Source organism: Nonomuraea sp. NPDC049637 (assembly GCF_040675235.1).
GTDB lineage: Bacteria > Actinomycetota > Actinomycetes > Streptosporangiales > Streptosporangiaceae > Nonomuraea.
Genome location: NZ_JBFAOM010000021.1, coordinates 1 through 56440 on the forward strand (window position 1 = coordinate 1; position 56440 = coordinate 56440).

Sequence of the window (56440 nt, forward strand, 5' to 3'; positions counted from 1 at the left end):
ACTCGGGAGGGTGTGGGAGAGTAGGTCACCGCCGGACAATCTTTCGAAGAAGCCCCACACGAACCGTGTGGGGCTTCTTCGCGTTCGGGGAGGGTTCCGGCTTCGGCCGGAACCCTTTTCCGCATTTCCGGCGGGGTGTTCCTCTTCCAGGGTGTTTGTCGCGGGGCGCCGCGGGTGCCCGCACTCAACTGTCCGGAGTGGTGGCGTAGCTGTGTATTCCAGGAGTCCGGCTCTGGGCTGGGGGCATCGAGAGTCCAGCGAGGTTTGAAGATCCGCTGTTCTGATGCCATGGTGGCTGGCTGGGGGTCAGGGGTGGGTGAAGAGGGTCAGTGTGCAGCTGGAGGCGAGGGCCAGGGTTCGGCCTGTGGGGGAGAAGCCGGCTGTGCGGAGCTCGCAGCCCTCTTCGCGGTGGATGTGCCACCAGGTTGATCCGGCTTCGTCGCGGTAGGGGTCCCCGCCGTTGGAGAGCAGGACGCTTTCGATGGGCCAGTCGGGTGTTACGACATCGATGGACCATCCATGCGTGGTGGTCGTGTGCAGTCCGCCGCCCAGGAGGCCGGAGATTTTGACGGTGGTGCCTGCAAGAGGTCCTATGCCTTGGCAGGTGAGGGTGTAGTCGTCCGGCCAGGCTGGTTCTGGGTTGGGGTCGCGTGCTATGCGTTGGCCGGTGACGCAGTTGAGGACGCCGCGGCCCTGGTGAGAGGTCACGAGGATGAGGTCTTCGCCCGATTCGGGGTGCATGGCGAAGCCGACGCCGGTCAAGCCTCCGACCGCTACTGGCGGCAGGGGGCGCCAGGGTGCGGGCGGGGGTTGGAGCGGCGCGGTTCGGAAACGGGCGCGAAGGTGTTCGTGGTGGGGATTCATGACGGGCGAGTCCTGTCGGGGGGTGGGCGGTGGTACGGCAAGGGCGCATCCTACGCCCGACAGGTCGGGATGGCGTTTATGCCTGAGTCGGCGCCGGTGGCGAGGATTCAGGGCGAGCCGGTCACTGAGCCCTGGAGCTCCGGGTGGCCAACCGCCGGAGGACGGGCTCGGGAGCGCCGGGCTCCGGACACCGGGCGCCGGGAGCGCCAAGCGCCAGTCGCCTGAGGGGCCCAGCGCCGGTCGCCTGAGGGCGGGGATCGTTTGTATGTGACGGCCTTGCGGGGTGGGGCAGGCCCGTCGGGATGCTGGGGGCGGGAATTTCGTGGCCGGCGGGCTGGGCGGGACTCTGGAAGGGGGCTTGTCGGGGGAGAGGGCAGGAAGGCCAGCTTGTCCTGGGGGCGGCGGGGGTCAGGTGGCCTCGTCGAGGCGGGTGCGGGCTTCTTTGAGTTGCCGGCGGACGTCGGCGAGTTCGCGTTCGAGTTCCAGGATGCGGCGGATGGCGATCAGGGTCATGCCCTGGTCGGCGAGGTCGGTCACGTGCTGGACGATCAGGATGTCGTTGCGGGAGTAGCGGCGTTGGCCGCCGGATGAGCGGGTCGGGCTGATGACGTCGTGTTCGTCCAGGCGGCGGAGGTAGGCCTGGCGGACCTGGAGCATCTCGGCGACCTGGCCGAGGGAGTAGAGCGGGGCGTGCTCGTCGTCGAAGGGCAGCTCGGGCATCGGGCCTCCTCGGGATTCGGGGGCGGGGCCGGGTTGCCCCGCCCCCGGTGCCGGTTCAGGCCTGGATGGCCTTCGTGTCGTTGCGCCGGATCTCCACCTTGCGCGGCTTGGCGCGTTCGAGGACGGGGATGCGGACGGTGAGCACCCCGTTGGCGTAGCCGGCGTCGATGCGGTCGCTGTCGAGGTGCTCCGACAGGTAGACGCGCCTGGTGAACGTGCCCATCGGACGCTCGCGGACGAACAGGCGTTCGTTCTCGGCGATCTCTTCCTCGCGGCGGGCGCTGACGGTGAGGACGCCCCGGTCGACGGTGACCTCGATGGAGTCCGGGTCGATGCCAGGCAGGTCGAAGCGCAGGACCACGTCGTCGTCGCGGCGGAGGCCGTCCATCGGCATCGTGGCGGCGCTGCCGTTGTCGAAGGTCTGGCGGGCCAGCCGGTTGAACTGGCGCTCGAACTCCTGGAAGAACGGGTCGATCGAAGTCAGCAGCATGGTTCCGAACCTCCTGCTTCTGTCGTAGTAGCTAACCTCCAACTCGATTTGTAGGTTAGAGAGCTGAGCAGAGGGAAGCAAGGAAGGTAAGGAAGTTTTTACCCGGGCGTGAGGAGTGTGCCGGTGAGGATGGTCACGGCATGGCCGGCGAGGTGGACGCGGTCGCCGTCGAGGCGGGTGTGGACCAGGCCGCCTCTGGCGGACAGCTGTGCACCGGTCAGGGTCGTGCGGCCGAGCCGCGCGGACCAGTACGGCGACAGGGCGCAGTGGGCCGAGCCGGTCACCGGATCCTCGGCGACGCCCACTTTGGGAGCGAAGAATCGTGAGACGAAATCCGTGCCGGTGCCGCGGGCGGTGACGATGACGCCGCGCGCCTCCACCGCCGACAGGGCCGGGATGTCGGGGCGCAGAGCGCGTACCGTCTGCTCTGAATCGAGCTCGACCAGCAGGTCCAGGTCGCTTTTCCCGACCTGTACCGGGGTGGCTCCGAGCGCTTTCTCCAGGCCGTCGGGAACCGTGACGGGCGTCACCTGCTTGGCCGGGAAATCCATCGTGATGAGGTCTCCGGCGGCGCGATTCACGGTTAGCGTTCCGCTGGCCGTGCGGAATTCGACGGGGCCGGTGGCGGCGCCGGTCGAATACAGAACGTGAGCGGTCGCCAGCGTGGCATGACCGCAGAGAGTGACCTCGACCACAGGGGTGAACCACCGTAGGGAATCGCCGAGCAGGAAGGCGGTCTCGGAGAGGTTGATCTCGGCGGCTACGCTCTGCATCCACCCATCAGTAACCGGAGAGTCCAGCAGGCAGACACCTGCGGGATTACCCTTGAAAGCTGTGTCGGTGAAGGCGTCTACAGTGAACAGGCGCATGTGGCCGATGCTATACGGGGGGGACGGATATCCAGATGCAAGCGGGTTGCAAGCCGTACAAAATGGAATTAGGGCTGGGCGTGTCGCGTGGCGAATGCGGAATCGTCGGTTACCGTCCAATGTGTAGGGACGTGCCGATTACGGTGAGTTCCTGAGGAAAGGACAAGCCGATGGGGGCAGTGCGCAAGGTGGTGAACTACCTTGGCCTGAGCGGGGTCGATCACTACGACGACGGCTATGACGACGACGAGCACTACGAGGACGAGTACGTTCCGGCGACGGAGCGGGCCGCCCGGCGGTGGCGCGCGAACGTCGACGCGTCGCGCATCGTGATGGTCCAGCCGCTCAAGTACAACGACGCACCGTTGATCGGTCAGCACTTCCGTGACGGGCAGACGGTGATCATGGACGTCACGGGCATGGCGATGCCCGAGGCGACGAGGATGGTCGACTTCGCCGCCGGGCTCGCGTTCGGTTGCGAGGGTCGGATCGAGCGCATCGCCGATCGCGTGTTCCTGCTCGCGCCGGCGCACGTGGAGATCGAGACGACCTGATCGGGTCTAAGCAGCGCGCGGGCCGCGACGAATCAGCCGGGTGAGCTCGGCTGCATCGTCAGCGGCCTGTTTCGCACGTGCGTCCGCTTCTCTGGCGTAGGCGTGCAGGGCCCAGACGGCGCCCTCGGCCAGCTCCTTCAGCTCGTTGACCTGGGCGGCCACGTAACGGGCGTCGGCGACGATCGTCTTGTGGCGCTGCCAGAGCTGCCAGCCGCCCAGCCCGAGCATGGCCACCCCGGCGGCGGCCAGCAGGAGCGAGGCGCTGAACGCCGCTCCGGCCAGGCACGCGACCCCCGCCACGATCAGCACGAACGCGGCCCACGGCCGGCCGCGCGGCACGACGCCCTCGGTGAGGATGGCGTGCTCCGCCGTGGCGATCGAGGTCTCGTCGGGGCCTTCGGGGCGCAGGTGGATGCGGTGGCCGAGCAGCGGGACGGTCAGCGTGGCGGGCGGCGTCAGCCGGCTGTCGGCTTCGAGCTCCTCGGCCAGGCCGCGCAGGATGGGCGCGGCGACGTGCAGGGCGATGGCGGCCAGGTGCGGGTCGGCGCCGGGACGCAGGTCGTCGAGCAGGTGGGAGATCAGCGAGGCCATCGGGCCGGCGGGGCCGCCCTGCCCGATCTGGGCGCGCAGGACCGCCAGCGGCTCGTCCTCGGCCCAGGACGCGGCCGGGCTGGCCGAGCTGTTGCTGAGCGGGGCGGCGGAGTCGTGGTCGGCCTGCCGGGCCGAGGTGATCTCGGCGCAGCGGCCGCGCAGCCTGGCCAGGCGGGCGGCCGCGACCGCCGGACGGGCCAGGTCGGGGATTTCGGCCATCTCCGGGAAGTCGGCCAGCGACGGCGGCACGACGACCGCGGGCTCGCCTGGCACCAGCGCCTGCACCCACTCCTCGACGTCGGCGTGCTCCTGGACGGCCAGCGCGTCGAGCTTGCGCAGCACGAAGATCTTGCCGGCCGGGCCGTAGGCGCCGCGGGCGGCGGCCAGCCAGAGCGAGCGCTGGCCGTGGGTGACGGGACGGTCGAGCGACAGCTCGCCGAAGGCCGTGCCGAGCCAGGAGGCGTGGATGCGGCTGCCCTGCCCGGACACCGCCAGGGCCAGGCACAGGAAGAGCGCGGTCTGCTGCTGGTCGCGGCCGGCGGCCCTGCTCAGTGGTTCGAGCGGGTCGTCGCCGGCGAGGATGGCGACCAGTGCTTCGACGGCAGGAGGCAGCCAGTGGCCGGGTATGTCGCGAAAGCCCGGAGCGGCGGGAGGAGCGGTGCCATTGGCGGCGAGGTGCGCCAGCAGCGCCTCGGCGTAGCGTTGCAACTCCGTCGCTGCCTGGGGGCTCGCAGTCAGGTCCGTGCTCAAGGCAGAGAACTCCCCCATTTCGGCCTCAGTTCATGACCGCGTAAAGCCTAGCCGTTAGGGCGCGCCAACCCGGTGGAGGCGCGCCCATGACGGAACGGGAGACTTTGAGCCAACTGCCTGTTACATGCGGTCGGGGACGGGGACGCCCAGAAGGTCGAGGCCGGTTTCGAGCACGCGCAGGGTCAGCGCGCACAGGGCCAGCCGCGAGGCGCGGGTCTCGGGCTCGACGTCGGACCGCAGCACCGGGCACTGCTCGTAGAACGTGCTGAACAGGCTCGACGTCTCGAAGAGGAAGTTGCACAGCCGGTGGGGCTCGGAGCGGGCGGTGACCTCTTCGATGAGCGTGCCGAAGCCGAGCAGGTGCAGGGCCAGGGCACGCTCGGCGGGCTCGGCCAGCAGGATCGGGGACGTGGCGGCCGCCGGCTCCATGTCCGCCTTGCGGAAGATGGACCGGATGCGGGCGGTGGCGTACTGCATGTAGGGGCCGGTGTTGCCGGTGAAGCCCAGCATGCGGTCGTAGTCGAAGACGTATTCGCTGTCGTGGCTGACCGACAGGTCGGCGTACTTCACCGCGCCCATGCCGACGGCCAGGGCGATCTCGTTGCGGGTGGCCTCGTCGTAGCCGCGTTCGGCGATGGCCGCCGAGGCCCGGTCGACGCCTTCCTGGAGCAGGTCCATCAGCTTGATGGACTCGCCCGACCTGGTCTTGAAGCGGCGGCCGTCCTTGCCGAGCATCATGCCGATCTGCACGTGTTCGGCCGAGACGGTGTCGGGCAGCCAGCCGGCCATCTGCGCGGAGGCGAAGACCATGCGGAAGTGGAGTGCCTGGTCGGCGCCCACCACGTAGAGGATGCGGTCGGCCTTCAGGTCGTGGACGCGGTAGCGGATCGCCGCCATGTCTGTGGAGGCGTAGCCGTAGCCGCCGTCGCTCTTCCTGATGATGAGCGGCAGGGGCTTGTCGTCGGAGCCGGTGAAGCCGGGCGGGAACAGGCAGAGCGCGCCCTCGCTGTGGACGGCGACGCCCGACGCCTCGAGGTCGGCGCAGGTCTTCTCCAGCATGGGGTTGTACATGCTCTCGCCCGCGAGGTCGGCGTCGGTCAGCGTGACGCCGAGCAGGGAGTAGACCTTGTTGAAGTAGCGGACGGTGGCGTCCATGAAGACGTGCCACAGGCGCATGGTGGCCGGGTCGCCCGACTGGAGGGTGGTGACCCGGACCCGGGCGCGCTGCTTGAAGCCTTCGTCGGCGTCGAACTTGGCCCGCGCCGCCTGGTAGAACTCGGTGCCCATGCCCGCTTCGAGCTGGGCGACCGCGGCCGGCTCGCCGATGTCGAGCAGGTGCTCGATGAGCATGCCGAACGGGGTGCCCCAGTCGCCGAGGTGGTTCTGCCTGATCACCTTGTTGCCGAGGTGTTCGTGCAGGCGGGCCAGGGAGTCGCCGACGATGGTGGTGCGCAGGTGGCCGACGTGCATCTCCTTGGCCGCGTTGGGCGCGGAGTAGTCGATCACGATGGTCTGCGCGGGCGTGCTGGTGCCGACGCCCAGGCGCTGGTCGTCGCGCATGCCCGCGGCCTGGGACTCGATCCAGGAGTCGGCGAGCGTGATGTTGAGGAAGCCGGGGCCGCTGACCTCGACCGTGCCGGGGAAGTCGGACAGCTCGGCCTTGATCGCCTCGGCGACCTCCCGCGGGGACCGTCGCAGGCGCTTGGCCAGGCTCATCGCGACGTTCGCCTGGAAGTCGGCGAACTGGGAGGGCCGGATCAGCGGGTCTGCGTCGGCGTGCTCGGCGCCGAACGCGTTGGCCAGCGCCTGCTGGACGCGCTCGGTGAGCACTATCTGCGGGTCGGTCATGTTCTAAGGGTACCGGCGACCTTGACCGCGATGCTGATCGCCGCAGCGGCCACCAGGGAGATGCCGACGGCGGTCAGGTCGTTGCTGAGGTCGCCGGGCGCGAGGGCGAAGAAGCGCCTGACGGGCGGCAGCGACAGGGCGAGCGCGAAGAGCCCCGCCATGGACGCCAGCAGCGTGATCCGCCACCAGTTGAGCGGCCTGGTGATCAGCACGAGCACCCACCACGTGGTGAGGAAGAGGGTGATCACCGCGGACGTCTGGTCCTCGGTCAGGGTGGAGGTGCCGCTGTGCGCGGCCCAGAACGACAGCAGCACCGCGATCGCGCACAAGACCCCCGCCGGCACGGCGAAGCGCAGCACCCGCCGGACGAACCCCGGCCGCGCCCGTTCGACCGTGGGCGCGAGCGCCAGGAAGAACGCCGGGATGCCGATGGTCAGCGCGTTGGTGAGGGTGGAGTGGCGGGGCGCGAACGGGAACATCACCCCGGCCACGCCGACGGCCAGCGACAACACGATCGCGTAGAAGGTCTTGGTGAGGAAGAGGTTGGCGACGCGTTCGATGTTGGCCAGCACCCGGCGGCCCTCGCCGACGACGTGCGGCAGCGTGGCGAACTTGTCGTCCAGCAGCACCACCTGGGCCACCGCCTTGGTGGCCGGGCTGCCCGCGCCCATGGCGATGCCGAGGTCGGCGTCCTTGAGCGCGAGGACGTCGTTGACGCCGTCGCCGGTCATGGCCACGGTGTGCCCGCGGGCCTGCAGCGCGCCGACGAACTGCCGTTTCTGCTGCGGGCTGACCCGGCCGAACACGGTGTGGGAGTCGAGCAGTTCGCCGAGTTTGTCGGGGTCGTCCTGGGGGAGCGTCCTGGCGTCGACGGAACGGTCGCCGCCGGGGATCTTCAGGCTCATGGCGATGGCGGAGACCGCCTCCGGGTTGTCGCCGGAGATGACCTTGACCGTGACGCCCTGCTTGGCGAAGTAGCCGAGGGTCTTGAGCGCGTCGGGCCTGATCCGCTGCCTGAGGGTGACCAGCGCGACGGGCTCGACGGGCCCGCCGTCCTGGGCGGCCCGCAGGTCGGGCGTGCGGCACAGGACGAGCACGCGGGTGCCCGTGGCGGCCAGTTCGGCGGCCTTGTCGTAGCCGTCGCCGTCGTGCAGCAGCACGTCGGGGGCGCCCAGCAGCCAGGCGCCGTGCCCGCCGAAGTCGGCGCCGCTCCACTTGCGGGCCGAGGAGAAGGGCACGGACGAGGCCGCCGACCAGCCGTCGGCGGGGGCGGGGTAGCGGGCCCTGATGGCCTGGGCGGTGGCGTTGGGACGGGCGTCGAGGTGGGCCAGGGCGGCCAGCGCGGGCTCGACCGGCTGGTCGTCGCGCAGCGGGAGCACCTGGTCGAGGTCCATGCCGCCGGCGGTGAGGGTGCCGGTCTTGTCCAGGCAGAGCACGTCGACCCTGGCCAGCCCCTCGATCGCGGGCAGCTCCTGGACCAGGCACTTGCGCCGGCCGAGGCGGATGACGCCGACGGCGAACGCGATCGAGGTCATCAGCACCAGGCCCTCGGGGATCATGGTGACGATGCCGGCGACCGCGCCGGTGATGGCGGTGGAGAAGTCGGCGGAGTTGTGCAGCTGGCTGTAGATCAGCAGGGCGCCGATCGGCACGACCAGCCAGGTGATGTACTTGATGAAGTTCGCCACGCCCTCGCGCAGCTCGGAGTGGGCGAGGTGGAACTTGCTGGCCTCCTCCGCCAGCCGCACGGCGTAGGCGTCGGTGCCGACGCGGGTGGCGACGTACGCGCCGGAGCCGGCGACCGCGAAGCTGCCCGACAACACCTGGTCGCCGGGCTTCTTGTGCACCGGGTCGGCCTCGCCGGTCAGCAGCGACTCGTCGACCTCCAGGCCGTCGGAGCCGACGACCTCGCCGTCGACCAGCAGGCGGTCGCCGGAGCCGAGCAGCACCAGGTCGCCGAGGACCACCCGGTGCGGCTCGACCTGCTGCTCACGGCCGTCGCGGCGGACGCGGACCGGGGCCTCGTTGATCACGGCGAGCTTGTCGAGGGTGCGCTTGGCGCGCAGCTCCTGGACGATGCCGATCAGCGCGTTGGCCACGATCACCAGGCCGAACAGGCCGTCCTGCCACTCGCCGAAGATCAGGATCAGCGCCCAGAGCACGCCGATGACCAGGTTGAACAGGGTGAACACGTTCGCCCTGATGATCGCGCTGAGCGATCTGCTCGACCGCCGCGGCACCTCGTTGGTCTTCGCCTCCGCGACCTGTGCTGAGGTGAGGCCGTCCACATACCCCCCGTTTCTGTGGATCGGTCTCACACACTACGGCGTCACCAGAGTCGGTGTGAGCGATGTGCGGCGGCGATCCGGTCGCCGATCCTGGCGACGATGCCACCCGCGGAGAGGTCGGCGGCGACCTGGCAGGCGGCGCTGATCGCGGGCGCCCTGGAGGAGCCGTGGGCGATCACCACCGTCCCGTTCAGCCCGAGCAGGACGGCGCCGCCGTGGGCCTCGGCGTCGAGGCGTCTGCGCAGCTCGCGCAGGCGGCCGCGTTGCATGAGCGCGCCGAACTTGGCGATCCTGCTCTCGCCGATGGTCTCGGCCAGCTCGCCGAACGCGTACCGGACCGCGCCTTCCATGGTCTTGAGCGCGACGTTGCCGGTGAAGCCGTCCGTGGTGACGACGTCGACCTTGCCGGTGAGCAGGTCGTGGCCCTCGACGTTGCCGGTGAAGCGGATGCCGGGGGAGGACTGCAGCAGTTCGTGGGCGCGTTTGACGAGCTTGTTGCCCTTCTCCGCCTCGCTGCCGATGGTGAGCAGGCCGATCCTGGGCTCGGGGATGTCGTAGGCCAGCTCGGCGTAGGCCGCGCCGAGGTGGGCGAACTGCAGCAGCATCTCCGGTTTGACCTCGGCGTTGGCGCCGGCGTCCACCAGGAGGGTGGGGGTGGGGAGCGTCGGGAGCGCCACGGCGATGGCCGGTCGCAGGACGCCCTGCTGGGCCTTGAGCCGGAGCCTGCCGGTGGCGACGATGCCCGCGGTCGAGCCGGCCGACACCACGGCCGAGGCGTCGCCGCGGCGGACGAGGTGGCAGGCGATGGCGATGCTGGACCGCGGGCGGCGCAGGCTGGCCAGGGCGCCTTCGTCCATGGCCAGGGCCTCTTCCGCCCTGACGATCGGGACCTCTTTGGTGGCGTCGTGGTCGGCCAGGGCCTCGTACAGGATGCGGGGTGAACCGACGAGCACGATGGGCAGCTTGCGCTCGCGGACGGCGTGGACCGCGCCGGCCACGATCTCGTGGGGAGCGTGGTCGCCGCCCATGGCGTCGAGCGCGACGGGCCTGCTGTCGGACAATGGTCACCTCGTGGGACAGACGAGCCCGCCGTCGCCCGGCCGGGCCGGTACGCGGGCTCGTGTATGTCCGCATCGTAGGCAGGCCGGACGTCAGGTCGACCGGCGGGTGGACCTCCCTGCTTCCCCGGCGCGGCGGTCCCAGTCGCGAGGGGCCGTCAGTGGAGGTTCCAGTCGTCGAGGCCGCGGGTCACGATGACCTTGGAGAACTTCGACGAGCCGGTGACCCGGATCAGCGGGCCGTCGCCCGCCGAGCCGCCGCTGACGTTGCGCTTGCCGAAGATCGAGCTGCCCTCGTCGATCACGTGGGCGTTCTCCGGCACCCGGACGATCATCTTGCTGAACTTCGCGTCGGTCTCGATGGTGATCTCCCGGCCGGGGAGCACGGCGTCGGACAGGTCGATGACGAGGGCGCCGAAGCGGGCCGACAGCTTGGTGCGCCGGGACGCGACCCAGCGCCCCTTGCGCACCATCTTGCTGAACTTCGAGCTGATCACCTGGTGCTCGATGGCCTCGGGCAGGGCGGACGGGGCGGACACCTGGGGCAGGTCCCGGGTGAGGGGGACGAGTTCGCCGATCGTCTTCGCCGTGTAGGCGATCTCCAGACGGTCGGCGTGCTCGACGCTGGTGAGTCTTCCGGTGGCGAGCGCGTCGCCCAGCAGGGCTGCGACACGGTCGCGGTCGGCGTCGGAGGCGCGCAGATCGAGATCCTCGGTCACGATGAATCAGTGTATGTCGAATCGCGATATGTCGCGAGTGTCAAACCTGCAAGGAAACTTGGAGCCCAGTGGAACCGGGGACGCGGCGCGTCGCGTCCGGATATTAAGAACCGTAGACGCGCGACTGGGTCGTGAGGTTTACACGCGATCGAACAAAAAAGATGGGAAAGGCCTAGTGATCTTGAACCAGGCAGGTACCCGACGCTTCAAGGCGTACACGTCCAAGCACCTCGACGAGCTCCTGCGACGGGCGGGGCTGGACGACGAGGAGCGGCTGAGGGTCCGCGCCGTGGCCACGGTGCTGCCCTTCCGGACGAACGCCTATGTCGTGGATGAACTCATAGATTGGTCGGCGGCGCCCGACGATCCCATCTACCGCCTCGTCTTCCCGCAGGAGGACATGCTTCCCGCCGCGGACGTGGCCAGGCTGGCCGACCTGCTCAAGGCCGAGGCGCCCAACAGCGAGGTCCAGGCCGAGGCCAACCGCGTACGCGCGCAGCTCAACCCGCATCCCGCCGGGCAGAAGGAGCTCAACGTCCCGAGGATGGACGACGAGCCGGTGCCCGGCATGCAGCATAAATATCCAGAGACAGTGCTCATCTTCCCTAAACAGGGGCAGACCTGCCACGCCTACTGCACGTACTGCTTCCGGTGGGCGCAGTTCATCGGGGACGCGGACCTGAAGTTCGCCTCCGACGACGTCGACCGGATGGTGTCCTACATCCGCCACCACCCCGAGGTCACCAGCGTCCTGATCACCGGCGGCGACGCCATGATCATGGGTGAGCCGGTCATCCGGCGGTACATCGAGCCGCTGCTCGGCCTCGACCAGCTCGAATCGATCCGCATCGGCACCAAGGCGCTGGCCTACTGGCCGCAGCGCTTCACCACCGACCCCGACGCCGACGCCACGCTCGGCTTGTTCCAGGAGGTGGTGAAGGCCGGCAAGAACCTGGCGTTCATGGCCCACTTCTCGCATCCGCGGGAGCTGGACTCGCCGCTGGTGGAGTCGGCGGTCGAACGCATCCTCGGCAGCGGGGCGACGATCAGGACCCAGGCGCCGCTCATCAGGTCCATCAACGACGATCCGGCCGTGTGGTCGTCGATGTGGCGGCGGCAGCTGCGGATGGGGCTGATTCCCTATTACATGTTCGTCGAGCGCGACACCGGGCCGCAGGACTACTTCGCGGTCCCGCTGGCCCGTGCGTACGAGATCTTCAGGGACGCCTACTCGACCGTCTCCGGGCTCTGCCGTACGGTCCGGGGGCCGTCCATGTCGGCCACGCCGGGCAAGGTGTGCGTGGACGGCGTGACCGAGATCGCCGGTGAGCGCGTCTTCGTGCTCCACCTCATCCAGGCCCGCGACCCCGAGCTGGTCGGGCGGCCGTTCTTCGCCCGGTACGACCCGTCGGCGGTCTGGCTGACGGATCTGCGGCCGGCCTTCGCCGAGCGTTTTCCGTTCGAGCCGGCCGACGCGTTGCTGCCCATCTGAGTGGTCGCGTTCTCGCACCACCGCCACTGAATTGTGCGCCCCCGGCCCGGGACATTTGTTAATGCGACCACTTGTTCGCGGGCCGTGCGGGCGCACGTCGGCGGCGCGGGTCCTGATGGCGATCGGGTCCGCGCGGAATCGAAATCAAAACCGGGGTATTTCCGGTTTTGTCTCTCCGCTCAACGCTCCCCCTTTACTCGGTAACCGGCCTGCAAACCCTGCTACATGGGCTTTCCGGCCGCCTGCGGGCGATCACCGTCAGTGATACAACTGCTTCCGTAGCTCAGCCGTGACAGCACGCTTCGTGTGGTGCCCATAGCGTGTGCGCCACGGCATTCGGGGGTTATCGATTCGCATTTCCACCGCATTCGAGAGCGATCGATCACGAGCCGGGAAGGCAATCATGAATCGAGTAGTCAAGGCGGCCGTTGCCGTCACAGCATTCGGCTTGGCGGCGGCTTTGGCCGTGCCAGCTCAAGCAGAAGTTCAATTCACTCACACCGCCAAGATCGTCCCGCTGGACGGCCTGGGCGGGGGCACCAGCGGAGGCCCGCTCGACCTGCTCGGCGGGCTGCTCGGCGGCGGGCTGCTCAGCAGCCTGGGCGGCGGCCTCGGCGGCCTGACCGGGGCCAACAAGGCCAAGGCGGCGGACGCCGCCGGCGAGGCCAGGGCACGCGACATCGCCGACGAGAACCGGCGCGCCAGCCTGGCGATGACGCCCAACGCGGCCGAGGACGTCACCCAGGCGAGCGGCCCGCTGCCCGAGTTGTCGCCCATCCTCAGCGGCGGCGCGGTCGGCGGCGGCGGCCGGGGCCTGGCCAAGTCGCTGCCGCTGCTCGGCGGCGCCCGCATGGCGCAGCCGCTGGTCAAGGGCGCGCCCCAGAGCAACGGCGGGCTCACCGGCACCAGCGCCCCGCTGCGCGGCGCCATGGACACGATGACCGCCCTGGCCGGGGCCTCGGTCGGCGGCGCGATGGGCAAGGTGGGCGGCGGCGCGCTGCTGCCCGGCACGGGCTCCGGCACGGCCGGCACCGCCACCACGAGCATGACGGGCGCCACCAAGGGCCTGCGCGACCTGTCCATGGAGTCCGGGATGGGCGGGCTCACCCGCGCCGCCAGGATGGCCCTGCCGCACGCGTCCGGCGGCGAGCTGGCCCCGATGGTCGGGCAGGTCGCCCCCGTCGAGGCCGCGCCGATCGCCGAGGCGCTGCCGGGCACCACCAGGACCGCCTCCGTCGACGAGATCACCCCGCTCATGCAGGACACCGCGGGCCTCGTCTCGGCCAACGGCTCCAAGGCCGCCGGCTCCTACAGCGACATGGTCTCCGCCCTCGGCTGGAGCAGCGACGCGCTGACGAGCTCGGTGCGGGGCTCCTGGGTTCGCGACTGAGGCGAGCGCGGCGCGTCCCGGACGTGCCGCGGACGTGACCCGCGCGGGCGCGTCCCGGACATGACGTGACGACGCGCGCACGCGGCCCCGCCGAGGGCTGTGCGACGGTTCGCCGGCGTCCCAGGTGCCGACGCTCGCGAACCGGCCGTGACGGCCGTGCGGTGGCCCGCGTTCAGGTGCCAGGTTGTTCCCGCGACGGCGGGTTCCCGCTCTCCCCGGCGTCGGTGGACGCCCGCGGAACGACGGGGGCGTCGTCGCACCGACAGGACAGGCCGATGGTGTGCGCTCACAAGGTGCCGAGCGCCCCGGCGGCACTGCCGCGCGTCGGTCGCGGGTCCGCCGCTCGGGCGGACGGGCCCGCCACGGGTCTGGGCGGATGCGCTCCGGCCCGGGGGTTCGCACCCGCGTGCCGCCGCTGACTGCAGGGCAGCGGCGCCGCGCCGAGCCCGCCGCCGGCCCCGTCACGGGGTCGGCGGCCTTGTCTTGTCCCCCCTCGTACGGCGCCGGGCCGCTAGGGCAGCCGGACGCCGGTGCGCCGGGCTATCTGGGCCTGCAACCGGGCCATCTGCCAGTGAAGCTCCAGCAGCTGCTCGGCGAGCTGCATCCTGGGGATCTCGGCCACGTCTTCGATGGCCAGGTGGTCGATCGCGGCCGAAAGCTCTCCCATCGCGCGCCCCCACTCCATCAGCGTTCCTTGGATCGAATCCGCGTTCGAATACTATCGGAACGGCAGTCACGCTGTCAGTGTTTCGGCGCGCGAGTCACCCACGTTTCGCGCAGGTGATCGAAAAGCGGTGCGGCTCAGCCCTTGTTGTAGGCGGCGATGACTTCCTTGGGGTCGCCGTCCATCCGGATCTTGCCCTTGTGCAGCCAGATGACCCGGTTGCAGGTCTCCTCGATGACCTTGAGGTCGTGGGCGACCAGGAAGACCGTGCCGGCGGACTCGCGGATCTGCCGGATGCGGGCCTCGCTCTTCTTACGGAACTCGCGGTCGCCCGTGGCCAGGGCCTCGTCGATGAGCAGGACGTCGTGGGTCTTGGCCGAGGAGATGGCGAAGCGCAGCCGCGCGCCCATGCCCGACGAGTACGTGGACATGGGCAGCTGGACGAACTCGTCGATGCCGGAGAAGTCGACGATCTCCTGGTACTTCTCCTTGACCTCCGCCGGCGTCATGCCCATGGCGTAACAGCCGAGGACGATGTTGCGCTCGCCGGTCAGCTCGCGCATGAGCGCGGCGTTGACGCCGAGCAGGGAGGGCTGCCCGTCGGTGTAGACGGCGCCCTCGTGCGGCGGGAGCAGGCCGGCGATGGCGCGCAGCAACGTGGACTTGCCCGACCCGTTGCGCCCCACGATGCCGATGGCGTCGCCGTGGTAGGCCACGAAGGTCACGCCCTTGACGGCGTGGACCTCCTTCATCTGCGGTCGGCCCTGGCGCTTCAGCAGGCGCGTGAGGGCGTTGACCGCGTTGCCCTTCTCGTTGTCGGTGGCCGTGCCGTAGACGCGGTAGACGATGTGCAGGTCGTCGACGATGACGGTCGGGGTGCCCGTGGGAACGTCGAGCGGACTCTTGCCCCGGGGCTCCGGGTTGGGGTGCACCCTCACGTCCTTGCCAGGGACGCCGGGCTCCTCGCCCTTCACCTGTGACAGCTCCTCGGTCAGTTCAGCCACGCCCGTACCTCTCCTCGGACCGCCAGAAGTACCAGAAGCCGAAGCCGAGTGAGAACACTGCCCAGAATACGCAAGACACCCACACCATGGTCGGGGGGTAGTGTCCGTTCTGCGGGTGGTAGCTCTTGATCAGGATGTCGCGCATCCACTCGATGTAGGAAGCCGTCGGGTTCAGGTACATCACGTCGGCGACCCACTGCGGCAGCTTCGCGGACCCGACCACCTTGTCCTGGATCGAGAAGAAGACGCCCGAGGCGTAGAGCCAGGTGCGGGTGATGAACGGCAGCAACTGGTTGAGGTCGCGCATCTGGGCGCCCATCCGGGCGATCACCAGGCTGGCCCCGATGTTGAACATCGTCTGGAGCGCCAGCACCACCGGGATCATGAGCCAGAACCAGGTGGGCCACTCGCCGGTGGCCGTCACGATGACCAGGAGCACGCCCATGGAGATGGCGAGCTGTTGCAGCTCCTGGATCGTGTACGCCAGCGGGAGCGAGGCGCGCGGGAAGTGCAGGGCGCGGATCATCGACAGGTTGCCGGAGATCGACTTGGCGCCCGCCGTGACCACGCGCTGGGTGTAGGTGAAGACGAACATCCCGGTCAGCAGGAAGGCCGGGTAGTTCTCGATGCCGCCCCGGCCGCCCAGGATGACGCCGAACATCACGTAGTAGATGCCCGCGTTGAGGAGGGGGGTCAGCACCTGCCACAGCTGGCCCAGGGCCGAGCTGGAGTACTTCGAGACGTTGCGGGACGTCGCGTACGTCAGGATGAAGTGTCGCCGCTCCCAGAGCTGGCGCAGATAGACAGGGAACCTCGGCCGCGCGATGGCACGGCGAAGTCCGTATCTCTCGGCGAGCTTGGCCAGCGGCTCCTGCCCGCTTCGGCCGCCCGCCTGGGCGTCCGCGACAGCGGATTCCGGCTGGCTCATGGCTAGGACTCTATTGGATCCAGGTCGGTGGGGTGCCTGCCGCGAGGGACGCGGCAGATGCTTGGACGGAGTCTTGGGGCGCCAGGTTCCAAGGTGCCGTCAAGACTCGCTCAACCGTAGCCCAGCGAGGCGGGCCATGGCGGGAAGGGCGCGACCACGGTCCTGTAGGGGGTAATTTTCATCCGCCGTTCACGTCGAGGCTTGACCTGTTTGAGCATCCCTGGGGTGTTTGTAGAGTTATAGGAAGAATGTCTGTGACGCTGGATTGGCGCACGTGTGACCGAACTGCAACGCGCCAGAGACTCGCTGGTGGCAAGTAGTAAGGGATAGTCGCGATCGACTGGCAGGGCGTCGGCTGGTTTGACCATGTCAGCCAAATCCGGGGGATACCAGGAACCCCCCGTCAGGCTGCTTACCATCACCGCAGCTCAGCGCTGTCGCCCACCTGTAGAGGGAGGATTTTTTTCACCATGCGTGTTACTAAGGGCGCACAGATCGTCGCCGGTACCGCGCTGCTCGCCCTCGCGGTTGCCGCGTGTGGCGGCGGTGCCTCGGACGGCGGCACTGCCGCGGGCGGCGGCGAAACGCCGGTCCGCATGGAGATCGGTGAGCCTCAGGAGCTCCTCAACCCGCTGAACACCACCGAGACCGAGGGCTCCGAAGTCCTCGCCGCGGTGTTCTCGCCGCTCGTCAAGTACGACGAGAACAAGCAGCCGGTTGAAGAGGCCGCTGAGTCGATCACCACCCAGGACAGCAAGGTCTGGACGATCAAGCTCAAGTCCGGCTACACCTGGCACGACGGCAAGCCGGTCACCGCGGCTGACTACGCGCGGGCCTGGAACTATGGCGCCAACCAGGACAACGCCATGAGCTCCTCCGCCTTCTTCTCCCGCATCGACGGCTTCGCCGACGTCCACCCGGGCGAGGGCAAGACGCCGACGGCCAAGGAGATGAAGGGCCTCAAGGCTGTCGACGACAGCACCCTCGAGGTGACGCTGTCCGCACCGTTCTCGCAGTTCAAGACGATGCTCGGGTACACCGCCTTCTACCCGCTGCCGGCCTCCGCGCTCGGCGCCGACGGCAAGGTGACCCAGGCCTACGGCGAGCAGCCGATCGGCCAGGGCCTGTTCAAGGTCGACAAGCCCTACAAGAAGGGCGGCGCGCAGACCATCGACATGACGGTCTACGACAAGTTCCCCGGCCCCAAGCCGAAGAACTGGACCAAGCTGCAGTTCAAGATCTACAGCTCGGCCGAGACCGCCTTCCAGGACCTCCAGGCCGAGAACCTGGACGTGGACGACTCGCTGCCCGCCTCGGCGATCGCGACCGCCAAGTCCGTCCTCGGCGACCGCTACTTCGACGAGCCCGACGCCTCCGTCGGCTACATCGGCGTCCCGCTGAAGTACAACCCCGAGTTCAAGAACCCGGACGTGCGCAAGGCCATCTCCATGGCCATCGACCGCAAGACCATCACCGAGACGGTCTTCGCGGGCACCCGCGCCCCGGCCGACGACTTCATCAACCCGGCCATCCCCGGTTACCGTCAGGGCGCCTGCACGGCCTGCACGTACAACCCGGCCGAGGCGAAGAAGCTCTACGCCGACGCCAAGGGCCCGGCCAAGCTGGAGCTCGGCTACAACGGCGACGGCGGCCACAAGGAGTGGATCGAGGCCGTCGCCAACAACCTCCGCGCCAACCTGGGCATCGAGGTCACGCCGAAGCCGTTCGAGAACTTCAAGGCCATCCTGGACGACCTGGACGCCAAGAAGTACAAGGGCCTGTTCCGCATGGGCTGGTCGATCGACTACCCGTCGGCCGAGAACTACCTGACGCCGATCTTCGGCACCCAGGCCATCTCGACCGGCTCGAACTACGGCGGCTACGAGAACAAGGAATTCGACGAGATCGTCGCCAAGGGTGACCAGGCCGCCGACGCTGCCGAGGGCCTCAAGCTCTACCAGCAGGCCGACGACATCCTGATCAAGGACATGCCGTACATCCCGGTGTACTTCTACCGGAGCAACTTCGGACACTCCCCCAAGGTCAAGGGCGTCAAGCTGAACCTGCTCAACCAGGTTCAGTGGGCCGACATCGAGAAGGCCTGACGTCATTCGCCGGGCGGACGGCTCTTGCCGTCCGCCCATCGGAGGACTGAGCTTGGAGGCAGTCACTTTGGGGCCGGGCAAACCGCGGCTACGAGGGTGACTGCCTCCACGCATGTACCGGAGGGCTTGAATGGGCCGTTATGTCATCAGGCGACTGCTGCAGGCGATACCCGTCCTGCTCGGCGCCACGCTACTCATCTTCGCGATCGTCTTCGCCCTGCCCGGCGACCCCATCCAGGCACTGGCGGGCGAGAAGCGCCTGGACCCGGCCGTGGCCGAGGTCCTGCGCGACCAATACCACCTGAATGACCCGCTGCTGCTGCAGTACTGGTACTACCTCAGCGGCGTGCTGTTCCACGGCGACTTCGGGACCACCTTCTCCAGGATCCCGGTCTCGCAGCTCATGGCCGGCAAGTTCCAGGTCACGCTGAACCTCGCGCTGACCGCGCTCGTCATGGAGGCCATCATCGGCGTCGGCCTCGGCCTGTGGGCGGCGCTGCGCCGCGGCAGGGCCTCCGACACCGCCATCCTCGCCTCGACGCTGCTGCTGATCTCCGTCCCCACGCTGGTGACGGGCTTCGTGCTGCAGCTCGTGCTCGGAGTCAAGCTCAAGCTGTGGACGGGGAGCGACATCTTCCCCGTGGCCGGCATCTCGGCCGGGTTCCGCAGCTACCTGCTGCCCGGTTTCGTGCTCGCCGGCACGTCGATCGCCTATCTCACCAGGTTGACGCGGACGAGCCTGGTGGAGACGCTGCGCGCGGACTACATCCGCACGGCCACCGCCAAGGGTCTGGCCAAACGCCGCGTCATCGGCAGGCACGGGCTCCGCAACGCCCTGATCCCGTTGGTCACCTACCTCGGCGCCGACCTCGGGAACCTGATGGGCGGCGCGGTCATCACGGAGACGATCTTCAACCTGCCGGGCATCGGCAACCAGCTGTTCAACTCGATCCTGCTGCGAGAACAGCCGGTCGTCGTGGGCATCGTGACCGTGCTGGTGCTGATCTACATCCTGGCCAACCTGGTCGTCGACATGTTGTACGCAGTGCTCGACCCGAGGATCCGCTATGAGTAACGAAGCAAACGTCGGGCCCATGCTGCCGGAAGCGAAGTCGCTGGTCACGGAGGCCCCGGCGCCACCGTCCCCCGACAAGCAGGGCCGGCGCGGCAAGCTGAAGCAGGAGAAGCCCGCCAGCCTGTGGACCGACGCCTGGTACGACCTGCGCCGCCGGCCGATGTTCATCATCTCCGCGATCCTGATCGCGATCCTGCTGGTCATGGCGTTCTGGCCGTCGTTGTTCACCTCGATCGACCCGACCAACGCCCAGACCTGCGACCTGTCCACCGCCCGGCAGCTCCCCAGCGTGGGGCACCCGTTCGGCAAGGACAGCCAGGGATGTGACGTGTTCGCCAGGACGATCTACGGCGCCCGCAACTCGATCGTGATCGGCGTGACCACCACGATCATCACCATGATCCTGGGCGGTCTGCTCGGCCTGTTCGCCGGCTTCCGCAGCGGCCTGATCGACTCGGTCTCCTCCCGGGTCACCGAGATCTTCTTCGCCATCCCGCCGATCCTGGGCGCCCTGCTGATCGCCGCCACCTTCCGCGACAGCGGCATCAACAGCATCATGCTGGTCATCGCGGCCCTGGCGGTGCTCGGCTGGCCGATGGTGTTCCGCATCATGCGGGCCTCGGTGATCACGGCGAAGAGCCAGGACTTCGTGGTCGCCGCGCGGGCGGTGGGCGCGGGCCAGTGGCGCATCATGTTCAAGCACCTGCTGCCGAACTCGCTGGCGCCGGTGATCGTGGTCAGCACGATCAACCTCGGCGGCTACATCGCGGCGGAGGCGGCGCTGTCGTTCCTCGGGGTCGGCGTGCAGTCGCCGGACATCTCGTGGGGCCTCATGATCGCCGACGCCCGGCCGCGCTTCCTCGACGCGTCGCTGCCGCTGTTCTTCCCGGCCCTGTTCCTGAGCATCACGGTGCTCGCGTTCATCATGCTGGGCGACGCCGTGCGCGACGCTCTCGACCCGAAGCTCAGGTAGAAGGGGGGATCAAGTGAAGAAGACGTCGACAGACGTGTTGCCCGCCGAGGGAGGGCTGGGCAACGAACCGCTGCTCGCGGTGGACGACCTGCACGTGGAGTTCCGTACGCGTCAGGGCGTCGTGCGCGCGGTGAACGGCGTGAGCTACACGGTCAACCCCGGTGAGACGCTGGCGGTGCTCGGCGAGTCGGGTTCGGGCAAGTCCGTGACCGCTCAGGCGATCATGGGCATCCTGGACATGCCGCCGGCCGTCATCCCCAAGGGCGAGATCCGCTTCAAGGGCACCGACCTGCTCAAGCTCTCGGAGGACGCCCGCACCCAGGTGCGCGGCCAGCGCATCGCGATGGTCTTCCAGGACGCCCTCTCGGCGCTCAACCCGGTGTTCACCGTGGGCTGGCAGATCAGCGAGATGTTCCGGGTCCACCGCGGCATGTCCAAGCGCGACGGCATGAACAAGGCCGTCGAGCTGATGGACAAGGTCCGCATCCCGGCCGCCCGGCAGCGCGTCAACGACTATCCGCACCAGTTCTCGGGCGGCATGCGGCAGCGCATCATGATCGCGATGTCCATCGCGCTCGACCCCGAGGTGCTGATCGCCGACGAGCCGACCACCGCCCTGGACGTGACCGTCCAGGCGCAGATCATGGAACTGCTGGCCGAGCTGCAGCGCGAGAGCCAGATGGGCATGATCCTGATCACCCACGACCTGGGCGTCGTGGCGGACGTGGCCGACAAGATCTCGGTCATGTACGCCGGCCGGATCGTGGAGAACGCCCCGGTGCACGACATCTACCGGGCGCCGGCGCACCCGTACACGAAGGGCCTGCTGGAGTCCATCCCCCGGGTGGACCTCAAGGGCCAGGAGCTGTACGCGATCAAGGGCCTGCCGCCCAACCTGCTCGACCTGCCGAGCGGCTGCGCGTTCAATCCCCGCTGCCCGTACCGGCAGGACAACTGCGTGACCGTCGCCCCCCAGCTCTACGAGATCAGCGGCACGCGTTCCAGCGCCTGCCACTACTGGAGGGAGGTCCTCGATGGCGAACGGCAGTGAGCGCATCCTTGAGGTTCGCGACCTGGTCAAGCACTTCCCCCTGACCCAGGGCATCGTCCTCAAGAAGCAGATCGGCGCGATCAAGGCCGTGGACGGCGTCTCGTTCGACCTCAACAGGGGCGAGACGCTGGGCATCGTGGGCGAGTCGGGCTGTGGCAAGTCCACGCTGGCCAAGGTGCTGATGGCGCTGGAGCGGCCGACCTCGGGCTCGGTCAAGATCAACGGCAAGGACATCGCCAAGGCCAGGGGCGGCGACCTCAAGCGCATGCGCCGCAACATCCAGATGGTGATGCAGGACCCGTACACCTCGCTGAACCCCCGGATGACCGTCGGCGACATCATCGGCGAGCCGTACGAGATCCACACGGAGGTGGCGCCCAAGGGCGACCGCCGCCGCAAGGTGCAGGAGCTGCTGGAGGTCGTCGGGCTCAACCCCGACCACATCAACCGCTACCCGCACCAGTTCTCGGGCGGCCAGCGGCAGCGCATCGGCATCGCCCGCGGCCTGGCGCTGCAGCCGGAGATCATCGTCTGCGACGAGCCCGTCTCGGCGCTGGACGTGTCGATCCAGGCCCAGGTGATCAACCTGCTGGAGCGGCTGCAGAACGAGTTCAACCTGGCCTACATCTTCATCGCCCACGACCTGTCGGTGGTCCGCCACATCTCCGACCGGGTGGGCGTGATGTACCTGGGCAAGTTCGTCGAGCTCGGCAAGGACGTCGAGATCTACGACAAGCCCGCTCATCCGTACACGCAGGCGCTGCTGTCGGCGGTGCCGGTTCCCGACCCCGAGGGCCGGGAGCAGCGCGAGCGGATCATCCTGCAGGGCGACCCGCCCTCGCCCGCCAACCCGCCGTCGGGCTGCCGTTTCCGCACCCGCTGCTGGAAGGCGCAGGAGATCTGCGCGGAGGAGGAGCCGCTGCTGCAGATCCGGACGGGGACCGGGCACGAGAGCGCCTGTCACTTCGCCGAGACGCACGACGTGGTGCACGCGGGCTGACCGCGAGCGATCGTGAGGCCCTCCGGGAGAACCTCCCGGAGGGCCTTGTCACGTGGTGGCCACGATCGCCGAGCCGTGGCCGAACAGCCCCTGGTTGACCGCCAGGCCGACGCGCGCGCCCGGCACCTGCCGCCCGCCCGCCGCGCCGCGCAGCTGGTACGTCAGCTCGCACAGCTGCGCGATCGCCTGGGCCGGGATCGCCTCGCCGAAGGAGGCCAGGCCGCCCGACGGGTTGACCGGCACCCGGCCGCCGAGCGCGGTCTCGCCCGCCCGCAGCAGCTTGTCCGCCTCGCCCGGCGGGCACAGGCCGACGTCCTCGACCCAGTCCAGCTCCAGGGCGGTGGACAGGTCGTACACCTCGGCGAAGGAGACGTCCTCGGGGCCCAGGCCGGCCTCCTCGTAGGCCGCGTGCGCGATCGCGGCTCTGAAGGGCCTCTCCGGCGCGGGAACGGCGGCGCAGGACTCGGTGGCGAAGTTCGGCAGCTCCAGGATCGTGTTGGGGAAGGTCGGGGTCACCGTGGAGACGGCGGCCAGGCGCACGGGGGCCGTCGCGCCGAGCCGTCTGGCGTAGGCCTGCGAGGCCAGCACGACCGCGGCCCCGCCGTCGGAGGTGGCGCAGATGTCCATCAGGCGCAGCGGGTCGGCCACCATGGGCGAGGCGAGCACCTCCTCCGCCGTGACCGGGCGGCGGTAGCGGGCCATGGGGTTGAGCGCGCCGGCGCGCGCGTTCTTGACCTTGACGGCGGCGAAGTCGTCGGCGGTGGAGCCGTACAGGGCCATGCGCCTGCGGGCGTACAGGCCGAAGTAGGCCGGGTTGGTCGCGCCGAGCAGGCGGAAGCGCAGCCAGTCGGGATCGTCGTGCCGGTCGCCGCCGACCGGCTTGAAGAAGCCCTTGGGGGTGGAGTCCGCGCCCACCACCAGCGCCACGTCGCACAGCCCGGCCATGATCCTGGTCCGCGCGATGTCCACGGCCTGGGCCCCCGACGCGCAGGCCGCGTAGCAGGAGGCGATCCTGGCGCCCGTCCAGCCGAGTGCCTGGGCGTAGGTGGCGCCGGCGACGAAGCCGGGGTAGCCGTTCCTGATCGTGTCGGCCCCCACCACGTACTGGACGTCGGTCCAGGCCACGCCGGCGTCGCGGAGGGCGGCGCGGGCGGCGGCGACGCCGTACTCGGCGAAGGGACGCCCCCACTTGCCCCACGGGTGCATGCCCGCGCCGAGCACCACCACCGCGCTCACGAGGCCCGCCCCCACATCCACACCAGCGGCCCGTCGACCAGCGGCCCGTGCACCAGCTCCAGCTCCATGCCCACCTCCAGGTCGCCGGCCGTGAGGTCCTTGACCTGGCCGAGCACCACCAGCCCGGCGTCCCCGAGCTCGACGGCGGCCAGCGTGACCGGCCGGTACGGCTCCGCCGCCACGTACGGCTCCGGCGGCGGGTAACACGCCTCGGTGTAGGACCAGACCCGCCCGCGCCGCGGCAGCCGGGCCTCGGCCGTCTCCTCGCCCTCGCAGCGCGGATTGCGGCACAGGCCGGGCTGCGGCGGGAAGGCGACGGTCCCGCAGGTCAGGCAGGTGGTGCCGATGAGGTGGGTGACGCCGTCCCCGTCGATGGCGAACCAGCCGTCGATCGCTAAGGTCATAGCCAGGAGTATTGCACAAGCGCTTGCTAGGGTGAATCCCTCCTGCGCCGCCGCCGGGTCGCGACCACCCGCGCCGACATGGCCGCCGCCAGCACCACCATCCCGGCCACGACCGGCGTCCTGGAGGCGGGCGGCCGGGCCGGCCCCCGACCGAAGTACGGGCCGGGCCGGGCGGCCGGTGAGACCCTTCCGTGGGCCAGCCGCCGCGCCTCCCGCAGGGCGAGCGGCGCGTCGGCCACCCCGTGCCCGTAGGCGGGGCTGTGGCCGCGCGCGGGCCGTCTCCTGGCGCCGCGCTCGATGGCCGTGCGCACCTGGTACGGCGACAGCTCCGGATGGGCCGACCGCACTCGGGCGGCCACGCCCGCGACCATGGCCGCCGCCGAGCTGGTGCCGTCGCCCACCACGTACCCGTCGCCGCCGTCGGCCGTGACGACGTCCGTGCCCGGCGCGACGACCGACAGGTAGTCCTGGCGGTTGGAGAAGGGGGCCACCCGCAGCCGCCGGTCCACCGCGCCCACGGCCATCACGCCCGGGTAGGCGGCGGGGAAGTTCTTCCTGTTGGCCGTGTCGCCGTCGTTGCCCGCCGAGGCCACCAGGACCGCGCCGCGGGCGAGCGCGTACTGCACGGCCTCCTCCTCGGCCGCCGAGCCCTCCCACGCGCCGCTGCCGCCGCCGAGGGACATGCTGATCACGTCCGCGCCGTGGTCGGCCGCGTACCTGATGCCGGCGGCCAGGGCGTCGCGGCGGCCGGACCGCTGCTCGGCGCGCAGCGGGTCGGCGTTCTCCAGCGTGACCCTGATCGACAACACCCGCGCCGCGGGGGCCACGCCGACCACGCCCTCCGCGCGGCCCTCGCCGTGCCCGCGGCCGGCGATCAGACCGGCCATGGCGGTGCCGTGGTGCCCCCAGAGCCGCGGGGGCGCGCCGGTCAGGTCGGGGCCCTGGGTGACGGCCCCCCGCAGGTCGGGGTGGCGGGCGTTCACGCCGGTGTCCAGCACGGCCACCAGCACGCCCGCGCCCCGGCTCTCCCGCCACGCCCTGGGCGCGCGCAGCGCCGCGAGCTGCCACTGCCGGGCCCGCGCGGCCGCCCCCGCGCCGGGGGCGCTCGGCGAGGCCGCCGTCCGCACGTCGTCGGTGGCGCTGGACGCCACGCCCGCGACCCCGGCCGCCAGGATCAGAGCCGGCAGCAGGGACGCGAGCACCCTCATCGGGTCAGCGCCCGGTACAACGCCTCGGCGAGCTGCCGGGCGACCCCGCGCAGCCGCGGCGCGGCGCGGTCGCCCGGCCGGTACGCCCGCCCGTCGGCGTATCCCGCGGCCGTCGCCACGAGGTAGGGGTCACCCGTGCCGGCCACCGCCCCGGTGACGTACTGCCGACGGCCGAACCGCTCGGCCGGCCCGCCGGGGAAGGCGACGGGCCGCACGGTGGCCGGGCGCGTCCCGCGGTACGTCCCGCGGTACGTCCCGGGGTACGTCCCGGGGTACATCGCCGTGCCCGGCGCGCCGAGCACGGCGATGCCGACGGTGGCCACGTACGTCCGGGTGCTGTCGGCGTACGTGGCCCGCAGGGCGGTCAGGCAGCCGGGCCGCACCGCGGCGGGCTGGAACGCCACCCGGCACGGCGCCTCGGGGGCCACGCCCGCCAGCACGTACGTCACCCTGGCCCCCGACGGGCTCAGGCCCGGCACGACCGAGGGGAAGATCCGCGCCACCGGCCAGGTGTGCCAGCGCTCCGGCACGGGCACGTCGGCCTGCGGCCAGAACACGGACAGGATGGAGAGCAGCACGACGGACAGTTGGTACACGTCAACCTCGAACGGGAGGGGAGGGACGCCCGATCTGCCGTGCATTCTGGCACGCGGCCGATGATTCGTTCCGACGCTTCGGTAAACAGCCCGATACGCGGAGTAATTGCTGTTATGCGGCCATTCGCCCTAGGGTGTCGGCGAAAGTCGGACATGGGCCCCAGGGGGGAGGCCCAGCCTCTGGGCCGCGTCCCCGGAGTTGACCGCGATGGCGATCAGCCCCGCCGAGTCCGTGAACGCCACCAGCTCGCCCGGCGGCACCGCCGCGAACGTCGCCCGGAAGGGCAGGGCGAGCTGCCGTCGCCCGAGCCACACCCCCAGCGTGTCGCCCACCTGGACGCCCAGCGCCTGCAGGTCGCCGCCGACGAACATCCGGCCGCCCGCCTCGACCGCCACCGACCGCCGCGCGCCGCCCGCGCCGGGATCGACCGCGCCGATGTGCACGCCCTCAGGCAGGTAGGGGATGGTCTGGGCGAGGATCGCCGCGCCCCGCCGTACGTCGCCGGGCGGGACGAGGTGGCACACGTCGATCACCCGCGCCTCGGGCGCGATCCCGGCGATCACTCCGTGGCAGGCGGCCACATAGCCGTCTTCGAGCCCGTAGTCCGTGAGGAGCGTGATGACTGGGGTCACATTTCGTGACTGTACGTCCGGTAATCCGCCGTGAACAGCCGCAGATCGCACATTACGATTGGCCACGGGCCGCGAAGCGTGCGATGTGATCGTCGCACGCCCCTTCCCGAGGAGGACATCATGGGAGCACCGCTCAGCGGTGACAGTGCTGCCCAGGAACCGTCCCGGACATCCCTCAACGACCGCGATCTCGAACTCCTCGCCTTCGAACGCCAATGGTGGCGGCACGCGGGCGCCAAGGAGCAGGCCATCAAGGAGACCTTCGGGTTCTCGGCCACCCGCTACTACCAGTTGCTCGGCGAATTGATCGACAGACCGGAGGCGCTGGAGCAGGACCCGATGCTGGTCAAACGGTTGCGACGGTTGCGCTCCACCCGTCAGCGCGACCGTGCGGCGAGACGGCTCGGCATGCGTCCCTGACCGGCTGGGTACGGCAGCCGCGTGAGGAACATCCCTGGTATGGAAGCGATCCTTAAAGATCCGTCCGGCGCCGTGATCGGGCTCGACTTCGACGGAACCCTGTCGCCGATCGTGCCCGATCCCGCCTCCGCCAAGATCCACCCCGAGGCCCCCGCCGTGCTCGCCGAACTGGGCGCGCACGTCGGCGCCGTGGCCGTCGTGACCGGCAGGCCGGCGGCCACCGCGCTCGAACTCGGGCCCGGCCTGGCCGACGTGCCCGGCCTCGTGGTGCTCGGCCACTACGGCTTCGAACGGTGGGAGCACGGACGCGTCTCGGCGCCGCCGCCGCCACCCGGCGTGCCGCGCGTGCGGGCCGAGCTGCCCCTGCTGCTCGACGCGCTCGGCCTGCACGGCGTGGCGATCGAGGACAAGGGCAGGGCGGTGGCCGTGCACACCAGGCGTGCCCCCGACCCCGAGGGCGCGCTCGCCGTGCTGCGCGAGCCGCTGGCCGAGCTGGCCGGGAAACACGGCCTGGTGATCGAGCCCGGACGCATGGTCCTGGAGCTGCGCCCGCCCGGCATGGACAAGGGCCACGCGCTCGGCCTGTTCCTGGCCGAGCGGGACGCCAGGTCCGTCATGTTCGTCGGCGACGACCTCGGCGACCTGGCCGCCTTCGACGCCGTACGCGCCTCGGGGCTGCCCGGCGTGACCGTGTGCAGCGGCTCGGCCGAGGTGACCGCGCTGGCCGAGCGGGCCGACATCGTGGTCGACGGGCCCGACGGCGTGGTGGCGCTGCTGCGGGAGCTGACGACGGCCTTCACCCGTCCGTAGGGTCCAGCCGTTCGTGAGCCGGCTCGCTTCGGGCCGGCTCGCGGCTTTCAGCCGTTCGTGATTGGGCTGCAAGTGGCGGATCCTACGGTGGTGCGCATGTCACGACGATCTTTCGCCGCCGCCTCCGCCGCGGCTCTGGCCACCCTGGCCGCCGTGCTCGCCGTCCCCGGCGCCGCCTCCGCCGCCCCCGCCCAGCAGCTCAGGCTGCGCGGCGGGCTGACGCTCTACATCCCGATCGAGTGGGTGGTCCACCGCAAGGGCGGCGACGTCGTCCAGGTGGTGACCGGCCGGTGCGCCAAGCCGCAGGGCTGGGGCTCGCCGGAGTGCGACGCGTTCTACGTCCTCGGCCCCGGCGCGATCAAGCGGGGCGCCGAGGGGTTCGGGCCCTACACGGGCAAGAACCCGTACTATCCGGCCAGCGACGTGCAGCCGTGCCCGATCAACCGCAAGTGGGGCGAGGTCGTCGGCCCCAAGGTCACCAGGGGCTACCGGCAGATGGGGGCCGGGCACAAGGCCGCCTACAACGCCTGGCAGGCGACCTGCGTCAGCTACTCGGGCGGCGGCGTCAAGGCCCGCTTCACGCAGCGCGAGTGGTACCTGCCGAAGAGCCAGATCCTCGTCGTCGACCAGTGGGACACGCCCGGCCTGGCCGACACGCTCAAGTACGCCGACTGGACATGAGCACCCCGGCGACCGCGAGGCCGATGACCACGGGCACCAGCAGGAACGCGTTCCCGGTGCCGTAGCCGTCGGCCAGCGCGCCGAGCAGCAGCGGGCCGATCGCCATGGCGGCGCCCGCCCACACGGGCGAGGCGGCCGCCGCCCGGTCCGCCCGGTCGCCGGAGGCGGCGATCAGCGTGCTCAGCGCGAGCGGGAACTGCAGCGACGCGCCCAGCCCGCTCAGCGCCAGCCCCACGTACGACAGGACCGGCACGGTGCTCGCCCAGAACAGCACCCAGCCGAAGGCCATCAGCCCCAGAGCGCCGGCCAGCAGCGGCGTGGCCGGCAGCCGCAGTGCGAGCTGCGCGCCGGCGAACCTGCCCGCCGCCATGCCGCTGACGAACGCCGTCAGCCCGGTCGCCGCGACGGCCGCCGGCACGCCCGTCCTGAGGGCGAACAGGTCGGCGGCCCACAGGTTGAACGAGAACTCCAGGGCCACGCAGCAGAACAGCACGCCCCCGGCCAGGTGGAAGCGCCACCCGACGCCCTCCCGCGCCGGGACGGCCTGCCCGGCGACCGCGTCGTCCCGCCCGCCGCCGGCCCCCCGGGGCGCGGGCCAGGAGCGGCCCAGCGACAACGCGAGCAGCACGCTGACGGCCGGGGTGACCAGCAGGGCGGCCCGCCAGCCGAGCGCGCTCTGCGCCACCTGGCTGAGCACGAACGTCGCCACCATCCCCACCAGCACGCCCACGGCGTTGGCCTCGCTGAGCGCGGCCGGCCCGGCGGCCCCCTGGTGGTCGCTGAGCTCGGCCATCGCCGCGTAGAGCATGACCGAGCCGAAGCCGCCGGCCAGGCCGTAGCCGAGCAGCGTCAGGGGCAGCGCGGAGGTGACCATGACCAGCAGCACGCCGGCGTTCATCCCGGCCAGGCCGAACCAGCACGTCGAGCGCCGGCCGAGCAGCCTGGTGAGCAGGGGGAGCGCGAGCCCGGCGCCGATCGTGCCGACCGCCATGGCGGTGCCGTGCAGCCCGGCGACGGTGGCCGTGGTGCGCTGGTCGGCTCGCAGCAGCGGGAGGGCGGCGCTCAGGCCGTACACGAACGTGGCGAACGTGCCGAGCAGGAAGTAGATGAGCCAGGTCGGACGGTCCCGGACGAGTCTGATGGGCACTGAGACCGTCGACACCCGGCAGCCTCCGTCATTGGCAGTGAACCCGACTTCTCATGTTAAAGCAGGGCGTCGAGTTGGGACTCCAGCCACTGGTGCGGCGGCAGCGCGGTGGCCGCCTCGCGCAGCCGGTCGCGGCGCCGCCGGCGTTCGTCCTCGGGCATCACCAGCGCCTCGTGCAGCGCGTCCGCGGTGCCGCTCACGTCGTAGGGGTTGACCACCAGCGCGTACGGGCCCAGCTCGGCGGCCGCCCCCGCCTCGCGCGAGAGCACCAGGGCGCAGCGCGGCGACAGGACCGGCCCCTCCTTGGCGACCAGGTTCATGCCGTCGCGGATGGGGTTGACCAGCAGGACGTCCGCCAGCCGGTAGGCGGCCAGCGAGCGCGGGTAGTCGTCGTTGACGTTGAGGATGACCGGGTCCCAGTCCTCGGTGGCGTACTCGTCCTCGATCTCGCGCGCGCAGCGCTGCACCGACGCGGTGTACTCGCGGTATTCGGGCAGGTCGTGCCGGCTGGGGTAGGCGAAGGCCAGGTGGACGACCTTGCCGTGCCACTCCGGATGGGCGGCCAGGAACTCCCGGTAGGCCAGCAGCCCGCGCACGATGTTCTTGGACAGCTCGGTACGGTCGATGCGGACGATCAGCCGGCGTCCGGCCACCTGCTCGGCCAGCGCGGCCATGTGCGACTCGACGTCGGGCTCGCAGGCCCGCGCCCACAGCGCCGCGCCGTCCACGCCCAGGCTGTGCACGCCGACGCGGGTCGTCCTGCCCTCGTGGGTGACCGTGCGGGCCGCGCGGTCCACCCGCGCGCCCAGCAGCTCCTCGCAGCAGTCCATGAACGCCGCCGCCCACCGGGCGGTGAGGAAGCCCGCGTGGTCGGCTCCCAGGATGCCGTCGAGCACCTCCCCGGTCACCGCGTCGGGCAGCAGGGAGAAGTACTCGGGAGGCGCCCACGGCGTGTGGCTGAAGTGGGCGATGCGCAGGTCGGGCCGCTCGGCGCGGAGCATCGCCGGGGTGAGCGTGAGGTGGTAGTCCTGGACCATCACGCGGGCGCCGTGCCCGGCCTCCTCGGCCAGCGCCAGCGCGAACGCGCCGTTGTAGTCGCGGTAGGACTCCCACTCGCGCCGGAACCTGGTGCCGAAACTGGGGGAGTTGGGGATGTCGTACAGCAGGTGGTTGACGAACCACAAGGTCGAGTTGGCCACGGCGTTGTAGGCGCGGTGGAAGGTGGCCGCGGGGATGTCGAGCATGCGCAGGGCGCCCGTGTCGTAGCCGCCGCGGTCGAGCCGGCCCCCCGGGGCCAGGCGCACGGCGCTGCGGTCGCCGTCGGACAGCGCGGCGCACACCCACAGCACGCCGTGCTCCTTGGCCACCCCCGACAGGCCCGAGACGAGGCCGCCACCACCGCGTTTCATGGTCAGCTCACCGTCGTCGTCGACGGTGAAGGAGACCGGCCCGCGGTTGGACGCCACGAGAACGCTGTTCATTTGGGCTCCCTTCGCCCATAGGATCCCAGCTATGGCGCTAGATGAGCTAACCGAGGAACTCGCCCGCTCGGCCGCGGCCGGAGACCATCGCGCGCTCGGCGAGCTCCTGGCCAGGATCGAGCCTGACGTGATGCGCCACTGCGCCCGGATCCTGCCCTATCACCAGGACGCGGAAGAAGCCTCGCAGGACACTCTGCTGGCCGTGGCGCGCAACATCGGCCGGTTCGAGGGGCGGGCCAGGTTCAGCACCTGGCTGCACATCGTGACCGCCAACTGCGCGCGCACCACGTACCGCTCGCTGAAGCGCAGGGCCGCCGAGCAGACGTCGGAGGAGCTGCCGATGCAGAAGCCGGACGCGCGGCGGGTCAGCGTGATCGCCGGCTCGCGGCTCGACCTGCTCGACGCGATGGAGGCGCTGGAGGCCGACAAGCCCGACCTGGCCCAGGCGCTGGTGCTGCGCGACATCGTCCAGCTCGACTACAGCGAGGTGGCCGAGCAGCTCAACATCCCGCTCGGCACCGCCAAGTCCCGCATCCACCAGGCCCGCAAGTACGTGCAGGGAGTCCTCGGGGAGGACTATCGGTGAGACGCGTTCTCTCGCATGCTGAGACGGGTGGTCGTTTCCACCACTTGAGAAGGTAGAGTCCTTTTCGAACAACTGAATATTGCTCATCCAGAGGGGTGGAGGGACCGGCCCTGCGAAGCCCCGGCAACCCTCCCGGCTTGTGCTCGCGACCTGGCGAGGCCGACCGGGACAAGGTGCCAATTCCGGTTCGCGGTCAAGGTGGCCGCGGGCGAAGATGAGGGAAGGCCTCGCTTCATGTCGCTCGACTTTGGTCCTGCCGTCGCTCTGTCCTGCCGCGAGTGCGGCACGCGCTACCCCCTGGGTCCCAGCTTCGCCTGCCTGGAGTGTTTCGGGCCGCTCGAAGCGGCCTACTCCTTCGGCCAGGTGACCCGCGCGGACATCGAGTCCGGCCCCGCCAACATCTGGCGCTACCGCCACCTGCTCCCGGTCCCCGCCGACGTGGCGAGCAAGCCCAACATGAACCCGGGCTGGACGAAGCTGGTCAAGGCCGGCAACCTCGGCAAGGCGCTCGGCATCCGGTCCCTGTACGTGAAGGACGACTCGGGCAACCCCACCCACTCCTTCAAGGACCGGGTGGTCGCCATCGCCGTCGAGGCGGCCAGGAACTTCGGTTTCCACACGCTCTCCTGCTCCTCCACGGGCAACCTCGCCGGCGCGGTCACCGCCGCCGCCGCGCGGGCCGGCCTCGACGCGTGCGTGTTCATCCCGGCCGACCTCGAAGCGGCCAAGATCGCCATGGCCCGGGTGTTCGGCGGCCGGCTGATCGGCATCGACGGCACGTACGACGAGGTCAACCGGTTCTGTTCGGAGCTGATCGGCGACCCGCTGGGTGAGCGGTGGGGGTTCGTCAACGTCAACCTGCGGCCCTACTACGCCGAGGGGTCCAAGACGCTCGCGTACGAGATCGCCGAACAGCTCGGCTGGCGGCTGCCCGAGCAGATCGTCATCCCCATCGCCTCCGGCTCCCAGCTCACGAAGATCGACAAGGGGTTCAAGGAGCTGATCGCGCTCGGGCTGGTCGAGGACACCCCCTACAAGGTGTTCGGGGCCCAGGCGGCCGGGTGCTCGCCGGTCTCGACGGCGTACAAGGCGGGGCACGACGTCGTCCAGCCGGTCAAGCCGGACACGATCGCCAAGTCGCTGGCCATCGGCAACCCCGCCGACGGGCCGTACGTGCTGGACATCGCCCGGCGCACGGGCGGGGGCGTCGAGGACGTCACCGACCCCGAGATCGTCGCCGCCATCAAGCTCCTGGCCTCCACCGAGGGCATCTTCGCCGAGACCGCCGGCGGCGTCACGGTGGGCGTGCTGAAGAAGCTCGTCGAGACGGGCAGGCTCGACCCCGAGGCCGAGACCGTGGTCCTGAACACCGGCGACGGCCTCAAGACGCTCGACGCGATCAGCGACGACGCGCGGCCCACCGCCGTGATCCGGCCCTCTCTCGACGCGTTCCGCGCGACTGTCTGACAATCCAGGAAAGGCAACAAAAACCATGAGCGTTTCTGTGCGGATTCCCACCATTCTGCGCACTTACACCGGGGGTAACGCCGAGGTGAGTGGCGAAGGGGCGACTCTTCGTGACGTTCTCGCCAAGCTCGACTCCGACTACCCGGGGATCGGCGCGAGAATTCTGGATGAATCGGGCAAGATTCGTCGTTTTGTCAACGTATACGTTGGTGAAGAGGATGTCCGTTTCGCCGAGGGGCTGGACACTCCCGCGCCTGAAGGCGCTCAGATCTCCATCATCCCCGCCGTCGCGGGCGGCTGACCGCCGGACCACCGACTCTTGAAGGCGCCCCTTGTGGGCGCCTTCTTGTTTTAGAACCAAATTCAACCTCGAACGACTCAGCCTTCGATGAAATTAGCGTTTTGTCGGTTGACTCTGTTGCCAAACCCCGTGCCACAGGTATGGTCGAGGGCGATCGTCTGGCTGATTTTCCCAAAAGTCAGGCGATTACGGGTCTCGCGAAGGAATGGGCGAGATCTGCGAGCCCAGTAAGAGGAGTCGGAAGTGGCGCAGGGCACCGTCAAGTGGTTCAACGCGGACAAGGGCTACGGCTTCATCGCGGTAGACGGTGGTAAGGATGTATTCGTCCATTACTCAGCGATCATGATGGACGGGTACCGCTCTCTCGAACAAGGACAGCGCGTCGAGTTCGAGATCACGCAGGGCCAGAAGGGGCCGCAGGCGGAGTCCGTCCGCACGGTCTGATTCACCCTCGCTGGTATGCACCAGGCGGGACGTGCGGCAGCGCAGTCCGTACGGGCTCGTCACTGTTTCCTCCGTCGGCTTCGCACGGCGGGCCGCGCCTCAGGGGCGGCTCGCCGTACGAACCGGCGCACCCGATGACCTGCCCGATGAGCTGGGGTGGGGTGCCCGTGGCTTGCACTCGGCAGGGTAGAGTGCTAAACAGTTCGTTGGCACTCTGTGTGGCAGAGTGCCAACAACTCGGATCGAGACGATGGGGTCTGCCGAACGGAGATGCAGGCCTATGCCGTCGCGGGCGTCGGCTCGGTCCAGGACACGCCACCCTGCATCTGGGAGGTCTAGCCTTATGGCAGCCAAGATGATCGCGTTTGACGAGGACGCCCGGCGCGGTCTCGAGCGCGGTATGAACCAGCTCGCCGACGCCGTCAAGGTGACCTTGGGCCCCAAGGGGCGCAACGTCGTGCTGGAGAAGAAGTGGGGCGCTCCCACGATCACCAACGACGGCGTCTCCATCGCCAAGGAGATCGAGCTCGAGGACCCGTGGGAGAAGATCGGCGCCGAGCTGGTCAAGGAAGTCGCCAAGAAGACTGACGACGTCGCCGGCGACGGCACCACCACGGCCACCGTGCTCGCCCAGGCTCTGGTGCGCGAAGGTCTGCGCAACGTGGCCGCCGGCGCCAACCCGATGGCCCTGAAGAAGGGCATCGAGGCCGCCGTCGAGCGGGTCAGCGAGGAGCTCTCCAAGCTGGCCAAGGACGTGGAGACCAAGGAGCAGATCGCCTCCACCGCCTCCATCTCCGCCGCCGACCCCGAGATCGGCTCGCTCATCGCCGAGGCGATGGACAAGGTCGGCAAGGAAGGCGTCATCACCGTCGAGGAGAGCAACACCTTCGGCCTGGAGCTCGAGCTCACCGAGGGCATGCGCTTCGACAAGGGCATGACGTCGATGTACTTCGTGACCGACTCCGACCGCATGGAGGCCGTTCTCGAAGACCCGTACATCCTGATCGTCAACAGCAAGGTCTCGGCCAACAAGGACCTGCTGCCGCTGCTCGACAAGGTCGTTCAGTCCGGCAAGCCGCTGCTGATCATCGCCGAGGACGTCGAGGGCGAGGCCCTGGCGACCCTGGTGGTCAACAAGATCCGCGGCCTGTTCCGCTCCGTGGCCGTCAAGGCCCCGGGCTTCGGCGACCGCCGCAAGGCCATGCTGGGCGACATCGCGATCCTGACCGGCGGTCAGGTCATCGCCGAGGAGGTCGGCCTCAAGCTCGAGACCGCCACCCTCGACCTGCTCGGCCGCGCCCGCAAGGTCGTGGTGACCAAGGACGAGACCACCATCGTCGACGGCGCCGGTGACGCCGAGGCGATCTCCGGCCGGGTCAACGAGATCCGCGCCGAGATCGAGCGCACCGACTCCGACTACGACCGCGAGAAGCTGCAGGAGCGCCTGGCCAAGCTGGCCGGTGGCGTGGCGGTCATCAAGGCCGGCGCGGCGACCGAGGTCGAGCTCAAGGAGCGCAAGCACCGCATCGAGGACGCCGTGCGCAACGCCAAGGCGGCCGTCGAGGAGGGCATCGTCCCCGGCGGTGGCGTGGCGCTGCTGCAGGCCGGCGCCAAGGCGTTCGACAAGCTCGAGCTCAACGGCGACGAGGCCACCGGCGCGGCGATCGTGAAGAAGGCGCTTGAGGAGCCCCTCAAGCAGATCGCGGTCAACGCGGGCCTCGAGGGCGGCGTCGTCGTGGAGAAGGTGCGCAACCTGACCCCGGGCGAGGGCCTCAACGCCGCTTCCGGCGAGTACGTCAACATGTTCGACTCCGGGATCATCGACCCGGCCAAGGTGACGCGCTCCGCGCTGCAGAACGCCGCCTCCATCGCGGCGCTCTTCCTCACCACCGAGGCCGTCATCGCCGAGAAGCCCGAGAAGACCCCTGCTGCTCCGGCCGGCATGCCCGGCGGCGGCGACATGGACTTCTAGGCCTCGCCTGGTCGCTGACGCATCAGAAGGCGGTTCGGATCTCCACGGATCCGGCCGCCTTTTGTTGTGTCCGGACCCGTCACGTTTAGTAGTTATTGACTACGGAAAGTAACGAAACGAAGTGACGATTCACCGCACAAAGGAGTAGTTACATGAATTCCCGCACCGCGCGCGTTCTCGGGCTCGGAGCCGTCATGGTGGCCGCCGCGGCCGCCATGACGATGCCCGCCCAGGCAGACGACCACGGTTACCTGGACGATGCCCTGGAGTACGTCGACGTGCCCTACTGCGCGGGCTACCTGGAGCTGTACGACCGCGACTACTGCGCCTCGCCGTCGAGATGGACGTCGCGGGACGAGCGCGGGGAGATGTCGGAGGAGGGCGGGTACCGGTCGTCGGAGGAAGGCGAGGACAGGACGTCGGACGAGGCCGACGAGAGGTCCGACTGGCGCGAGGACACCTCGGACGAAGGCCAGGACATGTCCGACTGGCGCGAGGACAGCTCGGACGAAGGCGCGGACGTGTCCGGCGAGCGCGAGGACGTCGCGGACGAGGGCCAGGACATGTCGGGCGAGCGCGAGGACGTCGCGGACGCCTTCGAGGGCCGGTCGGCCGGCGAGAGCGAGGACCGGTCGTCCAACGCCCCCATGGACTTCACGTTCGCCGACGAACTGGTGCAGGGCGACTGAACCCCGTCTGGTGGCGCCGGGCGTACCTGAACCCGACGCGGCACCACGGCGAAGGCGCCCCGAACGCGAACGGGGCGCCTTCGCCGCGGTGTTGTGCCGGTCTCAGACGCCGAAGTGCGCGACGACGTGACCGCGGGCCAGCGTGTTGGCGGTGATGTTGAAGCCGACCACGGCCGGGCTCGCGTCGCTGTCGACGCCCAGCTCGTCGACCCCGAGCGCGTGCACGGTGAAGACGTAGCGGTGGGGGGCGCCGGGCGGGGGAGCGGCGCCGCCGTAGTCCTTGGTGCCGTAGTCGTTGCGGGCGTGGACGGCGCCGGCGGGCAGGCCCTTGAAGTCGGGGCCGGTGCCCGCGCCCCTGGGCAGCTCCGTGGTGTCGCCGGGCAGGTCGAACAGCACCCAGTGCCAGAAGCCGCTGCCGGTGGGGGCGTCGGGGTCGTGGCAGGTGACGGCGTAGCCGCGGGTGCCCTCGGGGGCGCCCGACCAGCGCAGCTGGGGAGAGACGTTCCCGCCGGTCATCCCCCAGTCGTCGAAGACGTGGAGGTCGTTCAGCCGCTCGCCGTCGCGGATGTCGTCGCTCTCCACCACGAGCGCGGGGACCGGGGGCAGGTGTTCATGCGGAAGCGGTGCGGGCACGGCATCCTCCTAGGTTGACAGCTCCTTCAGGCCATCCTAGAAGCGGCCGTGCCCGCCCTCCGTCAGGTTGCCAGCTGCGCCGGGAGCGGCCTGTCGTGCAGCACCGTGAGCGAGGTGACCGCACGGGTCAGGACCACGTACAGGCGGGCCAGGCCGCGGGGCTCGGCCTCGACGATGTCCGCGGGCTCCACGACGATCACGTGGTCGTACTCCAGGCCCTTGGCGAGCGTGGCGGGCACGATCAGCAGGCGGTGCTCCTGCGTCGCGTCGGGGTCGAGCACCGCGTGCGGCAGGCCGGACAGCGACTCGGAGACCGCCGCCACCATCGCGTCGGGGACGATGACCCCGATCGAGCCCTCCTTGGCCAGGACCTCCCGGGCGGTCTCGGCGACCGTGCCGCCCGGCCGGACCGTGAGCGAGCCCGCGCCCGGACGCAGCGACCGCGGGGCGGCCAGCCCGGGGGCGATCGAGGGCAGCAGGCGGGCCGCGTAGTCGAGCACCTCGCGCGGCACGCGGAAGCCGAGCGTCAGCTCGGTCACCTCGCCCTCGTCCTGGCCGAGGTGCTTCAGCACGGTCTCCCACGAGCTGGTGGACCACGGCGTGGTGCCCTGGGCCAGGTCGCCGAGCACGGTGGCCGAGCCGTTGCGGCAGCGCCGGCCGAGCGCCCGCAGCTGCATCTCGGACAGGTCCTGGGCCTCGTCCACGACGAGGTGGCCGAGCGACGGGGTGCGTTCCATGAGGTCGCGCAGCTCGTCGAGGAGCGCGGCGTCGGCGGCCGACCATCTGGCGGACTTCCAGCTCCGATAAGGCTTCCGCCAAAGCAGCATTTCCTGCTCGTCAGGCGACAAATCGGTTTTGGCGGCTTTTGAGAGGAATTCCGGGTCGGACAGCAGGCGGTGCAGGACCTGTTCCGGCGTCAGTTTCGGCCACACGGCGTCGACGAGCTGCTTGACCGGCCTCGACCTGGCCACCGCGTCCTGGACCCGGTCGTCGGGCGACTCGCCGCGCTGCTCCATCCGTACGAGCACCTGGTGGGCCAGGCGCTGGGCCAGCGCGGCCCGCCCCGGCGAGTAGCGGGTGGTGCCGCGCAGGGAGGCCACCATCTCGCGCACCTCGTGGTCGGCGACCCGGTAGCGGTAGGCGCCCTTCGTGAACACCAGGCCGTCCTCGGGCTTGACGATGTGCATCCACAACGCCCGGTCGAGCACCGCGGCCATCCTGGCGTCGCCCTTGACCGCGGAGACCATCGGGTCCTCCTCGGCGGCGTGCTCGCCGAGCAGCCCGGCCACGGTGGTCTGGTCGACCTTGACCTCGCCTAGCGCGGGCAGGACGGAGGAGATGTAGGACAGGAACGCCCGGTTCGGCCCCACGATCATCACGCCCGACCTGGCCAGCCGCTCGCGGTGGGTGAACAGCAGGTACGCGGCCCGGTGGAGGCCCACGGCGGTCTTCCCGGTGCCGGGGGCGCCCTGGACGCACACCGTCTGGGCCAGCGTCGCGCGGACGATCTCGTCCTGGTCGGGCTGGATGGTGGCCACGATGTCGCGCATCGGGCCGGTGCGCGGGCGTTCGATCTCCTCGGTCAGGATCTTCGAGGGGCCGACCTCGCCGCCCTCGCCGAGCGGCTCGTCCTCGAACGCGGTCAGCGCGCCGCCGTGGTAGCCGAAGCGGCGGCGGCGGATGACGCCCATGGGGTCGGCCGGGCTGGCCTGGTAGAACGCGCGGGACACCGGCGCGCGCCAGTCGATGACCAGCGGCCGGCTGGTGCCGTCGTGCACGTGCCGGCGGCCGACGTAGAGGGTGCCCGGCAGGTCGTCGCCGCCCTCGCGGTCGAGGCGGCCGAAGAACAGCGGGGTGTCCGGATGGTCGGCCAGGGCGGCCACGCGCTGGTCCAGCAGCGACTGGAGGATCTGCTGCGAGACCCAGTCGCCGGCCGCGTCGGCCGACAACGACTGGGCGTGGGCCCGCATCGCCTTGAGCGCGGCCCTGGACTCGGCCAGGTGGGCCTGCTCGGCGGCGAGCACGTCGGAGGGTATGTCGGGAGCCAGTTGGTGTGTGGGCATGCGAAAGCGCCTCCCATGGTCGAAAACGGAGGTGGTCAAGGCAGCGAATCGACTAGTTTAACGGCGGCCGTCCGGTGCCTCCAAAGCATTTACCGGCGCGCGGCGGGGTAAGGAGGGAAGGTGGCGCGGCTTCGCCTGGTCCTCTCGCCGATGATCCCCACGGTCGCGAGCTTCCTGCTGGCGGCGCTCTGGGGGATGTCGGTCTTCGCCGGATGGGGGCTGGAGGCGTTCTGCGCGGGCGGCGAGTCCCCGCCGGCGTGTTCCCGGCGTCTCGGGGCGGTCTCCACGGTGTCGGGGTTGTTCGCCGCGCTGGCCGCCTGCGCCACGCTGGCCGCGTGGCTGGTCCCGGCGTCCCGGCAGGACCCGCGCACGTTCGGCTGGCTCATGGGGACGGGGGTCTCCGCCTGGATCGTCGCCGGCGCGGTGCTGTTCCTCGGCGGCCTGCTGGCCGGCTAGCAAACCCGGCAAAGACCGTATCTCTGAGTGAACGTGGGAATACCGAAAAAGTCGGGCATTTCAGGTGCGTTTGGCGGATCATGGGGGTATGTCGCAGGCGGCGTGATAGTACGCAGGTGAGGGGGGTGGTTCGATGTCGACGACCCGTGGAGTCTCGTGGACGTGACATAAACGCCGTGCCTGGCCGCTCAGGCAACGAGCGGCCGGGCATTCAACCCGTCACACCTCGCCGTGCACGTCGTCGGCGTCGATGATCTGGTAGGCGTATCCCTGCTCGGCCAGGAAACGCTGCCGGTGGGCGGCGAACTCCTGGTCGACGGTGTCCCTGCTGACCACCGTGTAGAACCGGGCGCCACCGCCGTCGGCCTTGGGCCGCAGCACCCGTCCGAGCCGCTGGGCCTCCTCCTGCCGCGACCCGAACGTGCCCGACACCTGGATCGCGACGGCCGCCTCGGGCAGGTCGATGGAGAAGTTCGCCACCTTCGACACCACCAGGACCTGGATCTCCTTGTCGCGGAACGCCTGGTAGAGCCGCTCGCGCTCCTTGACCCTGGTCTCACCCTTGATGACCGGCGCGTTGAGGTGCTCGCCGAGCTCGTCGAGCTGGTCGATGTACTGGCCGATGACCAGCACCTGCTCGCCCAGATGCCGCCGGACCAGCGCCTCGGTCACGTACGTCTTGGACGGCGTGGTGGCGCAGAACCGGTAACGCTCCTCGGCCTCGGCCATCGCGTACGCCAGCCGCTCCTCGTCGGTCAGCGTGACCCGCACCTCGACGCAGTCGGCCGGCGCGATCCAGCCCTGGTTCTCCATCTCCTTCCACGGCGCGTCGTAGCGCTTGGGGCCGATGAGGGAGAACACGTCGCCCTCGCGGCCGTCCTCGCGCACGAGCGTCGCGGTCAGGCCCACCCGCCGGCGGGCCTGGAGGTCGGCGGTCATCCGGAAGATCGGCGCGGGCAGCAGGTGGACCTCGTCGTAGACGATCAGGCCCCAGTCGCGCGCGTCGAACAGCTCCAGGTGGCTGTAGACGCCCTTCCGCCTGGTGGTCATCACCTGGTACGTGGCGATGGTGACCGGGCGGATCTCCTTCTTGTTGCCGGAGTACTCGCCGATCTCGTCCTCGGTCAGCGAGGTGCGCTTGAGCAGCTCGGTCTTCCACTGGTGGGCGCTGACCGTGTTGGTCACCATGATCAGCGTGGTGGCCTGGGCGTGGGCCATGGCCGCCGCGCCCACGATGGTCTTGCCCGCGCCGCAGGGCAGCACGACCACGCCGGAGCCGCCGTGCCAGAAGGCGTCGGCCGCCTCGCGCTGGTAGGGGCGCAGCTCCCAGCCGTCCTGGAGCAGCTTGATGGGGTGGGCCTCGCCGTCGACGTAGCCGGCCAGGTCTTCGGCGGGCCAGCCCAGCTTGAGCAGCGCCTGCTTGACGTTGCCGCGGTCGCTCGGGTGCACGATGACCGAGTCGGCGCCGAGGCGCTCGCCCAGCATCGGCTGGATCTTCTTCGAGCGCAGCACCTCTTCGAGCACCGCGCGGTCGGTCGAGGTCAGGACCAGCCCGTTGACCGGGTCCTTCTCCAGGCGCAGGCGCCCGTAGCGGGCCATCGTCTCGGCGATGTCGACCAGCAGCGCGTGCGGCACCGGGTAGCGGCTGAAGCCGATCAGCGCGTCGACGACCTGCTCGGCGTCGTGGCCGGCGGCCCGCGCGTTCCACAGGGCGAGCGGCGTGACGCGGTAGGTGTGGACGTGTTCAGGCGCTCGTTCGAGCTCGGCGAACGGCGCGATCGCCTTGCGGCACGCGTCGGCCTTCTCGTGGTCGACCTCGAGCAGCAGCGTTTTGTCCGACTGGACGATGAGCGGGCCGTCGTTCACGGACATCCCTTCCTACGGTTGACCCTTATCCAACACACACGACGGCAGGAACAGTCCCGGAACGGGTAATCGATCAGTCGTCCAGGCGGCCGGTGAGGCCCAGGAAGAGGAAGAGCCCGATGTTCAGCACGAAACCGGCGCCGAACAGCACCCAGCTCCAGACCAGCAGCGAACGGGCGCTTCCCGGCTGCTCGCGGGCCCGCGTCAGCGCCACGGCGGCCAGGATGCCGCCGGGCAGCCCGAGCACGTTGAGGCAGGAGGCGAGGGACAGGAAGTTGAGCACGACGGCGACGATGGCGGCGGCCTGCGGGCCCTCGTCGCGCCGCGGCGGCACGCCGTAGCCGTAGCCGTACTGCGGAGGCGGCTGCTCGCCGTAGGGCGCCCCGTAGGGCAGGTGCGGGTAGCCGGACGGATCTTCTTGACTCACGTTCACCTCCAGACAGGTCAACGTTTATCACGGAATACCGACGTGCCCGACCCGGTGTGCGCGGACGGTCACAACCGGCCGCGCAGGGCCTTCCTGTCCAGCTTGAGCACGCTGGTGACCGGGATCGACTCGACGAAGCGCACCTCGCGCGGGTACTTCACCCGTCCGACCCGGTCGCGCGCCCACTCGATCAGCTCCTCGGCGTTCTCCTCGGCTCCCGGCCTGAGCTGCACGAACGCCACCACCTCCTCGCCCAGCCGCGGGTCGGGACGGCCGACGACGCCCGACATGACCACGTCGGGGTGCTGGTTGAGGGCGTCCTCGACGTCGCGCGGGAAGACGTTGAAGCCGCCGCGGATGATCAGGTCCTTCTTGCGGTCGACGATGTAGAGGTAGCCGTCGTCGTCCACGCAGCCGATGTCGCCGGTGCGCAGCTCGTCGCCGACCAGCGCGGTGCCCTCGGGGTCGGGTTCGTGCTCGCCCCAGTAGCCGAGCATCAGGGAGTCGCCGCTGACGCAGATCTCGCCGACGTCGCCGCACTCCACCGCCTCGCCCGCGGAGTCGCGGATGGTGATCGTGTAGCCGGCCAGCGGCAGGCCGACGCTGCCTGGCCGGCGTCTGCCCGGCGGGTTGAAGGTGGTGACGGCGCTGGTCTCGGTCAGGCCGTAGCCCTCCAGGATCTGCGTGCCCGGCATCCGGCGCTCGAACTCCTGCAGCGCCTCCCGGCCCAGCGGCGCCGCGCCGCAGGTGAGGTAGGCCAGGTCGGGGAGCGGGTGCGACTCCAGCGGCTGGGCCAGGAGCATGTGGATCATGGCGGGCACGACGGTGCCGTACTGGACGTGCTGCTCGGCGGCCAGTCGCAGGAACGCCTCCGGCTCGAACCAGCGCATGAGCACGGCCTGCTGGGGTTCGGTCGCGTGCAGGCCGGCCACGGTGATGATCAACCCGTACGCGTGCGAGAGCGGCACAGGCACGATCGCACGATTTTTCCCCTCTTGATGGGATATTTCGTACGCGTCCTTGGCCACCTGCCAGAGCCCGCGATGGCTCAGCATGACCCCCTTGGCGACGCCCGTGGTGCCGCCGGTGTACATGAGCGCGGCCAGGTCGCCGGGGTCCCTGCGCACCCGTTCGTGCTCGGTGGCGCTCTCCAGCTCGGCCGTGTCCACATGTATCCGGACGTCCACCGCGGCGGCCCGTACGGTCTCCACGAGCTCGGGCGAGGTGACGACGGCGCACGCGCCGCTGTCGAGCAGGATGTGCCGCAGCTCCTCGGCCCCCACCAGGAAGACCACCGGCGTGACCACCGCGCCCGCCGCCCACAACGCCTGGTAGACGATCGGGACCTCGGGGGAGGTGGCCATCATCACGACCACCCGGTCGCCCGGCCGGACCCCGGCCTCGACGAACCCGCCGCACATCCGGCGGGCGCGTTCCGCCAGCGCGTGGCTGCGGTGCCAGACCCCTTCGTAGAACACCGAGTCGTGGTCGTCGAAGCGGTTCCATGACTCCTCGGCCAGCTGGCCCAGCGTTTGCTCGGTCACATGCACAACCTGATCGGAGGCGCCGCGCGCAGTCAACCCTGAACGTTCTCATGTCCACCCTTGACTGATGATTGTGGACGATGCTGTCATGCCGAGTAAATGTCCAATATCGGCCTAGAAGGTCATTCGAGTTTTCGGGTGGCGCTAGATCGTGTATTGGTGGGATAACTAGGGTTCCGTGCTACCAGATGGCTTGCCGCGGTTCTTGTCACCGGCCCGTCGCCCAGAGCAATGGAGGACATGATCGACATGCGCGCGCCGGCGGCCGTGGCCGCGAGCTTTGCGAGTAGCGCCTGGTCAGCGCGGTGGCTGACGGGCAGCGAACGGTCAATCCATAAGCCCGGGAAACAAGTCGCCGGACAAAAACGTTCGCGAAAGACATTTTCCACACAGTCAACGTTCCAGTCAGGCCCGAGGTGACTTCGTGATCGACACGCCTGAAGCAGGCGAGAGCGACCTCGACGACAAAACGCTCACCGAGCGTGTCATCGCCATCAACGAACAGCTCCGGCCTCTGGTCGTCCCGGTGGCCCGCGACCTCGACCGGCGTGCGGCCGACACCCTGCTGCGCTCCTACCTGGAGCCCGCCGGCTTCGCCGACGCGGTGCGCCGGCTGTCCACGCGCCACCTGCTCGTCCTGGTGGGGGAGGCGGACGTGGGCAAGCGGCTCGGCGCCATCGCCCTGCTGTCGCGCATGTCGCTGGCCGAGAGCAGGATCACCGTGCTGTCACCGGCCGGCAGCGCCGCCGACCTGCTCTCCAGAACCGAGTACGGGCCGGGCCGGGCATACCTGCTGCACGACTGGATCGCCGGGAGCGCCGACCGCGGCGAACTGCTCGACCTGGCCCGCGAGCTCGCCGAGCTGGGGTCGTACCTGGTGATCACCCGGAACGGCGTCCCGTCGCAGGCGGTCGAGGTGGAGCAGCCGTGGTGCGCGCCCGACCCCGGCGAGCTGTTCGACCTGTACCTGAGCGCGTTCGGCGGCCGGAGCGCCCCGGCCGGGGCCGCCACCGCCCGGGTCCGCGCGCTGACACTGCGCACGCCCGCCGAGGTCGTCCGCCTGGCCACGCGCCTGGTGCGGGACGACGAGCCCGCGGGCGAGGAGGTGGCCGCCTGGTTCGACACCAAGCCGCCGATGCGCGAGGTGCGGGCGGTGGCGGCGCTCGCGTTCGCGCACGGGCTGCCCGAGCCGGAGTTCGCCCGCCTGCTGGCCGCGTTCGAGCGCGGCCGGGAGGCCCACGAGGCGGGGCCGGGGCCGACCGGCGCGCCGCACCCGCTGATCGCCGTGCACGACGGTCTCGTCGTCTTCCGCGCCCCGGAGCACCGCGCCCAGGTGCTCGGCGAGCTGGTCGCCCGGTACGGCTACTGGCTCTGGCAGCCGCTGCGCGAGTGGGCGCGCTCCCTGGCCCTCCAGGGGGACGACGTGCGCGCGCGGGCGGCCGAGGGCGTGGCGTTGCTGGCCGCCTGGTCGTTCAGGGAGGCGCGGCAGGAGTTCCTGGAGGTGTGGGCCAGGGGACGGGCGGGCGAACGGCTGGCGGCGGGCGGCGGGCTGTCGTACATGTGCGCCGACGACGCCCTCGCCCCCGAGGCCCTGCGCCTGGCGCTCACCTGGTCATCCGACCCGGCCGACCCGCGGGCGGTCGCGGCGGTCGCCGGGCTGTGCGGCGGGCTGTCGCTGCGCTACCCGGCCGATGCGGCGGCCCACCTGCGCCGCCTGGCCGCCGGGGACGGCCCCGCGTCCCGGCTCGCGGCCCACGCGCTCACCCAGCACCCCTGAGACGGGAGCCGGGAAGGCGGGTCAGAGACCGGCGACGCCGGTGATGCGGTGGAGGGCGAAGCGGTGGACGGCCGCTCTGGTCTCGTCGTACGCGGTCAGGTAGCCGCCCTCCATCCGGGCCGGCTCCAGGATGCGCGAGGTGGCGTTGCCCTGCGAGTCGAGGTAACCGATCCACACCCGTACGCCCTGCTTGATGGCGTCCTGGAGGGCCGAGATCGTGGCCGTGGCGGGCCCCCTGGGCACCGCGCCGCCCGGGGCGTCGACCGGCTCGCGGCGCGCCAGGTGAGCCGCGTCTCCCGCGCGCAGCGCGCGTACGGCCGCCGAGGCCACCTCGGGATCGAGCCCGCCGACCGAGGCCACGGCGCGTACGGGCGCCACCCCCTCGGTACGCCTGCTGTCGAGCTGGGAGATGATCACGTCGCCGTCGAGCGACTCGGCGACCGGCGCGTACCCCATGGCCCGCAGCGAGTCCACCAGCGCCGCCCTGGACGAGCGCGAGGCGATCACCGTGGGGGCCAGCCGGCGCAGGCGCAGCGCGGCGGCGCGGCGGTCGGCGGTGATCTGGTCGAGCAACGCGGGATCGTCGCACCGGACGTAGGCGCTGGCCGTGCCCACCCGGATCCGGCCGTGCCGCCGGGCCACGTCCGTCACCAGGTACGACAGGGCCTGCGGCACCGGCGTGGCCGAATGGCGGGCCAGCATCGCCAGCAGCTCCTCGCCGCCGTGCCCGGCGTCGAGCGCCCGCCGGATCGACCCCTCGCCGAAGCGGTAGACGGTCGCCCCGCCCTTGGACTCGACGTCGGCGGTGAGCGTCATCCAGCGGTTGAGCTCGCTGGTCAGCGGCCCGGGGGCGACGGCGGTGAGGTCGGCCTGCAGCAGCACGTGGTCGACCGGCTCGGGCAGCAGCGGCGCGAGCAGGCAGGCCGCGTCGCCGCCGTCGAGCAGCGCCCGCCCGTGGCCGGACAGCGTGCCGAGCCCGGTCACGCCGATCTGCTCGGCCTCGCGCAGCGCGAACTCGGTGAGCTGCTCGCGCAGCGGCCCGCGCCGGCGCGGCTGCTCCCAGGCCAGGCGTTCGAGCACCGAGTCGCGGTCGGGCGCCAGGCCCGGCGCGGCGGCCAGCACGCCGAGGGTCGCCGTGCGCACCCCCGGCGCGGAGGCCCGGCGCAGGTCGGTGTGCAGGGCGTTGAGCGGCCGGTCGCGGTCGTCGCGCTCGCCGACCAGGCCGGGCACGCGGTCCATGTGCAGCCAGGTCGCGGCGAGCGTCACCCAGCGGTCGGCGGTGGCCCTGACCCGCCACAGGTCGTAGCCGGAGGTCGGCAGCCACTCGCCGTCGACGCCGCCGCCCGCGGCGACCAGCCCCGCCGCGTGCGCCACCTCGACGACCAGCGCCGCCGCCCATTCGGGCAGGTCGAGGTCGGTCGCGGTGCGCTTCATGTCGCGTACGCCGAGCCCGCCGGTGCGCAGCACCCCCGGCGGATCGATGCTCCACCGCTCGCACAGCTCCTCGACGGACCTGACGAACGAGAACGCCTGGCCCGCCGCCGTACGGTCGGCCAGCTCGCGGTCGCGCGCGGCCCCGCCGAGCGCCGGCGGCACGGCGAGCAGGTCGCGGTGGACGCGCCCGCCGCGCAGGTGCAGGCCCACCTCGCGGGGCAGCGTCACGCTCTCCTCGCCGGTGGCCGCGAGCAGCCCGCGCGCCAGCAGCTCCTCGATGGGCGAACGGGCCGAGGCCACGCGCACCTCGCGCCTGGCGTTGGGCACCCGCCCGGTCGGCGGCCCCCACACCAGCTGGTCGAGCGCGCCCCTGGCCTCGGGCGAGACCGCCGCCACCAGGGCCTCGGGCGCGGCCAGCGCGGCGGCCAGCCGATCCTTGCCGGGCCCGTCGGAGCCGGGGGCGATGTCGTCGGCCATCTCGTCGAGCTGCTCGGGCGGGTGGTGCCGGAACACGTCGACGACCTTGGGACCGAGCCCGGCGGGCTCCTCCAGGACCTTGCGCACGCCCGGCCCGAGGTCGAGCGCGTTGTCGGGGCCGAAGACCAGCGCCAGGTCACGCAGCCGGTCGAGGGCCGCGGTCAGCGCGGGCTCGGGCCTGCCCGCCGCCAGGGCCCGCCCGATCAGGCCGCGCAGCGCCGCCTTCGTCACCGGGCCGTCCTGTACGGCCAGCGTCTCGACGACGGCCAGCGTGAACCGGTCGAGCCGGTCGAGCACCCTGCCGATCGCCGAAGGGCTGGCGGCCCGCGCGGCCAGCCCTTCCAGATGCGCGGGCACCGGAGTGATCAACTCAGGCCGCGCGGAGACGAGCGCCCGAAGCTGTTCGTCGGTGCGCCCCCTGATCCACTCCGTGAACTCCATCGTTGCCATGGTATGTCCCCCCTGATCGGGGCAGCATTGCCAGACGTGATAGAGCGCGCGGACCAAATGGTCCTGAACTACGTCAGCAGGGCGGCCGACGCGGCGCACGGCGTGCTCAGGCCCGACCAGCGGCTCGACTTCGCGCGGCGGCTGCGGGCCAGGATCGAGGCGGAGCGGCGGGGCAGCCAGGACGCCCGGGACGTCGCCAAGGTGCTGACGCGCTTCGGCGACCCGGTGGCCCTGGTGCAACGCGAGGCCCGCCGCCTGGCCGCCCCACCCACGCCCCCCGCCGCCGCCCCGCCCGCCGACCCGCCGCCGACGGCCGGCCGCAGGGGCGCCGGGGGCGTGGTCAGGGGGCAGCCGCGGGACGTCGCCGCCCTCGTGGTGCTGGCGGTGGCCGCGCTGCTGGTGCCGGTGGGGCTGCCGGCTGTGGCGATCTTCCAGGTGCCGGTGCTGGTGTGGGCGGCGGGGGCGGCGGCCGTGCTGTTCAGCGACACCTGGACGGTGGGCGACAAGCTGGCCGGGGCCGGGGCGCCGCTGTTCGGCTACACGGCCGGCGGCGTGCTCGTCGGGGGCCTCCAGGCGGCCGAGCCGGGCCTGGAGGCGTTCGTCGCCCGGTTCTTCGAGGTGAGCGGGGTCATGTTCATGATCGGTACGGCCCTCGGCGTCGCCTGGCTGGCCTACCGGCTGCTCGACGTCAGCTGACCGGCGCCGGGCTGGGCAGCAGGCCGACGGCCAGGCGTACCCAGGCGGCGACGAACTGGTCCTTCTCCGCGTGGCCCGGCATCTCGCCCACGGTCTCCTGGAACAGCCGGTAGTGGACCACCGAGCCGCCGAGCACCGCCGCGATGCCCGTCCAGTCGACCTTGGCGTCGGCGTACTCGGGCTGGGCGCGGAACCAGGTGGTGATCGCGTCGAACATGGGCTGCAGCAGCCCTTCGCGGACCACCGCGACCAGTTCGGGGAACTGGCTCAGGTCCCGGAAGAACACCCGGGTGAGCTCGGACTCCTCCCGCACCTTGGCCAGGCCCGCCCGGCACAGCAGCGACAGGCGGTCCTCCAGGCCGGCGGCGGCCTCCATGGTGCTCAGCTCGGCCAGGCTCTCGGCGACCTGGCTCCTGGTGCGGGCGGCATGCTCGTTGATCGCCGCCGCGAGCACCTCGTACTTGGACTTGAAGTGCCTGTAGAGCCCGCCCGCGCCGGGGGAGAGCCCTGAGGCGGCCTCGATCTCGGCCACGGAGGTGGCGGCGTAGCCACGCTCGGCGAACAGCCGCAGGGCCTCGTCGATGATCCGCTCACGGGTCGATCTGGTCATGTCTGTGCAGATACCTCCGCAACGAGAGTAGTCGTCAGGGCGCGGTGCGCCTGACCAGGCCCGCCAGCGCCGAACCGGCCACCAGCCACACCAGCGCGGCCAGCCCGTCGTTGACGAGCGTGGTCCAGCGCGGGTCGGCGAGCTGGAACAGGTTGGTCAGCCCCAGCGAGAGCCCCGAGGCCAGCGACTCGACGAGCTGGTACCAGCCGTTGGCCGGGTTGGCCCGGAACACCGTGAAGACGGCGTGGAGCGCCAAGGAGAGCGCCGCCAGCCTGGACGCGAGCCGTACCGCGTACGCCACGAACGACACGACCCGCCGCCAGGCCGTCACCGGCGTGCCGCGCGGCCGGGCGGGCCGATGGGGACGGGGAGCGGCGGCGGCGACGAGCCGGTCTCCCGTGCCGGGCGTGCGGGGGGTCTCTGACACGGTCACTCCTCTCCGATAAGTAATTCCTTTCTGCCCATTCCCAGAGTCCCACAACAAGGGTCGTTACCGACGTCGATGCGGCGTTTGGCATCCTGCACGGGTGACTACCTCAGTGGGTTTCGACCTGGACATGACATTGGCCGACACACGATCAGGCATCGCGGCCGTTTACGACGAGCTGTCAAGCCGTTTGGGCGTGCACATCGACAGCGGTGAGATCATCACCCGGCTGGGGCCGCCGCTGGAGTACGAGCTGGCCAACTGGATGCCGGCGGAGGCCATTCCGGCGGCCGCCGAGCTGTTCCGGGAGATCTATCCCGCGGTGGGCGTTCCGGTGCACACCGCGATGGCGGGCGCGTACGAGGCCATCGCCGCCGTACGGGCCCGCGGCGGCCGGGTGATCGTGGTGACGGGCAAGAACCCGCGCGACGCCGCCGGCACCGTCGAACTGCTCGGGCTGGCCGTGGACGAAGTGGTCGGATCGGTGTTCGGAGCCGCCAAGGGAACGGCACTCGCGCGCTTCGGCGCGGCGGCTTATGTTGGTGACCATGTCGCCGACATCGAGGCGGCACGCGCGGGCGGCGCCATGAGCGTGACCGTCGCGACGGGCCCTTACACGGTGGGAGAGCTGCGTGAGCACGGAGCCGATGTGGCGCTCGCCGACCTGACCGAATTCGCCGACTGGTTCGCCGGATGGCGTGCACGCGACGAACTACGGTAATTGCCGGGCTTTTTTCCGGTCGCCTCCGCGCTCTTCGGGGCATAACCTACATCCATTCATCCTTTTCGACTGTTTGAACGAGGTCCTCCTGTGCCGAGTGGCAAGGTCAAGTGGTACGACGCCGACAAGGGTTTCGGCTTCCTCACCCGTGACGACGGCGGTGAGGTCTTCGTGCATTCCTCCGCGCTTCCCACAAACGCCGGCCCGCTCAAGCCAGGCCAGAAGGTGGAGTTCGGCGTGGCCGAGGGACGCCGGGGCCAGCAGGCGCTGTCGGTCCGGATCCTGGACCAGCCGCCGACCCTGGCCAAGACGAAGCCGAAGGGCAAGCGGAAGACGCCCGACGAGATGGTCGTCATCGTCGAAGACCTGATCAAGCTGCTCGACGGCGTCTCCACCTCCTACCAGCGGGGCAAGCACCCCGAGGCGGCGCACGCCAAGAAGATCGCCCAGGTGCTCAGGGCCGTCGCGGACGACCTCGACGCCTAACCGCCCGGGTTCGTCAGGGGTTTGGTGCGGTCGAGGGTCTCGGTCCGTTGCTGATCGGGGTCCTCGGCCCGCTGCCCGGCCAGCTTGGCCTCGGCCGCCCGCACCCGCCCCCGCCTGGTGACCAGCAGCCAGCCGAGCGCCCCGGTCAGCGCGACCGCCGGCGCGACGAAGCCGGCCAGGGAGCTGCGGGTCAGCGACAACACCAGCCCGAGCAGGCCGCCGAACACCCAGGCGAACTGCAGCACCGCCTCCACCACCCCGAACGTGGACGAGCGCACCTCCTCGCCGATCTCCCGCTGCACGATCGCGTCGAGCGCGAGCTTGCCCAGCTCCTGGGCGAACGCGGTGACCAGCGAGACCGCCAGCGCGGTCCACAGGCCGAACAGGACGGCCGTGGCGATCGTGGTCGCGGCCGTCACCGCCAGCGTGACCAGCACGATCACCTGGGGGGAGTGGCTGCGCGTCCAGTTGGCGACCGCGGCCCCGGCCAGGCCGCCCAGCCCGGCGGCCAGGGCGAGCAGCGCGATCGTCTTGGGCACGTCGAAGAACGAGGCGGCCGCCGCCGGCGCGGCCAGCCACGGCACCGCCTTGTCCTGGACCAGGAAGAGCAGGAAGAACACCAGGAAACCGGAGAAGACGCGCAGCGCCACGTTCGCCCAGACCGCCTCGGCCACGGCCGGGCCCACCTTGAGCAGGGTGCGCCAGCGCGGCGCCACGCCCTCCTCCTCCTGGTCGGGCGAGTCGACGTGCCGCGGCAGGCGTACGGCGGCGACGCCGAGCAGCAGGAAGGCCGGCATGGCCACGCGCAGCACCACGGCGCTGCCCAGCCACGCGGTCAGCCCAGCCCCGACCGGCACCGCCACCCCGGCCGCCACCAGCGTGAACAGCGCCACCCGCGCGTTGGCCGAGACCAGCGTGATGTCGGCGGGCAGCACGCTCGGCATGATCGCCGCCCTGGACACGTTGTACGCCTTCGACAACACCAGCACGCCCAGCGCGCCGATGAACAGCGTCGGCAGGTCGCCCGCCCCCACGGCGGCGGCCATGGCGAAGCAGAGCAGCCCCCGGCCGAACAGCGTGCCGGCCATCACGTAGCGGCGGCCCGACCTGAACCGGTCGAGGATCGGCCCCACGAACGGCGCGAGCAGCCCGAACGGCAACATCGTGATGACCAGGTAGAGCGCGACCGACCCGCGCGCCTCGCCGACCGGCACGCCGAAGAACACCGTGCTGGCCAGGGCCACCGTGACCAGCGCGTCGGCGGCGCTGTTGCCGGCCGACAGCTCGATCAGCCGGCCGAGCCCGGTACGGCCCGCGCCGCCCGCGTACGTCAGCTTCCTGGTCGCCCTGCCCGCCCTGCGCGCGCCCCTGGCGGTGGCGCGGCCGGCCCGGACGGCGCCGCTCGCGGTGCCCCGGCCCGCGCGCACGGCGGCACGGCCCGCGCCGCCGATGGCCTGGCCCATCCGCCGCGAGATGCCCTGAGCCTGCTCCCAGCCACCCCCCACGCCTACCAGTCTTACCCGATTCACCCCTCTTCTCAGCTTCGGATCGGCGGTTGTGGGTCTGCCAGGTCCGCCTATGGGTGAGAATGAAGTGTGAGCGAACAGCACCTTCAGGCGGAGGCGGCCCGATGAGCCGCACCCGGGCCCGCGTCCCCGCTCCCGACCAGGCCTGCGTCGCCGCAGTCGATCTGGCGCGCGCCGCGGCGCAGGAGCTGGCGCACCCGGGCGAGCCCGGCGACCACCTCGGCTTCGAGAGCGAGGGCGACCGGATCGTCACCCACTACTTCGCCTGCCTCGACCGCGCCTATCGCGGCTGGCGGTGGGCCGTCACGGTCACCCGCGCCTCGCGCGCGAAGAAGGTCACGGTCAGCGAGGCCGTGCTGCTGCCCGGCTCCGGGGCGCTGCTCGCCCCCGAGTGGCTGCCGTGGAGCGAGCGGCTGCGGCCGGGCGACCTGGGCGTCGGCGACCTGCTGCCGACCCCCGACGACGACGACAGGCTGGCGCCCGGTTTCACCGAGCTCGACGAAGATGCCGACCGCCAGATGGTTTTCGAGTACGGCCTGGGCCGAGCCCGTGTGCTCTCGGCCATCGGCAGAGACCGGGCTGCCAGACGCTGGCACGCGGGCGAGCACGGGCCGCACACTCCGATCGCACACGCCGCGCCCGCGCAGTGTTCCACCTGCGGGTTCTACTGGCTGCTCTCCGGTGAGCTGCGGCTGTCGTTCGGCGTCTGCGCCAACGAGTACGCCCCCGACGACGGCAAGGTCGTCGCCGCCGACCACGGCTGCGGCGCCCACTCGGAGGCGGCCGTGCTGCCCCCGCCGGTCGAGCAGGCCATCCCCATCCTCGACGACCTGGGTTACGACCTGATCGAGGAGGAAGAGGGCTCGGTGGACGGATCCGCCACCGAGGAGCTCGGCCACTCCTGACCGGAGCACGAGCGCGAGCACGGCGGTTTCGTCGGTCAGGGGGGCTAACCTACCCTGGCCCCTCTTCACTCGACCAGGATCGTGATCGATGACCGACACCTTTGGCACTGACCGGATGCGAGCCGCCGTCCTCTCCGCCTGGACGGCCTCGCCCGCCCGGTTCCGCGAGGACGCCAACGCCGAGGAGGACTTCGCGCTCGGCGGCTACCGCGACCGGCTGATCGTCGAGCTCGCCCAGAACGCCGCCGACGCGGCGCTGCGCGCGGGGGTGCCAGGGGTGTTGCGGCTGACGTTGCGCGGCGACGTGCTGACGGCCGCCAACACCGGCGCCCCGCTCGACGCGACCGGCGTGGAGGGCCTGTCCACGTTGCGCGTGTCGGGCAAGCGCGACGAGATCGGCGCGGCCGGGCGGTTCGGCGTGGGCTTCGCGGCCGTCGTCTCCGTCTGCGACGAGCCGGCCATCGGCTCGCGCGGCGGCGGCTCGGTGCGCTGGTCCCGGGCCGGCACGTCCGAGCTGGTCGCGGACATCCCCGTGCTGGCGGGCGAGCTGGCCGACCGGGCCGGCCACGTGCCGCTGCTCAGGCTGCCGTTCGACGCGCCGCCGCTGGAGGTGCCCGCCGGGTTCGACACGATCGTCCGGCTGCCGCTGCGCGACGCCGCCGCGGTCGACGCCGTCCGCGGCATGCTGGCCGAGACCAGCCCGGCGCTGCTGCTCGGCCTGCCCGCGCTGGAGGCCATCGAGATCGACCTCGACGGCGCCACCCGCACGGTCGTGGCCGACGGCTGGCACGTCGTGTCGGAGTCCGGCGAGTTCACCCCCGACGAGGTCGCCAGGCTGTTCGCCGACCGGCCCACCGAGGAGCGGGCGCGGCCCTTCTGGTCGCTGCGCTGGGCGGTGCCCGTCACCGGCACCGGCGAGCCCGGCCCGCTGCCCGCCGCCGTGCCGCCCGTCGTGCACGCCCCGACGCCCAGCGACGAGCCCATCGACCTGCCCGCGCTGCTGATCGCCTCCTTCCCGATGGCCACCGACCGGCGGCACGTCGCCAAGGGGCCGCTCACCGACTTCCTGGTCGAGCGGGTGGCCGACGCCTACGTCCGGCTGCTGGGCGAGCTGCCTCGCACGTCCAGGCTGCTCGACCTGGTGCCGTCCCTCATGGGCAAGGGCGAGCTCGACGCGCGTGTCCGGCGGGCCGTGCTCCAGCGCCTGCCGTCCGCGCCGCTGCTGCCCGCGTTGTCGGCGCCCGCGCCCGCGGTCCAGACCCCGTCCTTCGCCGAGGCCGAGGTCTACGAGCCCGACGCCGAGTGGCGGGTCGAGCATCCGGCGCGCGAGCCCGAGGGCGACGGCTGGGTGGTCGCGGGCCGGGAGGCGGCCGTCGTGGCCGGGGCCACCGCCGAGCTGCTCGACACCGTGGCCGACTTCGTGCCGGGGCTGCTGCCCGCCGGGTGGCCGGCCAGGCATCCGGCCATGGTCGCCCTGGGCGTGCGCCGGGTGGAGCTGGCCGACGTGGTCGACCTGCTGTCCGGGGAGGCCGTGGAGGCGCGTGAGCCGTCCTGGTGGCGCTCCCTGTACGCGGTGCTGCCCGCCGACGACCCCGAGTCGCTGGGCGCGCTGCCGGTGCCGCTGACCGACGGCCGCGTGGTGCGCGGCCCGCGCGGCACGCTGATCCTCACCGACGGCGGCGCCGACCTCGACCTCACCCCGCTCGGGCTGCGCATCGTGCATCCGGAGGCGGCCCATCCGGCGCTGCTGCGGCTGGGGGCCGCCGAGGCCACCCCGCGCACGGTGCTCGAAGACCCGCTGACCAAGGCCGCCGTCGCGCAGTCGCTCGACAGCGCCGACCCCGAGCCGGTCGCGCGGGCCGTGTTGTCGCTGGTGGCGGCGTCCGGGCTGGTTCCCGGCGAGGCGCCGTGGCTGGCCGAGCTGGCGCTGCGCGGCGCCGACGGCGAGCTCTACGCGGCCGGTGAGCTGATGCTCGCCGACGGGGCCCTGGCCGGGCTGCTGGCCCCCGACACCCACCTCGGCGTGGCCGCGCCCGAGCTGGAGGAGACCTACGGGGCGCGGGTGCTGGCGGCGGCGGGCGTGCTCGACGGGTTCGCCGTCGCCCACGACTCCGACGTGCTGCTCGACCACGACGACTGCGACCACGACCTCGACGGCGAGGCCGACTGGCTCGACCACGTGCTCGACCTGCTGCCCGACCTCGCGGTGCCGCCGGTGGTGGCCGACTTCGCGGCGGTGCGCGACCTTGAGCTGGTGGCCGACTGGGCGGCCGCGCTGCCGCTGCTGACCCGGCCGCCGCTGCGGGCCGCGCTGCACCCGCTGCGCGTCGAGGGCGTGGAGGTGCCGTCCTACACCGCGTGGTGGCTGGCCAACCATCCGGTGCTCGGCGGCCGCAAGCCGCTTGAGCTGCGGCTGCCCGGCGCCGACCCGCTCCTGCAGGGCCTCTACGCCGACGCGCCGGCCGGGCTCGACGAGGCGGCGCTGTCGATGCTCGGCGTGCGCACCACGCTCGCCGAGCTGCTGGCCGCCCACGGCGGCCCCGAGGAACTGCTGGAGCTGATGGCCGACCCGGCGATCGAGGTCGACCGGGCGCAGCTGCGGGCGTTGTGGATCGCGCTGGCCGCCGTCGACCCGGCCCGGGTCGAGCCGCCCTCGCGGGTGCGCGCGGTGCTCGGCGGCGACATCGTGGTGGCCGCCGCCGAGGACGCCGTGGTGGTCGAGGCCCCCGACCTGCTGCAGCTCGTCACCGACCGGCCGCTGGTGCTGGCCTCCTACGACCTGGCCGAGGCGCTGTCGGAGCTGCTCGACCTGCCGCTGGCCGGTGAGCTGGCCACCGGCGAGGTGACCTCGCAGGGCGAGGTGCGCGCGGTGCCGCCGCAGGTGCGCTCGCTGCTCCCGACCGCGCCCGAGACGTACGTCGAGCACGAGAAGCTGCTGGTCGACGGCGTCGCCTGCACGTGGCGGTTCTTCGAGGGCGCGGTCCACTGCACCGGCGTCGACGGGCTGGCCCGCGGCCTGGCCTGGGCCACGGGCCAGTGGAACGACCGGCTGGCCGTGGCCGCGCTGCTGCGCGACCCGGAGGCGGTGCCCCTGCTGCTGGCCGAGGCCGACCTGTCCTGACCTGAGACCGGCGGGCCGCCTCCCCGGTCGCGGGGGCGGCCCGCCGCGGTCAGGCCGCGCAGGTGGTGCCGGCCGCCGGCACCTTTCCGTTCAGCAGGTACGCGTCCACCGTGCGCGTCACGCACCTGTCGCCGCTCAGGTAGGCGCCGTGCCCCTCGCCCTCGTACGTCATGAGCACGCCGGTCTTCAGCTTGGCGTTGAGCGCGGTGGCCCACTCGTACGGCGTGGCCGGGTCGCCCTTGCCGCCGATGACCACGATGGGCGCCGAGCCGGTGGCGTCGATGCGTTTGGCCGCGTCGTCGCCGGGCGTGGG

Annotated in this window: 53 protein-coding genes and 1 riboswitch (1 of these 54 cut by a window edge); of the genes, 24 read left to right on the forward strand and 29 right to left on the reverse strand. The window is 71.0% G+C overall.

The window, feature by feature from the left end; translation table 11 throughout:
- Positions 1-306 precede the first annotated feature (306 nt).
- From AB0J71_RS27010 to AB0J71_RS27025, 4 genes are all read right to left on the reverse strand, one after another.
- Positions 307-762 (reverse strand): hypothetical protein, encoded by a 456-nt coding sequence (locus AB0J71_RS27010; protein ID WP_364416610.1) that lies wholly within the window; start codon positions 760-762, stop codon positions 307-309.
- A 510-nt stretch (positions 763-1272) separates the two neighbouring features.
- The gene (locus AB0J71_RS27015; protein ID WP_352320828.1) at positions 1273-1584 is read right to left on the reverse strand and encodes a MerR family transcriptional regulator; all 312 of its coding nucleotides are present in this window, start codon (positions 1582-1584) and stop codon (positions 1273-1275) included.
- A 55-nt stretch (positions 1585-1639) separates the two neighbouring features.
- A complete protein-coding gene (locus tag AB0J71_RS27020) occupies positions 1640-2074 on the reverse strand; it encodes an Hsp20/alpha crystallin family protein (protein WP_352320830.1) in 435 nt (144 codons plus the stop codon).
- 98 nt (positions 2075-2172) lie between these two features.
- A complete protein-coding gene (locus AB0J71_RS27025) occupies positions 2173-2943 on the reverse strand; it encodes a PhzF family phenazine biosynthesis protein (RefSeq protein WP_352320832.1) in 771 nt (256 codons plus the stop codon).
- Between the two features lie 170 nt (positions 2944-3113).
- Between AB0J71_RS27025 and AB0J71_RS27030 the strand changes: the two genes are divergently transcribed.
- The gene (locus tag AB0J71_RS27030; protein ID WP_352320833.1) at positions 3114-3497 is read left to right on the forward strand and encodes a cell division protein SepF; all 384 of its coding nucleotides are present in this window, start codon (positions 3114-3116) and stop codon (positions 3495-3497) included.
- Positions 3498-3503: 6 nt separating this feature from the next.
- On the opposite strand, the gene AB0J71_RS27035 is transcribed toward AB0J71_RS27030, so the two are convergent.
- From AB0J71_RS27035 to AB0J71_RS27055, 5 genes are all read right to left on the reverse strand, one after another.
- On the reverse strand, positions 3504-4838 hold the full coding sequence (locus tag AB0J71_RS27035) for a hypothetical protein (protein ID WP_364416612.1): 1335 nt from the start codon (positions 4836-4838) through the stop codon (positions 3504-3506).
- 120 nt (positions 4839-4958) lie between these two features.
- Positions 4959-6686: an arginine--tRNA ligase gene (gene argS, locus AB0J71_RS27040; RefSeq protein WP_352320836.1), complete on the reverse strand. Its 1728-nt coding sequence runs from the start codon at positions 6684-6686 to the stop codon at positions 4959-4961.
- Complete coding sequence (locus AB0J71_RS27045; RefSeq protein WP_352320838.1) at positions 6683-8974, reverse strand: HAD-IC family P-type ATPase; 2292 nt, start codon at positions 8972-8974, stop codon at positions 6683-6685. The genes argS and AB0J71_RS27045 overlap by 4 nt, the downstream gene beginning before the upstream one ends.
- 41 nt (positions 8975-9015) lie before the next feature.
- A complete protein-coding gene (gene plsX, locus AB0J71_RS27050; protein ID WP_352320840.1) occupies positions 9016-10035 on the reverse strand; it encodes a phosphate acyltransferase PlsX in 1020 nt (339 codons plus the stop codon).
- A 155-nt stretch (positions 10036-10190) separates the two neighbouring features.
- On the reverse strand, positions 10191-10751 hold the full coding sequence (locus AB0J71_RS27055; protein ID WP_364416614.1) for a DUF1707 domain-containing protein: 561 nt from the start codon (positions 10749-10751) through the stop codon (positions 10191-10193).
- Positions 10752-10926: 175 nt separating this feature from the next.
- Between AB0J71_RS27055 and AB0J71_RS27060 the strand changes: the two genes are divergently transcribed.
- Together AB0J71_RS27060 and AB0J71_RS27065 are read left to right on the forward strand one after the other, a co-directional pair.
- The gene (locus AB0J71_RS27060) at positions 10927-12243 is read left to right on the forward strand and encodes a lysine 2,3-aminomutase (RefSeq protein ID WP_352320844.1); all 1317 of its coding nucleotides are present in this window, start codon (positions 10927-10929) and stop codon (positions 12241-12243) included.
- Positions 12244-12709: 466 nt separating this feature from the next.
- Positions 12710-13633 (forward strand): hypothetical protein, encoded by a 924-nt coding sequence (locus tag AB0J71_RS27065; RefSeq protein WP_352320846.1) that lies wholly within the window; start codon positions 12710-12712, stop codon positions 13631-13633.
- Positions 13634-14144: 511 nt separating this feature from the next.
- Here the strand turns inward: AB0J71_RS27065 and AB0J71_RS27070 are convergent.
- The 3 genes from AB0J71_RS27070 to AB0J71_RS27080 all read right to left on the reverse strand — a co-directional run bounded on the left by AB0J71_RS27070 (position 14145) and on the right by AB0J71_RS27080 (position 16229).
- On the reverse strand, positions 14145-14300 hold the full coding sequence (locus AB0J71_RS27070) for a hypothetical protein (protein ID WP_185845322.1): 156 nt from the start codon (positions 14298-14300) through the stop codon (positions 14145-14147).
- 134 nt (positions 14301-14434) lie between these two features.
- Positions 14435-15301 (reverse strand): ABC transporter ATP-binding protein, encoded by an 867-nt coding sequence (locus AB0J71_RS27075; RefSeq protein ID WP_352320848.1) that lies wholly within the window; start codon positions 15299-15301, stop codon positions 14435-14437.
- Positions 15294-16229 carry an ABC transporter permease gene (locus AB0J71_RS27080; protein ID WP_352320850.1) on the reverse strand — a complete coding sequence of 312 codons (936 nt, stop codon included), beginning with the start codon at positions 16227-16229 and terminating at the stop codon, positions 15294-15296. The genes AB0J71_RS27075 and AB0J71_RS27080 overlap by 8 nt, the downstream gene beginning before the upstream one ends.
- Positions 16230-16699: 470 nt before the next feature.
- Between AB0J71_RS27080 and AB0J71_RS27085 the strand changes: the two genes are divergently transcribed.
- From AB0J71_RS27085 to AB0J71_RS27105, 5 genes are all read left to right on the forward strand, one after another.
- Positions 16700-18334, forward strand: a complete 1635-nt coding sequence (locus AB0J71_RS27085; RefSeq protein ID WP_364393482.1) for an ABC transporter substrate-binding protein — start codon at positions 16700-16702, stop codon at positions 18332-18334.
- 130 nt (positions 18335-18464) lie between these two features.
- Complete coding sequence (locus AB0J71_RS27090; protein WP_352320853.1) at positions 18465-19409, forward strand: ABC transporter permease; 945 nt, start codon at positions 18465-18467, stop codon at positions 19407-19409.
- The gene (locus AB0J71_RS27095) at positions 19402-20382 is read left to right on the forward strand and encodes an ABC transporter permease (RefSeq protein ID WP_364416616.1); all 981 of its coding nucleotides are present in this window, start codon (positions 19402-19404) and stop codon (positions 20380-20382) included. The genes AB0J71_RS27090 and AB0J71_RS27095 overlap by 8 nt, the downstream gene beginning before the upstream one ends.
- A 13-nt stretch (positions 20383-20395) precedes the next feature.
- Positions 20396-21433, forward strand: coding sequence for an ABC transporter ATP-binding protein (locus AB0J71_RS27100; protein WP_352320857.1), 1038 nt, complete (start codon positions 20396-20398; stop codon positions 21431-21433).
- Positions 21417-22433 carry a dipeptide ABC transporter ATP-binding protein gene (locus AB0J71_RS27105; RefSeq protein ID WP_352320859.1) on the forward strand — a complete coding sequence of 339 codons (1017 nt, stop codon included), beginning with the start codon at positions 21417-21419 and terminating at the stop codon, positions 22431-22433. The genes AB0J71_RS27100 and AB0J71_RS27105 overlap by 17 nt, the downstream gene beginning before the upstream one ends.
- A gap of 48 nt (positions 22434-22481) precedes the next feature.
- Here the strand turns inward: AB0J71_RS27105 and AB0J71_RS27110 are convergent, their stop codons facing one another.
- The 5 genes from AB0J71_RS27110 to AB0J71_RS27130 all read right to left on the reverse strand — a co-directional run bounded on the left by AB0J71_RS27110 (position 22482) and on the right by AB0J71_RS27130 (position 26510).
- The gene (locus AB0J71_RS27110) at positions 22482-23669 is read right to left on the reverse strand and encodes a lipid-transfer protein (RefSeq protein WP_364416618.1); all 1188 of its coding nucleotides are present in this window, start codon (positions 23667-23669) and stop codon (positions 22482-22484) included.
- Entirely contained in the window at positions 23666-24073 is a 408-nt protein-coding gene (locus AB0J71_RS27115) for an OB-fold domain-containing protein (protein WP_364416620.1), read from the reverse strand. Before AB0J71_RS27115 ends, AB0J71_RS27110 begins: the two co-directional genes overlap by 4 nt.
- Positions 24074-24099: 26 nt before the next feature.
- Entirely contained in the window at positions 24100-25281 is a 1182-nt protein-coding gene (locus AB0J71_RS27120; protein WP_364416623.1) for a S8 family serine peptidase, read from the reverse strand.
- Positions 25278-25877, reverse strand: a complete 600-nt coding sequence (locus AB0J71_RS27125) for a hypothetical protein (RefSeq protein WP_364416625.1) — start codon at positions 25875-25877, stop codon at positions 25278-25280. Before AB0J71_RS27125 ends, AB0J71_RS27120 begins: the two co-directional genes overlap by 4 nt.
- Before the next feature lie 129 nt (positions 25878-26006).
- Positions 26007-26510, reverse strand: coding sequence for an SAM-dependent chlorinase/fluorinase (locus AB0J71_RS27130; protein ID WP_352320868.1), 504 nt, complete (start codon positions 26508-26510; stop codon positions 26007-26009).
- Between the two features lie 120 nt (positions 26511-26630).
- On the opposite strand from AB0J71_RS27130, the gene AB0J71_RS27135 reads away from it, so the two are divergent.
- The 3 genes from AB0J71_RS27135 (at position 26631) to AB0J71_RS27145 (ending at position 28421) form a co-directional block, all read left to right on the forward strand.
- On the forward strand, positions 26631-26930 hold the full coding sequence (locus AB0J71_RS27135; protein ID WP_352320870.1) for a DUF3263 domain-containing protein: 300 nt from the start codon (positions 26631-26633) through the stop codon (positions 26928-26930).
- Between the two features lie 39 nt (positions 26931-26969).
- Entirely contained in the window at positions 26970-27740 is a 771-nt protein-coding gene (gene otsB / locus AB0J71_RS27140; protein WP_352320872.1) for a trehalose-phosphatase, read from the forward strand.
- 96 nt (positions 27741-27836) lie between these two features.
- Positions 27837-28421: a hypothetical protein gene (locus tag AB0J71_RS27145; RefSeq protein ID WP_364416627.1), complete on the forward strand. Its 585-nt coding sequence runs from the start codon at positions 27837-27839 to the stop codon at positions 28419-28421.
- Here AB0J71_RS27145 and AB0J71_RS27150 read toward each other — a convergent pair.
- Positions 28399-29583, reverse strand: coding sequence for a hypothetical protein (locus AB0J71_RS27150; RefSeq protein ID WP_364416629.1), 1185 nt, complete (start codon positions 29581-29583; stop codon positions 28399-28401). The two genes, AB0J71_RS27145 and AB0J71_RS27150, sit on opposite strands and share 23 nt — an antisense overlap.
- Before the next feature lie 41 nt (positions 29584-29624).
- Positions 29625-31049 (reverse strand): trehalose-6-phosphate synthase, encoded by a 1425-nt coding sequence (locus AB0J71_RS27155; protein WP_364416631.1) that lies wholly within the window; start codon positions 31047-31049, stop codon positions 29625-29627.
- 31 nt (positions 31050-31080) lie between these two features.
- Here AB0J71_RS27155 and AB0J71_RS27160 point away from each other — a divergent pair, with 31 nt between their 5' ends.
- The 6 genes from AB0J71_RS27160 to AB0J71_RS27185 all read left to right on the forward strand — a co-directional run bounded on the left by AB0J71_RS27160 (position 31081) and on the right by AB0J71_RS27185 (position 36508).
- Positions 31081-31635 carry an RNA polymerase sigma factor gene (locus AB0J71_RS27160; protein WP_352320880.1) on the forward strand — a complete coding sequence of 185 codons (555 nt, stop codon included), beginning with the start codon at positions 31081-31083 and terminating at the stop codon, positions 31633-31635.
- A gap of 80 nt (positions 31636-31715) precedes the next feature.
- Positions 31716-31856: riboswitch (SAM riboswitch) on the forward strand.
- Positions 31857-31869: 13 nt separating this feature from the next.
- The gene (thrC, locus tag AB0J71_RS27165) at positions 31870-33102 is read left to right on the forward strand and encodes a threonine synthase (RefSeq protein WP_352320881.1); all 1233 of its coding nucleotides are present in this window, start codon (positions 31870-31872) and stop codon (positions 33100-33102) included.
- A gap of 25 nt (positions 33103-33127) precedes the next feature.
- Entirely contained in the window at positions 33128-33403 is a 276-nt protein-coding gene (locus AB0J71_RS27170; RefSeq protein ID WP_352320882.1) for a MoaD/ThiS family protein, read from the forward strand.
- Positions 33404-33646: 243 nt separating this feature from the next.
- Entirely contained in the window at positions 33647-33847 is a 201-nt protein-coding gene (locus AB0J71_RS27175) for a cold-shock protein (RefSeq protein WP_106250594.1), read from the forward strand.
- Between the two features lie 343 nt (positions 33848-34190).
- Positions 34191-35819, forward strand: coding sequence for a chaperonin GroEL (gene groL / locus AB0J71_RS27180; protein ID WP_352320884.1), 1629 nt, complete (start codon positions 34191-34193; stop codon positions 35817-35819).
- 152 nt (positions 35820-35971) lie between these two features.
- Positions 35972-36508 (forward strand): hypothetical protein, encoded by a 537-nt coding sequence (locus AB0J71_RS27185; RefSeq protein ID WP_352320886.1) that lies wholly within the window; start codon positions 35972-35974, stop codon positions 36506-36508.
- Positions 36509-36610: 102 nt separating this feature from the next.
- Here the strand turns inward: AB0J71_RS27185 and AB0J71_RS27190 are convergent, their stop codons facing one another.
- Together AB0J71_RS27190 and AB0J71_RS27195 are read right to left on the reverse strand one after the other, a co-directional pair.
- Complete coding sequence (locus tag AB0J71_RS27190; protein ID WP_352320888.1) at positions 36611-37141, reverse strand: YbhB/YbcL family Raf kinase inhibitor-like protein; 531 nt, start codon at positions 37139-37141, stop codon at positions 36611-36613.
- Between the two features lie 62 nt (positions 37142-37203).
- The gene (locus AB0J71_RS27195; RefSeq protein WP_364416633.1) at positions 37204-39204 is read right to left on the reverse strand and encodes an AAA family ATPase; all 2001 of its coding nucleotides are present in this window, start codon (positions 39202-39204) and stop codon (positions 37204-37206) included.
- A 120-nt stretch (positions 39205-39324) separates the two neighbouring features.
- Between AB0J71_RS27195 and AB0J71_RS27200 the strand changes: the two genes are divergently transcribed.
- Positions 39325-39660: a hypothetical protein gene (locus AB0J71_RS27200; RefSeq protein ID WP_364416635.1), complete on the forward strand. Its 336-nt coding sequence runs from the start codon at positions 39325-39327 to the stop codon at positions 39658-39660.
- Between the two features lie 219 nt (positions 39661-39879).
- On the opposite strand, the gene AB0J71_RS27205 is transcribed toward AB0J71_RS27200, so the two are convergent.
- From AB0J71_RS27205 to AB0J71_RS27215, 3 genes are all read right to left on the reverse strand, one after another.
- The gene (locus tag AB0J71_RS27205; protein ID WP_352320894.1) at positions 39880-41532 is read right to left on the reverse strand and encodes a DNA repair helicase XPB; all 1653 of its coding nucleotides are present in this window, start codon (positions 41530-41532) and stop codon (positions 39880-39882) included.
- Between the two features lie 67 nt (positions 41533-41599).
- Positions 41600-41953: a hypothetical protein gene (locus tag AB0J71_RS27210; protein ID WP_352320895.1), complete on the reverse strand. Its 354-nt coding sequence runs from the start codon at positions 41951-41953 to the stop codon at positions 41600-41602.
- A 68-nt stretch (positions 41954-42021) separates the two neighbouring features.
- Positions 42022-43497, reverse strand: a complete 1476-nt coding sequence (locus AB0J71_RS27215; RefSeq protein ID WP_364416637.1) for an AMP-binding protein — start codon at positions 43495-43497, stop codon at positions 42022-42024.
- Between the two features lie 424 nt (positions 43498-43921).
- Between AB0J71_RS27215 and AB0J71_RS27220 the strand changes: the two genes are divergently transcribed.
- Entirely contained in the window at positions 43922-45274 is a 1353-nt protein-coding gene (locus AB0J71_RS27220; RefSeq protein WP_364416640.1) for a hypothetical protein, read from the forward strand.
- Between the two features lie 21 nt (positions 45275-45295).
- Here AB0J71_RS27220 and AB0J71_RS27225 read toward each other — a convergent pair whose 3' ends face one another.
- A complete protein-coding gene (locus AB0J71_RS27225) occupies positions 45296-47626 on the reverse strand; it encodes a helicase-associated domain-containing protein (protein WP_364416642.1) in 2331 nt (776 codons plus the stop codon).
- Between the two features lie 66 nt (positions 47627-47692).
- On the opposite strand from AB0J71_RS27225, the gene AB0J71_RS27230 reads away from it, so the two are divergent.
- Positions 47693-48331, forward strand: coding sequence for a hypothetical protein (locus AB0J71_RS27230; protein WP_352320902.1), 639 nt, complete (start codon positions 47693-47695; stop codon positions 48329-48331).
- Here the strand turns inward: AB0J71_RS27230 and AB0J71_RS27235 are convergent.
- Both AB0J71_RS27235 and AB0J71_RS27240 read right to left on the reverse strand, forming a co-directional pair.
- On the reverse strand, positions 48324-48941 hold the full coding sequence (locus tag AB0J71_RS27235) for a helix-turn-helix domain-containing protein (protein WP_357976178.1): 618 nt from the start codon (positions 48939-48941) through the stop codon (positions 48324-48326). The two genes, AB0J71_RS27230 and AB0J71_RS27235, sit on opposite strands and share 8 nt — an antisense overlap.
- A gap of 34 nt (positions 48942-48975) precedes the next feature.
- Entirely contained in the window at positions 48976-49368 is a 393-nt protein-coding gene (locus AB0J71_RS27240) for a hypothetical protein (RefSeq protein WP_352320906.1), read from the reverse strand.
- 112 nt (positions 49369-49480) lie between these two features.
- Here AB0J71_RS27240 and AB0J71_RS27245 point away from each other — a divergent pair, with 112 nt between their 5' ends.
- Together AB0J71_RS27245 and AB0J71_RS27250 are read left to right on the forward strand one after the other, a co-directional pair.
- Positions 49481-50089 carry a haloacid dehalogenase-like hydrolase gene (locus tag AB0J71_RS27245; RefSeq protein ID WP_352320908.1) on the forward strand — a complete coding sequence of 203 codons (609 nt, stop codon included), beginning with the start codon at positions 49481-49483 and terminating at the stop codon, positions 50087-50089.
- 90 nt (positions 50090-50179) lie between these two features.
- Entirely contained in the window at positions 50180-50575 is a 396-nt protein-coding gene (locus AB0J71_RS27250) for a cold-shock protein (RefSeq protein WP_352320910.1), read from the forward strand.
- Here the strand turns inward: AB0J71_RS27250 and AB0J71_RS27255 are convergent.
- Positions 50572-52080 carry an MFS transporter gene (locus AB0J71_RS27255; protein ID WP_364416644.1) on the reverse strand — a complete coding sequence of 503 codons (1509 nt, stop codon included), beginning with the start codon at positions 52078-52080 and terminating at the stop codon, positions 50572-50574. The genes AB0J71_RS27250 and AB0J71_RS27255 overlap by 4 nt on opposite strands.
- Positions 52081-52205: 125 nt before the next feature.
- On the opposite strand from AB0J71_RS27255, the gene AB0J71_RS27260 reads away from it, so the two are divergent.
- A complete protein-coding gene (locus AB0J71_RS27260; RefSeq protein ID WP_352320914.1) occupies positions 52206-53006 on the forward strand; it encodes a DUF3027 domain-containing protein in 801 nt (266 codons plus the stop codon).
- Between the two features lie 88 nt (positions 53007-53094).
- Positions 53095-56127: a hypothetical protein gene (locus AB0J71_RS27265; protein WP_364416646.1), complete on the forward strand. Its 3033-nt coding sequence runs from the start codon at positions 53095-53097 to the stop codon at positions 56125-56127.
- A 49-nt stretch (positions 56128-56176) separates the two neighbouring features.
- Here AB0J71_RS27265 and AB0J71_RS27270 read toward each other — a convergent pair whose 3' ends face one another.
- Positions 56177-56440 carry the end of an alpha/beta fold hydrolase gene (locus tag AB0J71_RS27270; RefSeq protein ID WP_364416648.1) on the reverse strand. It continues 1197 nt past the right edge of the window, so the window shows 264 of its 1461 coding nt (coding positions 1198-1461); its start codon lies beyond the right edge, outside the window; its stop codon occupies positions 56177-56179.

Bases quoted from the DNA above. Each gene is read 5' to 3' on its own strand.
- groL (WP_352320884.1), top strand. From the start codon at position 34,191: ATGGCAGCCAAGATGATCGCGTTTGACGAGGACGCCCGGCGCGGTCTC.
- AB0J71_RS27195 (WP_364416633.1), bottom strand. From the start codon at position 39,204: ATGCCCACACACCAACTGGCTCCCGACATACCCTCCGACGTGCTCGCC.
- AB0J71_RS27070 (WP_185845322.1), bottom strand. From the start codon at position 14,300: ATGGGAGAGCTTTCGGCCGCGATCGACCACCTGGCCATCGAAGACGTG.
- AB0J71_RS27135 (WP_352320870.1), top strand. From the start codon at position 26,631: ATGGGAGCACCGCTCAGCGGTGACAGTGCTGCCCAGGAACCGTCCCGG.
- AB0J71_RS27265 (WP_364416646.1), top strand. From the start codon at position 53,095: ATGACCGACACCTTTGGCACTGACCGGATGCGAGCCGCCGTCCTCTCC.
- AB0J71_RS27090 (WP_352320853.1), top strand. From the start codon at position 18,465: ATGGGCCGTTATGTCATCAGGCGACTGCTGCAGGCGATACCCGTCCTG.
- AB0J71_RS27260 (WP_352320914.1), top strand. From the start codon at position 52,206: ATGAGCCGCACCCGGGCCCGCGTCCCCGCTCCCGACCAGGCCTGCGTC.
- argS (WP_352320836.1), bottom strand. From the start codon at position 6,686: ATGACCGACCCGCAGATAGTGCTCACCGAGCGCGTCCAGCAGGCGCTG.
- AB0J71_RS27095 (WP_364416616.1), top strand. From the start codon at position 19,402: ATGAGTAACGAAGCAAACGTCGGGCCCATGCTGCCGGAAGCGAAGTCG.
- otsB (WP_352320872.1), top strand. From the start codon at position 26,970: ATGGAAGCGATCCTTAAAGATCCGTCCGGCGCCGTGATCGGGCTCGAC.
- AB0J71_RS27230 (WP_352320902.1), top strand. From the start codon at position 47,693: ATGGTCCTGAACTACGTCAGCAGGGCGGCCGACGCGGCGCACGGCGTG.
- AB0J71_RS27160 (WP_352320880.1), top strand. From the start codon at position 31,081: ATGGCGCTAGATGAGCTAACCGAGGAACTCGCCCGCTCGGCCGCGGCC.
- AB0J71_RS27145 (WP_364416627.1), top strand. From the start codon at position 27,837: ATGTCACGACGATCTTTCGCCGCCGCCTCCGCCGCGGCTCTGGCCACC.
- AB0J71_RS27115 (WP_364416620.1), bottom strand. From the start codon at position 24,073: ATGACCTTAGCGATCGACGGCTGGTTCGCCATCGACGGGGACGGCGTC.
- AB0J71_RS27080 (WP_352320850.1), bottom strand. From the start codon at position 16,229: ATGAGCCAGCCGGAATCCGCTGTCGCGGACGCCCAGGCGGGCGGCCGA.
- AB0J71_RS27085 (WP_364393482.1), top strand. From the start codon at position 16,700: ATGCGTGTTACTAAGGGCGCACAGATCGTCGCCGGTACCGCGCTGCTC.
- AB0J71_RS27025 (WP_352320832.1), bottom strand. From the start codon at position 2,943: ATGCGCCTGTTCACTGTAGACGCCTTCACCGACACAGCTTTCAAGGGT.
- AB0J71_RS27105 (WP_352320859.1), top strand. From the start codon at position 21,417: ATGGCGAACGGCAGTGAGCGCATCCTTGAGGTTCGCGACCTGGTCAAG.
- AB0J71_RS27235 (WP_357976178.1), bottom strand. From the start codon at position 48,941: ATGACCAGATCGACCCGTGAGCGGATCATCGACGAGGCCCTGCGGCTG.
- AB0J71_RS27170 (WP_352320882.1), top strand. From the start codon at position 33,128: ATGAGCGTTTCTGTGCGGATTCCCACCATTCTGCGCACTTACACCGGG.
- AB0J71_RS27030 (WP_352320833.1), top strand. From the start codon at position 3,114: ATGGGGGCAGTGCGCAAGGTGGTGAACTACCTTGGCCTGAGCGGGGTC.
- AB0J71_RS27155 (WP_364416631.1), bottom strand. From the start codon at position 31,049: ATGAACAGCGTTCTCGTGGCGTCCAACCGCGGGCCGGTCTCCTTCACC.
- thrC (WP_352320881.1), top strand. From the start codon at position 31,870: ATGTCGCTCGACTTTGGTCCTGCCGTCGCTCTGTCCTGCCGCGAGTGC.
- AB0J71_RS27225 (WP_364416642.1), bottom strand. From the start codon at position 47,626: ATGGAGTTCACGGAGTGGATCAGGGGGCGCACCGACGAACAGCTTCGG.
- AB0J71_RS27205 (WP_352320894.1), bottom strand. From the start codon at position 41,532: ATGTCCGTGAACGACGGCCCGCTCATCGTCCAGTCGGACAAAACGCTG.
- AB0J71_RS27020 (WP_352320830.1), bottom strand. From the start codon at position 2,074: ATGCTGCTGACTTCGATCGACCCGTTCTTCCAGGAGTTCGAGCGCCAG.
- AB0J71_RS27015 (WP_352320828.1), bottom strand. From the start codon at position 1,584: ATGCCCGAGCTGCCCTTCGACGACGAGCACGCCCCGCTCTACTCCCTC.
- AB0J71_RS27120 (WP_364416623.1), bottom strand. From the start codon at position 25,281: ATGAGGGTGCTCGCGTCCCTGCTGCCGGCTCTGATCCTGGCGGCCGGG.
- AB0J71_RS27185 (WP_352320886.1), top strand. From the start codon at position 35,972: ATGAATTCCCGCACCGCGCGCGTTCTCGGGCTCGGAGCCGTCATGGTG.